The 55,910-nt window shown below is 56.1% G+C and carries 61 protein-coding genes (2 of these 61 cut by a window edge); 21 read left to right on the top strand and 40 right to left on the bottom strand.

Translation table 11 applies throughout. The features are described 5' to 3' along the window. Together J1C54_RS05375 and serA are read right to left on the bottom strand one after the other, a co-directional pair. On the bottom strand, positions 1–630 hold the 5' end (the start) of the coding sequence (locus tag J1C54_RS05375; protein WP_229145502.1) for a COG3014 family protein. 723 nt of this gene lie to the left of the window's left edge; only the first 630 of its 1,353 coding nucleotides appear in the window; it begins with the start codon at positions 628–630; the stop codon falls past the left edge of the window. Between the two features lie 159 nt (positions 631–789). After that, on the bottom strand, positions 790–2,019 hold the full coding sequence (serA, locus tag J1C54_RS05370) for a phosphoglycerate dehydrogenase (protein WP_229145501.1): 1,230 nt from the start codon (positions 2,017–2,019) through the stop codon (positions 790–792). Between the two features lie 118 nt (positions 2,020–2,137). On the opposite strand from serA, the gene J1C54_RS05365 reads away from it, so the two are divergent. The 5 genes from J1C54_RS05365 (at position 2,138) to J1C54_RS05345 (ending at position 7,312) form a co-directional block, all read left to right on the top strand. Beyond that, on the top strand, positions 2,138–3,520 hold the full coding sequence (locus J1C54_RS05365; protein WP_229145500.1) for an FAD-binding oxidoreductase: 1,383 nt from the start codon (positions 2,138–2,140) through the stop codon (positions 3,518–3,520). A gap of 68 nt (positions 3,521–3,588) precedes the next feature. Next, positions 3,589–4,257, top strand: a complete 669-nt coding sequence (locus J1C54_RS05360) for a fumarylacetoacetate hydrolase family protein (protein ID WP_229145499.1) — start codon at positions 3,589–3,591, stop codon at positions 4,255–4,257. A 216-nt stretch (positions 4,258–4,473) separates the two neighbouring features. Beyond that, positions 4,474–5,091, top strand: a complete 618-nt coding sequence (locus J1C54_RS05355) for a choice-of-anchor F family protein (RefSeq protein ID WP_229145498.1) — start codon at positions 4,474–4,476, stop codon at positions 5,089–5,091. An 8-nt stretch (positions 5,092–5,099) separates the two neighbouring features. Beyond that, positions 5,100–5,402, top strand: a complete 303-nt coding sequence (mrtJ, locus tag J1C54_RS05350; protein WP_370635611.1) for a JDVT-CTERM system glutamic-type intramembrane protease — start codon at positions 5,100–5,102, stop codon at positions 5,400–5,402. 92 nt (positions 5,403–5,494) lie between these two features. After that, entirely contained in the window at positions 5,495–7,312 is a 1,818-nt protein-coding gene (locus J1C54_RS05345; protein ID WP_229145497.1) for a hypothetical protein, read from the top strand. 2 nt (positions 7,313–7,314) lie between these two features. On the opposite strand, the gene J1C54_RS05340 is transcribed toward J1C54_RS05345, so the two are convergent. The 3 genes from J1C54_RS05340 to J1C54_RS05330 all read right to left on the bottom strand — a co-directional run bounded on the left by J1C54_RS05340 (position 7,315) and on the right by J1C54_RS05330 (position 9,802). After that, positions 7,315–8,064, bottom strand: a complete 750-nt coding sequence (locus J1C54_RS05340) for a Crp/Fnr family transcriptional regulator (protein ID WP_229145496.1) — start codon at positions 8,062–8,064, stop codon at positions 7,315–7,317. 112 nt (positions 8,065–8,176) lie between these two features. Next, a complete protein-coding gene (rpoH, locus tag J1C54_RS05335) occupies positions 8,177–9,040 on the bottom strand; it encodes an RNA polymerase sigma factor RpoH (RefSeq protein WP_229145495.1) in 864 nt (287 codons plus the stop codon). A gap of 96 nt (positions 9,041–9,136) precedes the next feature. Beyond that, the gene (locus J1C54_RS05330; RefSeq protein WP_229145494.1) at positions 9,137–9,802 is read right to left on the bottom strand and encodes a GntR family transcriptional regulator; all 666 of its coding nucleotides are present in this window, start codon (positions 9,800–9,802) and stop codon (positions 9,137–9,139) included. Between the two features lie 180 nt (positions 9,803–9,982). On the opposite strand from J1C54_RS05330, the gene J1C54_RS05325 reads away from it, so the two are divergent. Together J1C54_RS05325 and J1C54_RS05320 are read left to right on the top strand one after the other, a co-directional pair. Beyond that, positions 9,983–11,143 (top strand): alkane 1-monooxygenase, encoded by a 1,161-nt coding sequence (locus J1C54_RS05325; protein ID WP_229145493.1) that lies wholly within the window; start codon positions 9,983–9,985, stop codon positions 11,141–11,143. A 205-nt stretch (positions 11,144–11,348) separates the two neighbouring features. Then, positions 11,349–12,509 (top strand): alkane 1-monooxygenase, encoded by a 1,161-nt coding sequence (locus J1C54_RS05320; RefSeq protein ID WP_229145492.1) that lies wholly within the window; start codon positions 11,349–11,351, stop codon positions 12,507–12,509. 71 nt (positions 12,510–12,580) lie between these two features. On the opposite strand, the gene cysC is transcribed toward J1C54_RS05320, so the two are convergent. From cysC to def, 6 genes are read right to left on the bottom strand one after another with little or no spacing between them, the layout of a single operon-like run. Then, positions 12,581–13,180, bottom strand: a complete 600-nt coding sequence (gene cysC / locus J1C54_RS05315) for an adenylyl-sulfate kinase (protein WP_229145491.1) — start codon at positions 13,178–13,180, stop codon at positions 12,581–12,583. 18 nt (positions 13,181–13,198) lie between these two features. Continuing rightward, a complete protein-coding gene (locus tag J1C54_RS05310) occupies positions 13,199–14,647 on the bottom strand; it encodes a TrkH family potassium uptake protein (protein ID WP_229145490.1) in 1,449 nt (482 codons plus the stop codon). A 1-nt stretch (position 14,648) separates the two neighbouring features. Further along, positions 14,649–16,022 (bottom strand): Trk system potassium transporter TrkA, encoded by a 1,374-nt coding sequence (gene trkA, locus J1C54_RS05305; RefSeq protein ID WP_229145489.1) that lies wholly within the window; start codon positions 16,020–16,022, stop codon positions 14,649–14,651. Positions 16,023–16,037: 15 nt separating this feature from the next. Then, on the bottom strand, positions 16,038–17,327 hold the full coding sequence (gene rsmB, locus J1C54_RS05300) for a 16S rRNA (cytosine(967)-C(5))-methyltransferase RsmB (protein ID WP_229145488.1): 1,290 nt from the start codon (positions 17,325–17,327) through the stop codon (positions 16,038–16,040). Beyond that, on the bottom strand, positions 17,327–18,253 hold the full coding sequence (gene fmt, locus J1C54_RS05295; RefSeq protein ID WP_229145487.1) for a methionyl-tRNA formyltransferase: 927 nt from the start codon (positions 18,251–18,253) through the stop codon (positions 17,327–17,329). The genes rsmB and fmt overlap by 1 nt, the downstream gene beginning before the upstream one ends. A 36-nt stretch (positions 18,254–18,289) precedes the next feature. Beyond that, positions 18,290–18,793, bottom strand: a complete 504-nt coding sequence (gene def / locus J1C54_RS05290) for a peptide deformylase (RefSeq protein ID WP_229145486.1) — start codon at positions 18,791–18,793, stop codon at positions 18,290–18,292. A gap of 160 nt (positions 18,794–18,953) precedes the next feature. Between def and J1C54_RS05285 the strand changes: the two genes are divergently transcribed. From J1C54_RS05285 to aroE, 5 genes are all read left to right on the top strand, one after another. Further along, positions 18,954–20,063 (top strand): LysM peptidoglycan-binding domain-containing protein, encoded by a 1,110-nt coding sequence (locus tag J1C54_RS05285; protein ID WP_229145485.1) that lies wholly within the window; start codon positions 18,954–18,956, stop codon positions 20,061–20,063. Positions 20,064–20,134: 71 nt separating this feature from the next. Then, complete coding sequence (dprA, locus tag J1C54_RS05280; RefSeq protein ID WP_229145484.1) at positions 20,135–21,232, top strand: DNA-processing protein DprA; 1,098 nt, start codon at positions 20,135–20,137, stop codon at positions 21,230–21,232. A gap of 85 nt (positions 21,233–21,317) precedes the next feature. Continuing rightward, positions 21,318–21,866, top strand: a complete 549-nt coding sequence (locus tag J1C54_RS05275) for an L-threonylcarbamoyladenylate synthase (RefSeq protein WP_229145483.1) — start codon at positions 21,318–21,320, stop codon at positions 21,864–21,866. 36 nt (positions 21,867–21,902) lie between these two features. Further along, positions 21,903–22,808 (top strand): oxygen-dependent coproporphyrinogen oxidase, encoded by a 906-nt coding sequence (gene hemF / locus J1C54_RS05270; protein ID WP_229145482.1) that lies wholly within the window; start codon positions 21,903–21,905, stop codon positions 22,806–22,808. After that, positions 22,808–23,608 carry a shikimate dehydrogenase gene (gene aroE / locus J1C54_RS05265; protein WP_229145481.1) on the top strand — a complete coding sequence of 267 codons (801 nt, stop codon included), beginning with the start codon at positions 22,808–22,810 and terminating at the stop codon, positions 23,606–23,608. Before hemF ends, aroE begins: the two co-directional genes overlap by 1 nt. Before the next feature lie 24 nt (positions 23,609–23,632). Here the strand turns inward: aroE and J1C54_RS05260 are convergent, their stop codons facing one another. Continuing rightward, entirely contained in the window at positions 23,633–24,163 is a 531-nt protein-coding gene (locus tag J1C54_RS05260) for a gamma carbonic anhydrase family protein (RefSeq protein WP_229145480.1), read from the bottom strand. Between the two features lie 71 nt (positions 24,164–24,234). On the opposite strand from J1C54_RS05260, the gene prlC reads away from it, so the two are divergent. Both prlC and J1C54_RS05250 read left to right on the top strand, forming a co-directional pair. Further along, positions 24,235–26,265, top strand: coding sequence for an oligopeptidase A (gene prlC / locus J1C54_RS05255; RefSeq protein WP_229145479.1), 2,031 nt, complete (start codon positions 24,235–24,237; stop codon positions 26,263–26,265). After that, the gene (locus tag J1C54_RS05250) at positions 26,262–26,471 is read left to right on the top strand and encodes a YheV family putative metal-binding protein (RefSeq protein WP_229145478.1); all 210 of its coding nucleotides are present in this window, start codon (positions 26,262–26,264) and stop codon (positions 26,469–26,471) included. The genes prlC and J1C54_RS05250 overlap by 4 nt, the downstream gene beginning before the upstream one ends. 32 nt (positions 26,472–26,503) lie before the next feature. On the opposite strand, the gene trmB is transcribed toward J1C54_RS05250, so the two are convergent. Further along, positions 26,504–27,220: a tRNA (guanosine(46)-N7)-methyltransferase TrmB gene (gene trmB / locus J1C54_RS05245; protein ID WP_229145477.1), complete on the bottom strand. Its 717-nt coding sequence runs from the start codon at positions 27,218–27,220 to the stop codon at positions 26,504–26,506. A gap of 131 nt (positions 27,221–27,351) precedes the next feature. On the opposite strand from trmB, the gene J1C54_RS05240 reads away from it, so the two are divergent. The 3 genes from J1C54_RS05240 to J1C54_RS05230 all read left to right on the top strand — a co-directional run bounded on the left by J1C54_RS05240 (position 27,352) and on the right by J1C54_RS05230 (position 29,269). Then, positions 27,352–27,603, top strand: coding sequence for a hypothetical protein (locus J1C54_RS05240; protein WP_229145535.1), 252 nt, complete (start codon positions 27,352–27,354; stop codon positions 27,601–27,603). Positions 27,604–27,607: 4 nt separating this feature from the next. Next, complete coding sequence (locus tag J1C54_RS05235) at positions 27,608–28,954, top strand: MATE family efflux transporter (RefSeq protein WP_229145476.1); 1,347 nt, start codon at positions 27,608–27,610, stop codon at positions 28,952–28,954. A gap of 84 nt (positions 28,955–29,038) precedes the next feature. After that, positions 29,039–29,269, top strand: a complete 231-nt coding sequence (locus J1C54_RS05230) for a hypothetical protein (protein ID WP_229145475.1) — start codon at positions 29,039–29,041, stop codon at positions 29,267–29,269. 74 nt (positions 29,270–29,343) lie between these two features. On the opposite strand, the gene J1C54_RS05225 is transcribed toward J1C54_RS05230, so the two are convergent. The 15 genes from J1C54_RS05225 to J1C54_RS05155 form a co-directional block, all read right to left on the bottom strand. Next, on the bottom strand, positions 29,344–30,123 hold the full coding sequence (locus J1C54_RS05225) for a thiazole synthase (protein ID WP_229145474.1): 780 nt from the start codon (positions 30,121–30,123) through the stop codon (positions 29,344–29,346). Between the two features lie 54 nt (positions 30,124–30,177). Then, positions 30,178–30,372 carry a sulfur carrier protein ThiS gene (thiS, locus tag J1C54_RS05220; protein ID WP_229145473.1) on the bottom strand — a complete coding sequence of 65 codons (195 nt, stop codon included), beginning with the start codon at positions 30,370–30,372 and terminating at the stop codon, positions 30,178–30,180. A gap of 15 nt (positions 30,373–30,387) precedes the next feature. After that, positions 30,388–30,756 (bottom strand): DUF423 domain-containing protein, encoded by a 369-nt coding sequence (locus J1C54_RS05215; RefSeq protein WP_370635610.1) that lies wholly within the window; start codon positions 30,754–30,756, stop codon positions 30,388–30,390. Then, positions 30,753–31,136 (bottom strand): MAPEG family protein, encoded by a 384-nt coding sequence (locus J1C54_RS05210; protein ID WP_229145472.1) that lies wholly within the window; start codon positions 31,134–31,136, stop codon positions 30,753–30,755. Before J1C54_RS05210 ends, J1C54_RS05215 begins: the two co-directional genes overlap by 4 nt. After that, entirely contained in the window at positions 31,133–32,431 is a 1,299-nt protein-coding gene (locus tag J1C54_RS05205; protein WP_229145471.1) for a DsbA family protein, read from the bottom strand. The genes J1C54_RS05210 and J1C54_RS05205 overlap by 4 nt, the downstream gene beginning before the upstream one ends. Positions 32,432–32,469: 38 nt before the next feature. After that, the gene (ilvD, locus tag J1C54_RS05200; RefSeq protein ID WP_229145470.1) at positions 32,470–34,320 is read right to left on the bottom strand and encodes a dihydroxy-acid dehydratase; all 1,851 of its coding nucleotides are present in this window, start codon (positions 34,318–34,320) and stop codon (positions 32,470–32,472) included. A gap of 8 nt (positions 34,321–34,328) precedes the next feature. Next, the gene (gene argA / locus J1C54_RS05195) at positions 34,329–35,645 is read right to left on the bottom strand and encodes an amino-acid N-acetyltransferase (protein ID WP_229145469.1); all 1,317 of its coding nucleotides are present in this window, start codon (positions 35,643–35,645) and stop codon (positions 34,329–34,331) included. A 249-nt stretch (positions 35,646–35,894) separates the two neighbouring features. Then, on the bottom strand, positions 35,895–36,101 hold the full coding sequence (locus tag J1C54_RS05190) for a cold-shock protein (protein ID WP_229145468.1): 207 nt from the start codon (positions 36,099–36,101) through the stop codon (positions 35,895–35,897). A gap of 240 nt (positions 36,102–36,341) precedes the next feature. Beyond that, a complete protein-coding gene (locus J1C54_RS05185; RefSeq protein WP_229145467.1) occupies positions 36,342–36,800 on the bottom strand; it encodes an isoprenylcysteine carboxylmethyltransferase family protein in 459 nt (152 codons plus the stop codon). After that, positions 36,797–37,249: a YchJ family protein gene (locus tag J1C54_RS05180; protein ID WP_229145466.1), complete on the bottom strand. Its 453-nt coding sequence runs from the start codon at positions 37,247–37,249 to the stop codon at positions 36,797–36,799. The genes J1C54_RS05185 and J1C54_RS05180 overlap by 4 nt, the downstream gene beginning before the upstream one ends. Further along, positions 37,246–37,566 carry a hypothetical protein gene (locus tag J1C54_RS05175; protein WP_229145465.1) on the bottom strand — a complete coding sequence of 107 codons (321 nt, stop codon included), beginning with the start codon at positions 37,564–37,566 and terminating at the stop codon, positions 37,246–37,248. Before J1C54_RS05175 ends, J1C54_RS05180 begins: the two co-directional genes overlap by 4 nt. A 55-nt stretch (positions 37,567–37,621) precedes the next feature. Beyond that, on the bottom strand, positions 37,622–38,605 hold the full coding sequence (locus tag J1C54_RS05170; protein ID WP_229145464.1) for a hydrolase: 984 nt from the start codon (positions 38,603–38,605) through the stop codon (positions 37,622–37,624). Then, a complete protein-coding gene (gene rsmD, locus J1C54_RS05165; RefSeq protein WP_229145463.1) occupies positions 38,602–39,159 on the bottom strand; it encodes a 16S rRNA (guanine(966)-N(2))-methyltransferase RsmD in 558 nt (185 codons plus the stop codon). The genes J1C54_RS05170 and rsmD overlap by 4 nt, the downstream gene beginning before the upstream one ends. An 11-nt stretch (positions 39,160–39,170) precedes the next feature. After that, the gene (locus J1C54_RS05160; protein ID WP_229145462.1) at positions 39,171–40,667 is read right to left on the bottom strand and encodes a pitrilysin family protein; all 1,497 of its coding nucleotides are present in this window, start codon (positions 40,665–40,667) and stop codon (positions 39,171–39,173) included. Beyond that, positions 40,664–41,983, bottom strand: coding sequence for a pitrilysin family protein (locus J1C54_RS05155; protein ID WP_229145461.1), 1,320 nt, complete (start codon positions 41,981–41,983; stop codon positions 40,664–40,666). The genes J1C54_RS05160 and J1C54_RS05155 overlap by 4 nt, the downstream gene beginning before the upstream one ends. 121 nt (positions 41,984–42,104) lie before the next feature. Here J1C54_RS05155 and ftsY point away from each other — a divergent pair, with 121 nt between their 5' ends. From ftsY to ftsX, 3 genes are read left to right on the top strand one after another with little or no spacing between them, the layout of a single operon-like run. Continuing rightward, entirely contained in the window at positions 42,105–43,073 is a 969-nt protein-coding gene (gene ftsY / locus J1C54_RS05150) for a signal recognition particle-docking protein FtsY (protein WP_229145460.1), read from the top strand. Continuing rightward, the gene (gene ftsE, locus J1C54_RS05145; protein ID WP_229145459.1) at positions 43,070–43,750 is read left to right on the top strand and encodes a cell division ATP-binding protein FtsE; all 681 of its coding nucleotides are present in this window, start codon (positions 43,070–43,072) and stop codon (positions 43,748–43,750) included. The genes ftsY and ftsE overlap by 4 nt, the downstream gene beginning before the upstream one ends. Continuing rightward, complete coding sequence (gene ftsX / locus J1C54_RS05140) at positions 43,740–44,750, top strand: permease-like cell division protein FtsX (RefSeq protein WP_229145458.1); 1,011 nt, start codon at positions 43,740–43,742, stop codon at positions 44,748–44,750. The genes ftsE and ftsX overlap by 11 nt, the downstream gene beginning before the upstream one ends. Before the next feature lie 19 nt (positions 44,751–44,769). Here ftsX and J1C54_RS05135 read toward each other — a convergent pair whose 3' ends face one another. The 9 genes from J1C54_RS05135 to J1C54_RS05095 all read right to left on the bottom strand — a co-directional run bounded on the left by J1C54_RS05135 (position 44,770) and on the right by J1C54_RS05095 (position 52,860). Then, positions 44,770–45,459 carry a DUF4336 domain-containing protein gene (locus J1C54_RS05135; protein ID WP_229145457.1) on the bottom strand — a complete coding sequence of 230 codons (690 nt, stop codon included), beginning with the start codon at positions 45,457–45,459 and terminating at the stop codon, positions 44,770–44,772. A gap of 14 nt (positions 45,460–45,473) precedes the next feature. Further along, on the bottom strand, positions 45,474–46,058 hold the full coding sequence (locus J1C54_RS05130) for a 2-hydroxychromene-2-carboxylate isomerase (RefSeq protein WP_229145456.1): 585 nt from the start codon (positions 46,056–46,058) through the stop codon (positions 45,474–45,476). A gap of 15 nt (positions 46,059–46,073) precedes the next feature. Beyond that, the gene (gene chrA / locus J1C54_RS05125) at positions 46,074–47,414 is read right to left on the bottom strand and encodes a chromate efflux transporter (RefSeq protein ID WP_229145455.1); all 1,341 of its coding nucleotides are present in this window, start codon (positions 47,412–47,414) and stop codon (positions 46,074–46,076) included. Positions 47,415–47,449: 35 nt separating this feature from the next. Continuing rightward, positions 47,450–48,115, bottom strand: coding sequence for a GntR family transcriptional regulator (locus J1C54_RS05120; RefSeq protein WP_229145454.1), 666 nt, complete (start codon positions 48,113–48,115; stop codon positions 47,450–47,452). A 31-nt stretch (positions 48,116–48,146) separates the two neighbouring features. Next, positions 48,147–49,301: an acyl-CoA dehydrogenase family protein gene (locus J1C54_RS05115; RefSeq protein ID WP_229145453.1), complete on the bottom strand. Its 1,155-nt coding sequence runs from the start codon at positions 49,299–49,301 to the stop codon at positions 48,147–48,149. 224 nt (positions 49,302–49,525) lie between these two features. Then, positions 49,526–49,978, bottom strand: coding sequence for an OsmC family protein (locus J1C54_RS05110; RefSeq protein ID WP_229145452.1), 453 nt, complete (start codon positions 49,976–49,978; stop codon positions 49,526–49,528). A gap of 71 nt (positions 49,979–50,049) precedes the next feature. Continuing rightward, positions 50,050–50,919 carry a triacylglycerol lipase gene (locus J1C54_RS05105; protein WP_229145451.1) on the bottom strand — a complete coding sequence of 290 codons (870 nt, stop codon included), beginning with the start codon at positions 50,917–50,919 and terminating at the stop codon, positions 50,050–50,052. A gap of 90 nt (positions 50,920–51,009) precedes the next feature. Then, positions 51,010–52,179 (bottom strand): alpha/beta fold hydrolase, encoded by a 1,170-nt coding sequence (locus J1C54_RS05100; protein ID WP_229145450.1) that lies wholly within the window; start codon positions 52,177–52,179, stop codon positions 51,010–51,012. 24 nt (positions 52,180–52,203) lie between these two features. Continuing rightward, positions 52,204–52,860 carry a VOC family protein gene (locus J1C54_RS05095; protein WP_229145449.1) on the bottom strand — a complete coding sequence of 219 codons (657 nt, stop codon included), beginning with the start codon at positions 52,858–52,860 and terminating at the stop codon, positions 52,204–52,206. A 172-nt stretch (positions 52,861–53,032) separates the two neighbouring features. Here J1C54_RS05095 and J1C54_RS05090 point away from each other — a divergent pair, with 172 nt between their 5' ends. Further along, positions 53,033–53,956, top strand: a complete 924-nt coding sequence (locus tag J1C54_RS05090) for a hydroxymethylglutaryl-CoA lyase (RefSeq protein ID WP_229145448.1) — start codon at positions 53,033–53,035, stop codon at positions 53,954–53,956. A 67-nt stretch (positions 53,957–54,023) separates the two neighbouring features. Here the strand turns inward: J1C54_RS05090 and J1C54_RS05085 are convergent, their stop codons facing one another. The 3 genes from J1C54_RS05085 to J1C54_RS05075 form a co-directional block, all read right to left on the bottom strand. Further along, positions 54,024–54,965: an aspartyl/asparaginyl beta-hydroxylase domain-containing protein gene (locus J1C54_RS05085; protein ID WP_229145447.1), complete on the bottom strand. Its 942-nt coding sequence runs from the start codon at positions 54,963–54,965 to the stop codon at positions 54,024–54,026. A 112-nt stretch (positions 54,966–55,077) separates the two neighbouring features. Then, positions 55,078–55,515 carry a hypothetical protein gene (locus tag J1C54_RS05080; protein ID WP_229145446.1) on the bottom strand — a complete coding sequence of 146 codons (438 nt, stop codon included), beginning with the start codon at positions 55,513–55,515 and terminating at the stop codon, positions 55,078–55,080. A gap of 101 nt (positions 55,516–55,616) precedes the next feature. Further along, positions 55,617–55,910, bottom strand: the 3' portion of a protein-coding gene (locus J1C54_RS05075) for a hypothetical protein (RefSeq protein WP_229145445.1). Its footprint extends 93 nt past the window's final position; 294 of the gene's 387 nt are visible here — the last part of the coding sequence; its start codon lies beyond the right edge, outside the window; the stop codon is at positions 55,617–55,619.

Here is a 55,910-nt window from a genome sequence, read left to right as displayed (position 1 = left end):
AAGATAGAAGGTATAGGCATTCTGGAAGGAGCTCTTAACCCGGCCAGCGGCTTGATTCAGGCCGGCAAAGCTGCCTTCGTGCTGACTCAGGTCGACGTCTTGCTGTTGGGCTTCTTCCTCAGCCTTGTCGACTTCCTTGGCTCTTCGGTCCGCCGCCACCGTCTGCTCAAGGTTAGCGCGGCGCAGTTCAACCCCGGCGCCTTCTGCATCACCGAGCTTGAGGTAGTTAAGGGCCTGATAGGAATGAGCAAAGATTCTCTCGTAGTCCTTGCCTTCATAGGGAATGGCATTGTCATTGGTGAGCATGGCACCGGCGCCACTGACGGCTGCGCCAGCGCGTAGCTTGGCCTGCTCGTCAATCTGGTCAAAGCGCAGGAAAGCAGCCTCAAAACCGGCTTTACTGGCCTCTGGACTGCCTCCCAACTGAGCCAGACGGCCCAGCTCCAGGCCGTAAAGCAAACCGTCGTTGTCCTCCAGCTTCGGAGTTAGTTCGGTAACAAGGGCCTCTGTCTGACCGTTCTGGTAAGACACCATCCATTTGTCGGCCTGAGCCGGATAACTGGTGAATACGGACGCGCATCCCGTCAACCAGACCGCCATCACTGGCAAAGCCAGCATCCTCAGCTCCATGGACTCCCCCTAAAGGCAAACATCAGTCATTAAGTATCAAACAAATACGATACCGACCGATACTAAGGCAGGCTCCGGCAGGGTGCCAGTCGGTTATGGGGGCAGACAGAGACACAAACTTTGGAGGCCCGGCGCGCAGAGGCGCCGGGCGGGCGCAAATCAGAACAACACACGACTACGAATGGTGCCTTCGATATCGCGTAGCTTTTCCAGCGCCAGCTGGCTATAGCCCGATTCCACGTCAATTACTACATAACCTATTTTGGCGTTAGTCTGCAGGTACTGGCCGCAAATATTGATGCCGTTTTCAGCAAACACGCTGTTGATCTGGCTAAGCACACCAGGAACGTTCTTGTGGATATGCAGTAGACGATGCATATCCGGATGAGAGGGCAGCGCCACTTCCGGAAAATTCACCGCACTTAGGGTGGAGCCGTTGTCAGAATAGCGCACCAGCTTCTCTGCCACTTCAGCACCGATATTTTCCTGCGCTTCCTGAGTGGAGCCCCCCACATGCGGGGTCAGAATGACGTTATCGAACTCACGCAGCGGTGAAATAAACTCGTCGTCATTGGATTTCGGCTCTTCCGGGAATACGTCGATGGCCGCACCGAGCAAGTGACGGTCCTTGATGGCCGCCGCCAACGCATCAATATCCACTACTTTGCCACGGGCGTAGTTGATCAGGTAGCTGCCTTTCTTCATGGCGCGGATCTGCGGCTCCTTGATCATCCAGCGGGTTTCCGCGGTATCAGGGACGTGCAGGCTGATCACATCACACATGCCCAGCAGCTCGTCGAGCGACTGTATCTGGGTGGCGTTACCCAGCGGCAGCTTGGTGACGGTATCGTAGAAAAATACCTTCATGCCCATGGACTCGGCCATTACCGAAACCTGCGAGCCGATGTTGCCATACCCGACAATGCCCAGTTTTTTGCCACGGATCTCGTAGCTGTCCTTGGCGTTTTTCAACCAGCCACCGCGGTGGCAGGAAGCATTACGCTCAGCGATGCCACGCATCAGATTGATGATGTGGGCGATGATCAGCTCGGCTACCGAACGGGTATTGGAGTAGGGCGCGTTGAATACCGGCACGCCGCGCACCAAGGCCGCATCGAGGTCAACCTGATTGGTGCCGATACAGAAGCAGCCCACCGCCATCAGCTTCTCTGCCGCGTCAAATACATCTTCGGTGAGCTGGGTGCGGGAACGAATGCCAATGACATGGGCGTCACGGACCTTTGCCTTGAGCTCATCGCCTGTCAGCGCCGATTTGATCGACTCAATGTTGGTATAGCCCTGAGACTTCATGTGCTCCACGGCGGACTCATGAATGCCTTCAAGAAGCACGATGCGGATCTTGTCCTTTTCAAAAGACGTCTTGGCCATGGAGTAGCTGCCCGGTAGCTGGAAAAGAGGGCGCGTATGGTAACATAGCGCGCCCCGGATCACGCCAGTCCTGCGGTACTGGTGACCGATTGGTCCCGCATTTTTCCCGGAGAAGACAATGTCCGCTGTTGCCGACCTGTTCCGCCCACTGCTGGGCGCCCGATGCCTGACTGACGAAGACAGCCTGAAGCGCTATGGCGTGGACTGGACCAAGGTCTGGGCACCGGCACCGTCCGCCGTGCTGCTGCCGGAGAGCACCGAAGAGGTGCAGGCCATTGTTCGCCTGGCCAATGAGCACCGCATTGCGCTGGTGCCGTCCGGTGGCCGTACTGGCCTGTCGGCGGCGGCCGTGGCGGCAGATGGCGAGGTTGTTGTGGCGTTCGACCGAATGAACAAGGTGCTGGATTTCAGCCCTTTTGATCGGGCCGTGACCGTACAGCCAGGGGTCATCACCCAGCAGCTTCAGGAATTCGCCGAACAACAGGGTCTGTTCTACCCGGTGGACTTCGCTTCCGCCGGCTCCAGCAATATTGGAGGCAATATCGGCACCAACGCCGGCGGCATCAAGGTGATCCGCTATGGCATGACCCGCGACTGGATCACCGGGTTGAAAGTGGTCACCGGCAAAGGCGAACTGCTCGACCTGAACAAGGGTCTGGCAAAAAATGCCACTGGTTACGACTTCCGCCACCTGATGATCGGCTCGGAGGGCACGCTGGGATTCGTGGTCGAAGCTACGGTGAAGCTGGCCCGTCAGCCCGACAACCTGACCGTGCTGGTCCTCGGCGCGCCGGGCTTCCGCGAAGTGATGCGCATTCTGCATGCGTTCCAGTCAAAGATTGACCTGACCGCATTCGAGTTTTTCTCAGACAAGGCCATGTCCCATGTGCTGGCCCATGGTGTAGCGCGACCGTTTGACGGCGAGGCGCCATTCTACTGTCTGCTGGAATTTGAAGGCAGCTCCGACGGAGTGATGAACGACGCCATGGCGCTATTCGAAGACTGCGTAGAAAAAGGCTGGGTGCTGGACGGGGTGATGAGTCAGTCGCTGACCCAGGCGTCGCAGTTGTGGCAGTTGCGTGAGCGCATCTCCGAGAGCATTTCAATTTATACCCCGTACAAAAATGACATTTCCGTCACCGTTGCCAAAGTGCCGGACTTTGTTGAAGAAGTGGATGCCATCGTGCAGGCCAATTATCCGGACTTTGAGATTGTCTGGTTCGGCCATATCGGTGACGGCAATATGCATCTGAATATCCTCAAGCCCGCGGATCTGCCGAAAGAGGAGTTCTTTGCCCGTTGCAACAATGTATCCAAGTGGGTGTTCGAGATTGTTGAGAAGTACAACGGCTCGATCTCTGCCGAGCACGGAGTGGGTCGAACCAAAAAGGCCTATCTGGGTTATTCCCGTTCGCCCGAAGAGATCGCTCTGATGAAGGCAGTGAAGGCGGCGTTTGATCCCAACGGCATCATGAATCCCGGGAAGATTTTCGACCTGTAGGAGCGGCTTCAACCGCGACACTTCACTGAGTGAGGCAGTAATCTTCACCGGAATTGGAAATAGCTCCCATGAATTATGTACATCGCTGGATTGACGATTCCGCTATAGATCTTCCCGTTGGCAAAGTCGTCTGTGTCGGCCGCAATTACGCCGCACATGCCCGTGAGCTCGGCAACGAAGTACCGGATTCACCAATCCTGTTTATCAAACCCTCGACCTCGCTGGTGCCGATGGCGCCTTCTTTTTCTATTCCGGTTGATCAGGGCGAAGTGCATCACGAAATCGAGATGGCACTGCTGGTTGGGGAAAAATTGCAGAATTGTGACGCTGAAGATGCTCGCTGGGGCATGGCCGGATTCGGTCTTGGTCTGGACCTGACCCTGCGGGACATTCAGAACGAACTGAAGAACAAAGGCCAACCGTGGGAGCGAGCCAAAGCCTTTGATGGCGCCTGCCCGGTGTCGGGCTTTATTGATTCACGGGGCGTGTCCTGGAAACAGTCGATCGAGATCTCTCTGGAAGTGAATGGCGAACTTCGCCAGCGCGGCAACACTACACAGATGCTGTTTCCCATTTTCCAACTGGTGGCAGAAATGAGCCGCGTTTTCACTCTGGAACCAGGCGATATCATTTTGACAGGCACTCCGCCCGGGGTTGCAGCGCTACATCCCGGCGATCATTTCCGCGCACGATTCGGTAATACGCTGAAAGTTGAAGGGCAGGTAACCGGTCGCTGACTAAGTCTGTCCAGATGACTGGTTTTCCCCACTTCCGGCATAGGGATGGGGGTATGTGTTAATTGTTCTCATTTACATCGATTTCTCTCACAGGGAAATTGATTTATGTCACCAGCCTCCCCTGAATTTGAATGCAGACTTGGAAGGTGTAAATCCCCCGGCTGTCCCTGATAGCGCTTCAGGAGTCGGAGAATCCATCATCCAAGGAGCTGATAGATGTCCGTTGCAAGATTCCGGCGCAGCGCGTCGCGTAAGGCGGTGGCTGTGCTAACCGCCGGCATGATTATTAATCCCTCTTTTGCGGTTGAGCCAATTCCCAGTACTTATGTGGACGTGCCCGTACCCCAGCTCACCGAGTGGAATAACATTAATACCCAGACCGTTGATGGCATTTCCGGCGCCACCGGCAAAACTTTCATCTACCCGGACCAGACGACTCGTGATGCTGACCTGATCGACTGGGATACCTTTGACCCGTTTGTCGATCACTACGGCATTGGATCTGTAGGCTACATTTTCTGGGAGCTGGATGACGGTAGCGGCCGCGCACCCGGCCTCCAGGTGGTCACCGATGATTTCGATTTCCCGGTGAACAATTGCATCATGGCGTCGGGCGAGCGTGAGTCAACGCTGTTCCCGGGAACCATCGTGCCCGAGACCTGCAGCGACCCTGAGGGCAGCTCAAAACGTTATAAGCTGGTGGTCACGGAGCCTGATGTGCCAATTGATCTGGTGTTCGACCTTGGCCTGAAGGACGTTCGCTATAAAGGCGTAAAAGATCTTGCTGAAGATGGTGGCGAAGAACTGGCTGCGTTACCAACAGTCTTTGGCTAACCTTTAATGTGGTATTGCTTTACCCAGTGGTGGAGGAGTTACTTTTCCGTGGCGTGATACAGGGGGCGCTTCTCAGACGACAGAAGATGGCTGTCCGACACTTTGGTATCAGTCGGGCAAATATGCTTGCTTCAGCTATGTTTGCCTGCCTGCACTTGGTTCATCAGACGCCTTTCTGGGCTGCTTCTGTACTGATTCCCTCTCTGCTACTTGGTCATTTCCGGGAGCGCTATGGCAATCTGTTTGTGCCGATACTGCTGCATATTCTTTTTAATACTATATGGCTCAGCGCGAGCATTGCCTCAAATTGACTTATATCAAGCCAATCCTTATGGCTTCTGTCTAGATTTAACTAATCAGAAATTCTTACTCCGCTAATAAAATAATAACCGGGAAGAACTGCATGGGCATTTTGCGCTCGTCAGGACTGGTAGTGCTGCTAGCCTGCGCGTTTGTGATGGGTTGCGGTGCTAGCAGCAGCAAGTCCAACCCTGATACAGAAACAGAGACAGGCGCGCTACCCTCACTGCCGGTGATGGTGGAAAACTGGGCGTCAGTTGGCGTATTCAGCCCAGCCAGCATCTGTGGCGAATGCCATACCGCCAGCCCTGAAGGCATATCACCAGCGGCTATGCGTTCGCCTAGTCCGCCAACAGCAGGCACACCAAGTTCGGAAGGTGAAGATATCAGCCCAATGCACGGCTGGCGCCACTCTGCCATGGCCCACGCTTTTAGTGACCCCTATTTCCGCGCCAAGATGAAACATGAAACGGAGCTATTTCCCCATCTGGCCAGCTTTATCGAAGATAAATGTCTTTCGTGCCATAGCCCAATGGCGCGTACACACGCACACCAAACCGGCATCTCGCTAGCCGCTGATGCCTCCTGCATTCTGCAGGACGGTTGTTACCTTGCGGACAGCGCCATTAATGACGCTCATGCACGGGAGGGTGTCAGCTGCACTGCCTGCCATCAGATCACCGCGAAGCAAGCCGAATCCGGCGAATATGAAATCTCCGATAGCGCCAAGGTGATCTTTGGCCAGTACGAAAGCCCGGTAGCCACACCAATGATTAATCGCAGTGGCTATATTCCCCAGTATGGTGAACACATCACCGAATCCAGTCACTGCGCTAACTGCCATAATCTCTATACGCCTACTCTGGATGTCGGCAGCAACACACCCACAGGCGAGATGTTTCCTGAGCAGCTGCCATTTACCGAATGGCAACACAGTATCTATGCGCAGGATGGGGCTGGGGAAAGGCACTGCCAGGACTGCCATATGGGAAAAATGGCGGAAGATTTTATTACCCGCATAGCGATTCAGCCGAACGGGAGTGTCAATACCAATTGGCCTGAGCGACCCTCATTTTTTTCCCACGATTTAGTCGGTGGCAACGCCTGGATACTTGATCTGATGGAGCAGTTTCGCAATGAACTGGGGCTGCAAGCGGTAACAGAAGAGGGCGGCTTTTCCCGCAAGGCAGAGCTTACTCGGCAGCTTCTGAGTGCCGCCGCTACACTTGAAGCGAGTAATGTCGATCTGACTGACGGCGTACTTGGCTTTGATATCACTATCCAGAATCATAGTGGCCACAAACTTCCAACCGGCTACCCATCACGGCGCATATGGCTGGCCGTACATATTACTGACGGCAATGGCGCCACCCTTTTTGAAAGTGGTATTCCGGATGCTGATCACCGCTTAACCGTTGATCAAGTATTCGCTGGGGCTGACTGTACGGCAATCCAAAAGCCGGACGGATTTGACTCCTCAGCATGCTTTATGCCGCACATCACTCAAGTAAACTCGGCGGCGCAGGTTCCGATTTATGAGGCTGTGGTTGCGGCCACTGATGCAAGTATCACTCAAGTACTGCTGTATGCCAGTGACACCCTGAAGGACAACCGAATTCCGCCACGCGGCTTCGATAACGATAATGTGCCGGAAGAGATTGCACCGATCGGCACGGACGCAGATGGAGACTTTAATGTTTCTGGTAGCGGGGCGGACACGGTGTCATATCTGCTGGATCTGAGCGCCACTGACCCGGCCAGCGTGCACATTGATGTGGCGCTATATTATCAAGCCGTACGGCCATCATTTATTACCGGGCTGACAGGCGAGCATGAATGGATCAACCAGTTCCGTAGCGCAGCCGCACTGACCCCTCCTTCAGCAGATATAATAAGCACACTGTCTGTGACTGCGCCCTAGACTTAGTCGGACTGGGACTCGCGTTCGATTAACTCGCGCAGCATTACTGTCTGGATGCGGTGGGTGTTATTGGCAGCTACCTTGTAGAGCAGCCGATGACGTTTAAACTCGGCGATGATACGGCTAGCTGTTTCCTTGGTGATGCCGGCAATCGAAGCCATATCATCCCTTGAGACCAGTTCAATATCTCCGTTACTATCGGCGCCGATATCTGCCAACAGCAGTAATAGCTCGGCAATCCGTGAGCGGGCCTTGCCCGTATTCAGATGCTCGATCCAGTGATCTGCCCGGTCCACATGATACTGCAACTTCTGACGCACGGTGACGCATAGCTCCGGATGATGCCGCTCAAGATCAAGCAGTGTCACTTTGGGGATGCGGCATAGATCAACTCTCTGAAGAGTTACAGCGGTATGTTTGTAAACCTCGCCCTGATCCAATAGCTCCAGCCCGACCACCGCACCCTTGCCGAGAAGGCGCACAACTCTTTCGTTGCCATCAGGGCCCAGCCGGATCAACTTTACCAGACCAGAGCGAATCGAAAAAATCTCCTTGCCCAAGGTGCCTTCGTTGTACAGGATGCTACCGGCCTGGTGCCGCTCATTATCAATAGGATGTAACAGCTGATCGAAGCTCTGGGGCGGCAAGCGGGAGAACAGCATCACGCTGCGAACAGCACAGTGCGCGCAATCAGCACGGCCCAACCATTCATGGTCTACGCAATAGCTGGATTTTCTGTGCCCGCTAGACATACTCTCTCCAATTCAACGTTGCCGGGTGGCGCAGCTTCAACTTTACCCGCCGGCAAGGCAAAAAAAACCCCCGCATTGCGAGGGTTTCTTGTGAACGCTGAAACTTTGCCTATCAAGCCTGCATAACATTACGTAGCTTGCCAATGGCGCCATTCTCCAACTGGCGAATACGCTCGGCGGATACGCCATACTCGTCTGCCAGCTCCTGCAGGGTAGCCTTGTCATCAGCCAGCCAGCGGCGCTCGAGAATGTCGCGGCTACGCTGATCCAGATTATTCAAAGCCAGTGCCAACTGCCGGCTATGGCGCTGCTCCAGCTGATCACGGTCAACCGTCTCGGACGGATCTGCGTCATCAGCAATCAGATACTGGGCAGGGGCCAACACAACCTTGTCATCATCGCCGCTTTCAGGAGCATCAAAGGTGCTATCAAAGGCGCCAAGACGACCTTCCATTTCCTGAACATCGGCCAACGTTACGCCAAGGTCCGCCGCTACCTTAGTGGCCTCATCGACAGACAGCCGGCCCAGACGTGTTTTCTGGCCGCGCAGGTTGAAGAACAGCTTGCGCTGCGCCTTGGTGGTGGCAACTTTAACGATGCGCCAGTTGCGAATCACATATTCATGAATTTCGGCACGAATCCAGTGCACGGCAAAGGACACCAGACGCACGCCCTTGGTCGGATCAAAGCGGCGCACCGCCTTCATCAAACCGATATTGCCTTCCTGAATCAGGTCGCCCACGGGCAGGCCATAGCCGCCATAGCTGCGGGCAATATGCACAACAAAACGCAGATGGCTAAGCACCAAACTGCGGGCGGCATCCAGATCATCATCGGCGTAGAGGCGCTCGGCCAAGGCACGCTCTTCTTCCACTGACAGAACCGGCACGCTGCTAACAGCGCGAATATAGGCATCGAGATTGTCGCCCGGAACTCCGATGGCAAGGGTTTCAAGCGGCTTCAACTGGGTATTCATAGCTTCCCCCGTGGGTCATCTGACCCGGATGTTAGCACTCGACTGCTTTGAGTGCTAACCCCTCTGAGAGTTCCCCCATGGCAGGGCGGGGAGAGGTCAGGCCGCGGCCCTTTTGGCCACCGCCCGCAGAACGATCTGGCACTGCTTATCGCCATACTCACGGATATCAGCTGCGGCGGCCTCAGCGTCCCGGGCCAGCACATTACGCAGCAGGTTCTGGAATATGACCAGCGATACGCTCAGCTCAGAGGTCTCTTCCTTTAGCGCCAAGTAGGAATAGCGACGTAATAGTGGCAGCAGGTCTTCAATGTCGTTGGCTAAATACCGATTGGCCGAGAAACGGTTCACTGCGATAGCAACGAAACCAAACGCCACATCGTGGGCGGCGGCGATGTCGTTATTGGCATGGAAGCGTTCAAACTCCGGCAGTATGGCGGCCAGATCGGCCAGTTGCTCACCCTGCCAAGTGCGAGCTGTCCGGGCAGCCAGCTCGCTCAGTAACAGGAACAGGAAGTCGTAAAGATCACGAACCTGCGTCTCGGTGACTTCGCAGACCCGTGCACCACGGCGCGGCTGGATTTCAATCAGGTGCTGGCGCTCCAAGAGACGAAAGGCCTCTCGCAGTGAGTTGGTGCTCACATCAAGCTGTTTCGCCAGCTCAAGCTCGGGCAAGTGGGCGCCTGGCAGCAACTCCCAACGGACGATCTGATCCGCCAGATGGCGGGCGATCTGCTCACTGAGGCTGGCAGCTCTTATGTTCATTTGCTTCCTTTCCTGCTTGTACCGATGGTAATCCGGCGCCCACATGAGTCGGCAACCGCTGGTCGGTAGAATAGCACCATTTTACATGAATTGTTTGACACCTCAGTGAGGCTGGCCTAGTCTGCAACCTTGACATTGCTCAATGTCACAATAAAAAGAGAACGCTGCGGGGTACATGTTATGTTTGAGAACGTTGATCCAAAGACCATGCTCAAGGTAAAGAAGGTGGGCTACCCACTGTTCTGGCTGGCACTGCTACCGATCCTGCCGCTAAGTGCGCTGGCAGGCCGCGAGTCCGGCACTCAGGATTACTGGGCCTGGTTCATCTATTTCACCATCTTCGGCATTATTCCGATTCTGGACTACATTATTGGCAAGGACTCTGCCAACCCAGACGAAGCGCTGGAAGTGCCCTCGCTGTCCGAGGAAAAAACCTACCGCTGGTTTACCCTGCTAATGGTGCCAATCTGGTTCGGCGTGCTGTTTTGGGGCGGCTATATCTTTATCGCCAATGATTACTCCTGGTTCGGCATGCTCGGCTGGATGCTGTCCATCGGCACCGTCGGCGGCATCATCGCCATCAATCTTGGCCACGAGCTGATCCATAAGGATCCGAAAATCGAAAACTGGGCCGGCGGCCTGCTGCTAGCCTCAGTAACTTATGCCGGCTTCAAGGTCGAGCATGTGCGTGGTCACCATGTGATGGTCTCGACCCCGGAAGATGCCTCCTCGTCGCGCTACAATCAGGGCCTGTACGCCTTCCTGCTGCACGCCTTCCCGCATAACTTCGTCAACGCCTGGCGCCTCGAGGCCGACTACCTGAAGCGCAAGGGCAAGAAAGTGATCAGCAAGGACAATGAGCTGATCTGGTGGTATGGGATTTCATTCGCGCTGGGCGGCGTCTTTTACGCCCTGTGGGGCTGGATGGGCGTACTGTTCTTCTTTGGTCAAAGCTTCTTTGCCGCGCTGGCACTGGAGATCATCAACTACATTGAGCACTACGGCCTGCATCGCCGGGTGCTGGAGAACGGCAAGTACGAGCGGGTCACCCCGGCACACAGCTGGAACTCCAACTACCTGCTGACCAACATTGCCCTGTTCCAGCTGCAGCGTCACAGCGATCACCACGCTTATGCCAAGCGCCGTTATCAGGTGCTGCGACACTACGAGGAAAGCCCGCAGCTGCCCGGCGGCTATGCCTCCATGTATGTACTGGCGCTGTTCCCGCCGCTGTGGAAAAAGGTCATGAACCCCCGCGTCGAAGCCTACTATCAGGGCGAGATGGATCAGCTGTTCCGCACCGGCAAGCGAGTCAATAACATCGCCGCCACCGCTGAATAGGCCCTCAAGGTCAAAGGATCTCCTGAAAGCCGGGCCACTACGTGGCCCGGCTTTTTTATGCCCGGAGACCACTCGGAACATAACGGGGGGTATACAGATTTTGCCATCTCGTTACACCTGAATTGTTTGACACTTCAGGTGAAATGAAAGAAGCTGTTCTGGTCGACAGCCTGTTGGCTGCCTGTATCTGTATCGGAGAAAAATCATGTTCGAGAAAATCGACCCGAACACCATGCTCAGACTGAAGAAGTGGGCTTACCTGCTGGTCTTCATCGCCCCGGCCACACTGGTACTGTCCTGGTACATGGCCAGCCAGCCCGGCGCCGCCAGCAATCTTTGGGCATTCTTCCCACTGATCTTTATCTTCGGCATCGTTCCGGTGCTGGACTACATCATCGGCAAAGATGCGGCCAACCCGGATGAGGCCACCCAGGTGCCAAGCCTGAACGAAGAAAAGATCTACCGTGTGTTCACTCTGATCTGCTTCCCGGTGCAGCTGGCGGCGATTGCCTTTGCCGGCTGGGTATTTGTGGACGGCAATTTGTTCAATAGTGTGGGCCAGCTCGGCTGGGTAATATCTACCGGTATTGTTGGCGGCGTACTGGCCATTAACGTCGGCCATGAGCTGATCCACAAGGATCCAAAACTGGAAAACTGGACCGGCGGCCTGTTGCTGGCAACGGTGACCTATGCCGGCTTCAAGGTAGAGCACGTGCGTGGCCACCACGTTCATGTGTCCACACCGGAGGATGCCTCTTCCTCGCGCTACAACCAGAGTATCTATGACTTCTTGCCAAAGGCGCTGGTGCGCAACTTTCTCGCTGCATGGCGCCTGGAAAAGGAGTATCTGCAACGCAAGGGCAAGAAGGCATTCAGCAAAGACAACGAGCTAATCTGGTGGTACGGCTTCTCCGCACTGCTGGCCGTGCTGTTCTTTGTCGCCTTCGGCTGGATGGGTGTGCTGTTCTTCTTCGCTCAGAGCCTGCTCGCTGGCCTGACCCTGGAAGTGGTGAACTATATCGAGCATTACGGCCTGCATCGCCGGGTGCTGGAGAACGGCAAGTTTGAGCGCGTTACTCCGGCGCACAGCTGGAACTCGAACTACCTGCTGACCAACCTGCTTTTGTTCCACCTTCAGCGTCACAGCGATCACCACGCTTATGCGAAGCGCCGCTACCAGGTACTACGTCACTATGACGAAAGCCCCCAGCTGCCCGGTGGCTACGCTTCCATGTTTGTGCTGGCGCTGATTCCGCCACTTTGGAAAGCGGTAATGAATCCACGGGTTGAGGCCTACTATCAGGGCGAGATGGACCAGCTGTTCCGTGAGAACAAGCGGGTTAACAACATTGCTTCAAACGCCTGATCGGAAGCTGGTTCGAAAGAATAAAAAACGGGCCTTTCGGCCCGTTTTTTATTGATCCGAAGTACCACGACTCAAGCTTGAATCAATTTCTTCTCGCGCAGATAGCTCAGCACCATTTCAACGCAATCTTCGACGCTGTTCTGGTCCGTGCGAATATGTATCTCCGGATTTTCTGGCGCTTCATAGGGCGCACTGATGCCAGTGAACTCAGGAATCTGCCCGGCACGTGCTTTTTTATACAGACCTTTAGGGTCGCGCTCTTCGCAGGAGTCCAGCGAAGCATCCGCGAATACTTCAATAAAATCATCGCTGCCAGCCAAATCGCGGGCCAGCTGACGATCTTCGCGGTAGGGTGAAATAAACGCCGTCAGAGTGATAACGCCCGACTCACGAAACAGCTTGGCGATTTCAGCAATACGACGGATATTTTCCTTACGGTCTTCCGGCGAGAAGCTCAGGTTGTTATTGATGCCGCTACGAATATTGTCGCCATCCAGAATGTAAGTCAGGTTGCCAAGCTTATGCAGGGCTTCTTCCACCGCTACTGCCAGAGTCGACTTGCCAGCACCAGACAGGCCGGTAAACCACAGGGTAACACCACGCTGGCCGAGAAGGCGCTCACGATGTTCACGTTTGACCACGCCTTCATGCGGATAAATATGCTTTGCCATGTTGTCATTTCCTCAGAATTACTGGCGCCAGAACATCGGCGTGAACAGCACCAGAATGGTAAATACCTCAAGTCGCCCAAGCAGCATGGCCACACACATTAGCCATTTTGCCTCAGTGGCGATGTCTCCAAACCCGGCAGATACGCCGCCAATGCCCATCCCCAGCGTATTCAAGGAGGCCGCTACCGCCGAAAAAGCAGTCACCAGATCCATCCCGGTAGCCATCATCGCCAGAGTAAGAAGGACGGCTATGGTAACGAAAACTCCGATGAATCCCCAGACCGACTGCAGAACCTGATCATTTACAGTGCGGCGACCAAAACGCAGGGAAAATACACCGTGGGGATAGACCAAGCGACGAAGCTCTCGCTGACTCTGGTGCAGCATCAAGGCAACCCGGACCACCTTCATACCCGCCGTGGTAGAACCGGCACAGCCACTAATAAAAGACGTGAAGATCAGCAGTATCAGCAATGTGAGCGGCCAGTTCCCCGCCGCATCGGTGCTACTAAGCCCTGTCCCGGTGCCATAGGAAGCAACCTGAAAGGCAGCATGGCGAGCGGTTTCCTCAAAGCTGTCATAGCGCCCGCCGGCCCATAAGGTCACCGTGGCGATGGTCAGATAGATAAACATCAGCCCGGTATAGAAGCGAAACTCCGGGTCGCGAAAGAAGGTCTTGATGGAGCCGCGGCGCAGCGCCGCAAACATCAGGGCGAAACTGGCCCCTGAGAAGAACATGAAAAATGCTCCCACCCAGTCCACTGCGGCACTGTCAAAGGCCGCCATACTGGCATCACGGGTAGAGAAGCCACCCGTGGATACCGTACTGAAGCTGTGACAAATTGCCTCGAAGATACTCATCCCCGCCAGCCAGTACCCTGTTGCACAGGCAATGGTCACCGTCAGGTAGACATACCACAGAGCCTTCGCTGTTTCGGCAATTCTGGGCGTTAGCTTGGACTCTTTCATCGGCCCGGGAATTTCGGCCTTGTACAACTGCATGCCACCCACGCCCAGCATTGGCAAAATCGCCACCGCCAGAACCACAACACCCATGCCACCCAGCCACTGAAGTTGTTGGCGGTAATAGAGCAGGGATGGCGCCATATCATCGAGACCAGACAGCACGGAGGCTCCCGTCGTAGTCAGTCCAGACATGGACTCAAAGATGGCGTCAGTAGGTGATACTTTCAGAATCAGAATAAACGGCAACGAACCAATCAGACCGAGCACCGTCCAGAACAAGGTCACGATCAGAAAACCGTCCCGTACGCCAAGCTCCTCGCGCACCCGGAAGAACATCATCCACAGAGCCATGCCGGAAGCAAAGGTAATGGCGAAGGCACTGAGAAACGGTAGCTCCATCCCATCGTCATAGATCCATGCAACCAGCACAGGGGGTAGCATGGTGATGCTGAACACCATCAGTAACATGCCAAGGATCTTGATGATCAGCGCAAGATGCATATCAGAAGAAGGTAAACCCGACCTGGAACAGTTTCTCGACGTCGCGGATGCGGCGGCGGTCCATCACGAACAGAATGACGTGGTCATCAGCCTCAATAACAATGTGGTCGTGGGCGATCAGCACCTTTTCCTGACGAACAATGGCGCCGATATTAGTGCCTTCCGGCAGATCAATATCCTCGATGCGCTTACCCACTACCTTGGAGCTACGAGCATCGCCGTGAGCCACCGCTTCGATGGCCTCAGCAGCACCACGACGCAAAGAGTAGACGTTGACGATATCCCCACGACGAACATGGGTGAGCAGACTACCGATGGTGGCCTGCTGCGGAGAGATGGCAATGTCGATATCACGCCCCTGCACCAGATCCACATAGGCGGGATTACTAATCAGCGTCATCACCTTGCGCGCGCCAAGGCGTTTGGCCAATAGCGATGCCATGATGTTTGCCTCGTCATCGTTGGTCAGGGCACAGAAAACATCGGCACTTTCAATATTTGCCTTGATCAGACGATCCCGGTCAGTACCAGTGCCATGCATAACGACGGTGTGATGCAACTGCTCAGACAAAACCTGACAGCGATCTTCATTACGCTCGATGATTTTGACGTTGTAGCGAGTCTCAATGCTTTTCGCCAAACGGAAGCCAATATTGCCGCCTCCGGCAATAACTACTCGCTTGTAGTTATGTTCCAGCCGGCGCAGCTCGCTCATTACTGCACGAATATCATTACGGGCGGCAATGAAAAACACTTCATCATCTGCTTCGATAACGGTATTGCCTTCAGGCAGCAGCGCACGATTGTGACGGAAAATTGCCGCCACGCGGGTATCCACATTAGGCATGTGCTTGCGCAGCTGGCGAATGGCATTACCCACCAGCGGGCCGCCATGATAGGCACGCACCGCCACCAACTGGACCCGGCCGCCGGCGAAATTGACCACCTGCAAAGCACCCGGGTGTTCAATAAGACGCTTGATGTAATCGGTGACCACCTGCTCCGGACTGATGATCACATCGATGGGCAGGGCATCGTTGCCGAACAGTTTTTCTTTCTGCGAATAGGCCGCAGCACGTATCCGGGCAATCTTGGTAGGGGTGCGAAATAATGAATAAGCAACCTGACAGGCGACCATGTTGACTTCGTCGCTGTTGGTCACCGCAATAAGCATGTCTGCGTCTTCAGCGCCGGCCTGTCGGAGAATGGCAGGGTAGGAACCACGGCCAGTGACAGTACCGATATCCAGGCGCTCGGCGAGCTCCGCCAGACGTGCGCCATCGGTGTCCACCACGGTAATGTCATTTTGTTCGCCGGCGAGGTTTTCGGCGAGGGTACCGCCAACCTGTCCGGCACCAAGAATAATGATCTTCATGCCGGAGTTTCCCTGTCAGTCCGTTTTGCGCATACGGGCATAAAAGAAACCGTCAGGGCCATCCGCCACAGGCAGCAACTGGCAGCCGTGTGCAGTGATAACCGAACGGGCCTCAACGGGCGTATCTTCGCGGGCATCCCCGTGCCTTGCCAGGAAGGCTTGCACCTGCCCGGCGTTTTCTTCCGGAAGTATCGAACAGGTGGCATAAACCAGCACGCCACCCGGCCTGACAAGCGGCCATATTGCATCCAGTATGCGGGCCTGTAAACCACACAGGCTGTCGATATCGCTATCGCGACGGTGCCATTTCAAGTCTGGCTGGCGACGCAGGATGCCGGTGGCGGAACAGGGCGCATCCAGCAATACCGCATCAAACGGCTGGCCATCCCACCAGCTGTCCGGCTTGCCCGCATCACCCGTAAGCAAAATTGCCGAGCGATGCAGCCGGTTCAGGTTGTCACGAACCCGTTGTAAACGGCTGCCATCAATATCCAGTGCGATCAGCTCAGCATCCGGGAAATACTCCGCCAGCTGCCCGGTTTTGCCTCCTGGCGCAGCGCAGGCATCCAGAATACGGCCGCCCTTGGGAGCCTCTATTAACAGGGCCGGCAACTGGGCCGCTTCGTCTTGTACCGACAGTAGCCCCTCTTTAAAGCCGGGCACCTGCTGTACCGGCCGCGCCGGCGAAAGATAGGCCGCCTGAGGGGCCAGAGAGCCACGGCGTACTTGGAAACCATCTTCGACCAATGCCGCTTCGGCAGATGGATCGCTCAAACGCATGGTAAAAGGAGGGGCAAGCAAAGCAGCTTCGGCGATGTCATTGGCCTGCTCTGGCCAGGCCTGATCAAGTCGCTGCCAAAGCCAGTCTGGCAAGGAACAGCGCACTGGAATATCAAGGTGACGGCCCACTTCCGCCGCACTGCTTCGGCTGGCTTTGCGCATTAGCGCATTGCACAAACCGGCGGCCCAGGGAGCATTTAGAGCCCGGCAGACATCGGGCCAGGCATTGACCACCGCGTGCTGCGGCCGCTCGCTGAACCACAGCTCATAGATGCCACACAGCAACGCCAGACGTACCGACTTGGCGGAGCTTTTCAAGGGCTTGTCCATCTGCTCATTGAGCCAGTGATCGAGCAGCCGCTGGTGGCGACAAACACCAAACATCAGGTCCGCCAGCAGCCCCCGCTCTGCCGCCAATAGCACCGGCTGGTCGGCAAGCACTTCGCGCAGGCTTTTACCGCCACCCTCCGCCGGCAGGATCTTAAGCAGGCCGCGCACCGCCAGCACACGCACATTGTCAGCCATCAGAGCTCCTGCCCGGTGTAGAAGAGATCGGCATGACCACGCAGCAGGTCCGCCACCGGCAGGGGCTTTTTACCCGGCAGCTGAATCCGTGTCAGCCGCAGGCTACCTTCACCGCAGGCCACTTCAATGCCCGCCGGGGATACCGACAACACCTGACCAGGCTGGCCGGCGCCGCCAGCAGCCGTTGCCGCCAAGACCCGCATTGGGCCTTCCGGACGAGGCACCCAACTAACTGGCCAGGGGTTAAACGCGCGAACCTCACGGGCTAGCTGGCCGGCTGGCTTGGCCCAGTCCAGCTGAGCCTCTTCCTTGGTCAGCTTGTGGGCGTAGGTAACACCTTCCTGTGGCTGGGGCGAGGCTTTATTTTGAAGGCTCTCAAGGTCAGCAAGTGCTTGCACCAGCGCTTTGGCCCCCAACTCGGCAAGGCGGTCATGAAGACTGCCTCCGGTATCGTCAGGGCTAATAGCTGTGCGCGCCTCAAGCAATACCGGGCCAGTATCCAGACCGGCCTCCATCTGCATAATGCCCACCCCGGTTTCATCATCACCCGCAGCGATGGCACGCTGAATTGGCGCGGCGCCGCGCCAGCGCGGCAGCAGAGAGCCATGCACGTTAATGCAACCGAGCCGTGGCAGGGAAAGTACATGACGGGGAATAATCAGCCCGTAGGCCACCACCACCATGACATCCGCAGCCAAGGTGGCCAGCTCATCGCAGACCGCCTTACCCTTCAGGTTTTCCGGCTGAAGAACCGGGATGCCATGCTCCAGGGCAAGCGCCTTGACCGGGCTGGGCTGTAGCGCCCGACCGCGCCCGGCGGGGCGATCTGGCTGGGTCAGCACAGCAATCACCTGATGGGAAGAAGCAAGCAGTGCCGCCAGACTTTCAGCAGCAAATTCCGGCGTGCCGGCAAACACAATGCGCAACGGACAGACCTCGTGAAGGAGCCAGAAAACAGGGAATCAGGCGTGACGCTGGACCTTTTCCAGCTTTTTCCGGATGCGCTCACGCTTCAACCGGGACACGTGATCAACGAAAAGCTTGCCATCCAGATGGTCGATTTCATGCTGCAGACAGACTGCCAACAGGCCGTCAGCCTCCATCTCGAACTGCTCACCATGTCGGTCTAGCGCCCGCACCAGGATGCGATCCGGCCGCACCACCTGTTCGTGGAAGCCGGGCACCGATAAGCAGCCCTCCTCATAGGGCTTGGTATCGGAACCGATCGGTGTGATCTGCGGGTTGATAAACACCATGGGCTGATCACCGTCCTCGGAAACATCCAGCACTAACAGTCGCTTATGGACATTCACCTGAGTGGCCGCCAGACCGATACCAGGAGCTGCGTACATGGTTTCAAACATGTCGTCGATCAATTTGCGCAGTCCGTCATCCACCTGCTGAACCGGCTTTGCTACGGTACGCAGGCGGGGATCCGGAAATTCAAGAATCTCAAGTAATGCCATAGGTCCGGCCCTGAAGTTGCGACAACACTCTAAATATGGTTGCTAACGCTATGATCACGTTGCTAATATCGGTTCCAAATACCGCCTGAATCGGGCTTGCTCAGCACCCCCGGGAGAGGCAACTTGGGACCACGCCAATAATGATAAAAGGAATCCGGTAATGATGAAATCGCTCCTGCGCACCCTGTCCGCCGGACTGCTGGTGACGGTTGCCGGTCTCGGTGCCCTTCAGGCTTCGGCGAATGTCACCCTGAAAAACGGGCACCCGGAAGTGTACTACGTCAAGCAGGGAGATACTCTTTGGGATATTTCCGGTCAGTTTCTGGAAAGCCCCTGGCAGTGGCCAGAGCTGTGGCACGTCAATGAAGAAATTGGCAACCCTCACCTGATCTACCCCGGTGACGTGATTCGCATGGTTTACGTCGACGGCCGCCCGCAGTTGCAAGTTGAGCGTGGTGCGGCGGCAGGCAAAGAAACCGTCAAAATGATGACTGACGGTTCGCTGGTAAAGTTGTCGCCGCAGGTACGTGAGCTGCCACTTGATTCTGCCATCCCGATGATTCCAGTGAGCAGCATCCAGACCTTTTTGCGAGAAGCTTTGGTAGTCAACAAAGAGGAAGCCTCTCAGGCGCCTTATATCATTGCCGGCTCTGACCGCCGTGTGGTGTACGCCTCCGGTGACACCGTGTACGCCCGTGACCCGGTCAACAAGTGGGCGGAATTGATTCAGTCCTATGGTGTGTTCCGCGTCGGCTACCAGTACGTAGATCCGGAGACCAGAGAGATTCTTGGTATTGAAGCGCTGAAAATTGGCACCGTACGAACCACGGACCAGAAAGATGATGTCGCCACTTTCCGCGTCATTATTTCGCAGGAGGACATCCGTCCACAGGACCGCCTCTTCACCAGCCGCGAAGGTCGCATGCAGTCAACTTTCTATCCAGCAGCACCGGATACCAAGGTTGAAGCACGCATTATTCGCTTCTTCGATCGCCTGCACAGTGTTGCCCGCAACGATGTGGTGGTAGTTAACAAGGGAAGTCGCGACGGTCTTCGGGATGGTCACGTTCTCGAGGTCAATCAATCTGGCGAGCGAGTCAAGGATCCACTGAGCAAAAGCATGGTCCAGCTGCCAGATACAAAGGCCGGAACCATGGTTCTTTTCCGGGTCTTCGAGAAGGTATCCTATGGCTTGATCGTGCAGTCTTCTTTGCCGATTCGAATGAATGATATAGCTACCAACCCCGCTGGCAGCCTGCCAGATATGTAAGCAATCGGCTATTTGCTACGCAAAAACCCGGTGATAGCCTCGCCGGGTTTTTTTATGTCTGGATACTTCGCATGGATCGCGACACTTTGGTACTCAGCGCCTGTCTGGCCTGCGCAGGCAGCAGTAATGAGTTGGCTCGCTGGCTAAGCGAACCGGCGGCCAACATCAACGATTTACTCAGCCCGGCGCGACGGCGGCGAGCGCGCATCCGTGAACAAACCTCACAAAGGCTGGTGAAGCTGCTGAAGTGCGGCGAGCCACAACGGGTCCGGGGACAACTGGAACAAGATGGCTGGCAGATATTAACCGCTGCATCATCAGAGTGGCCGCCATTGCTCGTCGATATTGATGCGGCGCCGGCGCTGCTGTTTGTGCGCGGCAATGCGCAGCTGCTGGGCAGGCCGCAACTGGCGATGGTGGGTGCGCGCCATGCCTCCGCGGAAGGGCTCGACAATGCGCGGCGTTTTGCCCGAGTACTTGCCGGTGCCGGGTTCACCATCACCAGCGGGCTTGCCCTTGGCATTGATCGCGCTGCCCATGAAGGCGCGCTACAAGCAGGCACCACAATTGCCGTGCTGGGTCATGGTCCTGGCCCATGCTACCCACCACGTAACCGGCCACTGGCGGAGCAGATCATCCACGGCAGCGGCACACTGGTAACTGAGTTTCCACCGGGACTGGCGCCCCGCAAAGAGTTTTTCCCACAGCGCAATCGGCTAATCAGCGGCCTGTCATTGGCCACCATTGTGGTTGAGGCTGCAGAGCACTCTGGCTCTTTGATAACAGCACGGCTGGCGTTGCAACAGGGCAGGGAAGTATTTGCCATTCCCGGTTCAATTCACAACCCATTGAGCAAGGGCTGCCACCGATTATTGCGTGACGGCGCCAACTGGCTGGAGTCTCTGCATGATGTGCAGGCAGTATTCAGCAGCCTGACCTCGCTGGCCGAAAGCACCAGTGAGCGCTCAGGTTGCGGCCATAGCCGCCACACCGACCCCTTACTAAGACATTTCATCACCGGCCCCAACAGCATTGATCAACTGCACCAGCGCAGTGGCATTGCCATTCAGGACCTGACATCCAAACTATCTAGCCTGGAGATCAGCGGTCATATCCAGCGCGTTGCCGGAGGTTACTGCCGCCGTTACCCCGGCAACGAAATTTCCTGAGGCAAGGTCAGTCACAGGCACATCTTTACGCTACACTTGCCATCTATCTATCTGGGAACAAAACCGCCATCACAGGATTGCTGGCATGTGGATGCATCTACATACAGCTGCCCACGCATTGCGACAGGGTGGCGTGGTCGCCTATCCCACCGAGGCCGTTTATGGTCTTGGCTGTGATCCGCTAGACCAGCAGGCAGTCCGTCGATTGCTGCAGATCAAGCAACGTCCGGTAGGCAAGGGACTGATTCTGCTAGGCTCAGATATTGATCAGCTATTGCCGTTTATCAAGCTGTCGGCACAGCAGGAGCAGCAGCTTCGGCAGCACTGGCCTCTGGCGACCACCTATCTGGTAAACAGTAGCGAACTTACCCCGGATTGGGTCCGTGGCGATCATGCTAAAGTCGCCGTGCGCGTTAGCCAGCATCCGATTGCCAGCGAGCTTTGCCGACTGGCTGGAACGGCCCTGATTTCCACCAGCGCCAACCATGGCGGCCAACCGGCATGCCGCAACGCTTTTCAGGTGGCGCGACAACTGGGCAGCGAAGTGGACTTTATTGTCACCGGTCAATGCGACCGGGCCGCGCGTCCGTCTACCATCGTCGATCTGGAGAGCGGAACAATTCTGCGCCAATAAAGTTTAGTTAAATGCCCGCCAATGAGGCCTGAATAGATGGAAAGTGTCGACCTGAAAGCGATCAAACAGTATCTGCTCAACTTGCAGGATAATATTTGTGCGCAGTTGGAAGCTGTGGATGGCGGGCGCTTTGTCGAGGATAGCTGGCAGCGAGACGAAGGCGGCGGCGGGCGCTCACGGGTTCTTGAAAATGGTTCGGTAATCGAAAAAGGCGGGGTGAATTTTTCCCATGTTTTCGGCACCCAGCTACCTCCTTCAGCAACTGCCCATCGACCTGAGCTTGCCGGGCGCCACTGGCAGGCCATGGGCGTATCGCTGGTGATTCATCCACGCAATCCCTATGCACCTACCAGCCACGCTAATGTGCGCTTTTTCGTCGCCGAAAAAGAAGGTGAAGAGCCGGTCTGGTGGTTCGGTGGAGGCTTCGATCTGACGCCCTATTATGGCGACGAAAGTGATGTGCGAGATTGGCACCGCACGGCTCAAGAAGCCTGCCAGCCGTTCGGAGACGACATCTATCCACGCTTCAAAAGTTGGTGTGACGAATACTTTTTTCTTAAACATCGAGGTGAAGCGCGGGGCGTTGGAGGGCTATTCTTTGACGATTACAACGCAGGCGGCTTTGAGGCGTCTTTTGCTTTGATGCGCTCTATTGGCAATGCCTACATTGAGGCCTACAAGCCGATTCTACAACGACGCAAGGACACACCTTATGGCGAGCGGGAGCGGCAGTTCCAGCTTTATCGTCGTGGCCGCTACGTCGAGTTCAATCTGGTATTCGACCGGGGCACTCTGTTCGGTCTGCAATCCGGCGGCCGCACCGAATCCATCCTGATGTCACTGCCACCCTTAGTGAGTTGGCGCTATGACTGGCAGCCCGAGCCCGGCTCGGCAGAAGCTGAACTATATGAGAAGTACTTGCCAGCAAGGGACTGGCTCTAATGGTATTCGCGCTGTTCGGCAACCCGGTTCACCATTCGCGCTCTCCGCAGATCCACACGGCTTTTGCGGCGCAGCGCGAACAGCCCATGGACTTCCGCCTGATTCTGGCGCCGCTGAACGACTTTGCCGGCAGCGTCCAGGAGTTTTTTAGTACTGGTGGTGTCGGCGCCAATGTCACTTTGCCGTTCAAGGAACAAGCGTGGGAGCTATGCGACGAGCTGAGTGACCGCGCTCGCCACGCGGGCGCCGTCAATACACTGTGGCAGAAAGACGGTCGGCTGTGCGGTGACAATACCGATGGCATCGGCATGGTGACTGATATTCGTGACAACCTGCACTGGCCATTGGCCCATCAGCGCATTCTCATTCTCGGCGCTGGCGGAGCGGTTCGCGGGGTGCTCGGCCCGTTACTTGATGAGCACCCCGCACATATTCGCATCGCCAATCGCACCGCAGAGAAAGCCCGTGAGCTTTCACTGATGTTTGCCGGCCACGGCGTGCCCATTTTTGGAGGCGGTCTGGACAATCTGGCCGGCCCCTATGACCTGATTATCAATGCCATTTCCGCGGGCCTGGGCGGCTCTATGCCAGAGCTCCCTGGCGGCCTTATCGGGCCGCAGACCCGTTGCTACGATATGATCTATGGGGACACCCCGTTTCTACGCTGGGCAGCACAGCAGGGAGCGGCGCAAACGGCTGATGGGCTAGGCATGCTGGTGGAGCAAGCTGCTGAGGCATTCTCCGTCTGGCACGGCTGGCGCCCGCAGACAAAGGCTGTCATCGAGCAAATGCGCAGCTGAAGGAAAATATAGTCAGGGATAGCTCTAGTCGGCCAAATAACGGTCCTTCAACTTCACATAGTTACCCGCCACATAGCTCAAGAATTGTCGCTCCTCGTCGGACAGCGGGCGTACTGCCTGTGCCGGCCGACCACGGTATAGAAAGCCTGACTGCAGGCGCTTGCCCGGCGACACCAAAGAGCCGGCTGCCAGAATCACCTCATCCTCAATTACCGCACCGTCCATAACGATTGCCTGCATGCCAATCATTACCCGGTTTCCTACGCTGCAGCCATGCAGCATGGCTTGGTGAGCGAGGGTGACGTCATCACCAATCGACAGGGGGTAACCGCCGGGATTGAAGGTCGAGTCATGGGTGATATGTAGCACCGCGTTGTCCTGAATGCTAACCCGATCACCGATGCGGATTTGGTGCATGTCACCCCGGATAACCGCACACGGCCATACCGAGCAGTCCATACCGAGCACCACATCACCAATTACCTGAGCGGACTCATCTACCCAAGTCCCCGCTCCAATTTGAGGCCGCTTGTTTTCGAAGGACCGAATCCCCATCTGATACACTCACCGGTTATTGAATACCCGGCACCGACAATGAGCGGCGCCATACTGCCACCGAGGATACCATGTCGAATAACCCGCTGATTGACTACACCGGCCTTCCGCCATTTTCAAAAATCCGCCCGGAGCATGTTCAGCCCGCAGTTGAGCAACTGATCGCCGCCGGCCGGAAGAAGATCGAGCAGGTATTAGCTCAGGGCGACTTCAGCTGGAAAGGCCTGGTGGCAGCTCTTGACGAGGAAGACGAACGCCTCGGCAAAGCCTTTGGGCCAGCCGGCCACCTTAATGGAGTGGCGCAAAATCCGGCCCTGCGCGATGCCTACAACGCTTGTCTGCCGCTGATTAGCGAATACGGCACAGAAGTGGGGCAAAACGAAAAACTTTACGCCGCATATCAGGCACTACGTGACAGCGCCGAATACAGCACCCTTAACGAAGCACAGAAGAAGGATTTGCAAAATACATTGCGCGACTTCCGTCTGTCGGGGGTTAGTCTGCCGGCCGACAAAAAGGCCGAATATATGGAGATTGCGAAAAAGCTTTCGGAGCTGACTTCCAGATTCTCTGACAATGTCCTGGATGCCACCCAATCCTGGCGAAAACATGTTACCGATGAATCACTGCTCGACGGCCTGCCCGATGTCGCTCGCGCCGGTGCCGCGGATCGTGCCAGGGAAGAAAATCTGGACGGCTGGTTACTGACTCTGGACTTCCCCAGTTATTACGCGGTGATGTGCCATTCCACTAACCGGGAACTGCGCGAAGAGATGTATCGCGCCCATGTTACTCGCGCCTCTGATACCGGGCCGGACGCGGGCAAGTACGACAATAGCGCAATCATGGATGAAATTATTTCGTTGCGTCAGCAGGAAGCGCAGCTGCTGGGCTTTTCCAGCTATGCCGAAGCCTCGCTGGAAACCAAGATGGCGCGCAGCACTGAAGAGGTTATCGGCTTTCTTAATGATCTGGCCGTTAAGGCAAAACCACAGGCCCAGCAAGAGCTGGCCGAGTTACGAGCCTATGCCGCCGAGCAGGGCGCGGACGATCTGCAACCCTGGGACCTGACCTTCTGGAGCGAGCGACTGCGGGAAGCCCGCTTCAGCATTTCTGAAGAGGAGCTACGCCCCTGGTTCCCCGCGGAACGAGTGATCAGCGGTATGTTTGGCATTGTTGAAAAAGTCTTCGGCATTGATATCCGCCAGCGAGATGGCGTCGACAAATGGCACGAAGATGTGCGCTTCTATGACGTCGTGGATGCCAGCGGTGAGGTGATGGCGAGCTTCTACCTCGACATGTATGCCCGCACCGGCAAACGTGGTGGCGCCTGGATGGATGACTGCCTTGGTCGTGTTCGCCTCAGGGATGGCAGCCTGCAGAAGCCGGTTGCCTATCTGACCTGCAACTTCGCTCCGCCGGCCGGCGGCAAGCCGGGGCTGCTGACCCATGATGAGGTAGTCACCCTGTTCCATGAATTCGGCCATGGCCTGCATCACATGCTGACGGAGCAGGAGGTGTCCGGCGTCTCTGGCATTAGTGGCGTAGCATGGGATGCCGTTGAACTGCCCAGTCAGTTTATGGAGAACTGGTGCTGGACCGAAGAAGGTGTTGCCATGTTGTCGGCTCACTATGAAACCGGTGAGCCACTGCCGAAAGACAAACTGGAGAAGCTACTGGCGGCAAAGAATTTCCAAAGTGCCATGGGCATGCTGCGCCAACTGGAATTTTCTATCTTCGATATGCGCATCCACTCCGGCCTCGGCGGTAAAACCATCGCCCAGATATTGGACGAAGTGCGCGACGAAGTGGCGGTCATCAAGCCGCCATCTTTCAATCGGTTCCAGAACAGCTTCAGCCATATATTTGCGGGTGGTTATGCAGCTGGCTATTACAGCTACAAGTGGGCAGAGGTGCTGTCCGCCGATGCCTGGTCAAAGTTCGAGGAAGAGGGCGTATTCAATCCAGACACCGGGCGCTCTTTCCGGGAGAAGATTCTTGCCCGTGGCGGCAGCAAGGAACCGATGGAACTGTTTATTGATTTCCGTGGCCGGGAGCCCAGCGTTGAGCCGTTACTGCGTCATAGCGGAATCGCGGCGTGATCAAGCGCCGCTTTATCGCCGGCGCCACCTGTCCCCAGTGTGGCGCCATGGACAAGATCGTCCGAGTAGAGCAGGGCGATAGAATTTATATGGAATGCATCGCATGCAACATGGAGCGCAATCTTGACGAAGCGCCGCCACGTGATCATCCCACGGACGAGCCAATGCTTGGCCAGCCGGTCACCATCCGCCCCCTGAAAAAATGATGCAGGGGTGGTTTTAAGCGCTGCCCTCTACACTACTGCTTCTGATAAAGCAGGTCCCAAACGCCATGACCAAGACGGGCGCCGCGACGCTCGAACTTGGTTTCCGGGCGCCAGTCCGGTCGAGCGGCAAAATTCTGATCCCCTGCCAGATTTTGCCAACCGGTTTGTGCCTGCATGATCACCAGCATGTGGCCGGCATAGTCCTGCCAGTCGGTGGCCATGTGCAGCAAGCCACCCGGTTTCAGCTTGCGCTGTACCAGTTGCACCCACGGTGACTGCACTATGCGACGCTTATGGTGCTTTTTCTTGTGCCACGGATCAGGAAAGTAGAGCTGCACGCGAGCCAAACTGGCATCGGCAATACATTCCTCAAGAATGTCTACTGCATCATCGCAGTAGCTGCGCAAATTCGTCACGCCGGCCTCTTCAATGGCCATCAACAAGGCGCCTACACCGGGACGATGCACCTCAATGCCAATGAAATCCTTGTCGGGCTCTGCCGTCGCCATTTGCACCAGCGAGTGGCCCATACCGTAGCCGACTTCCAATACCCGCGGTGCGTCACGGCCAAATACCCCCGGAGCATCAAGCACTCCGCCTGAACGCTCCAGACCGAAGCGCGGCCACAGCGAGTCGAGCGCCTTTTGCTGGCCTGCGGTAAGGCGCCCCTCACGCAATACAAAACTGCGCACCTTGCGCATCACCTTGCCGGTAAGCGGGTCCTGATCCTGTTTCAGAAAATCGAGCATGACAGTCAGCTCCGATGTCGGGGTGCGCATTGTACGGTAATCGGGGAGGCGACGCAGGGCCGCGGCGGGTACAATGGCGCGCCTCTGGCCCTGCGGGGGCCCATCGACAAGCGGAGAGCGCCGTGGAAGGAATGGACGAGATAGAAGACGACTTCGCCCTGAAAAAGCTGATACAAGCAGTGGAGAATCAGGTTGCTGACGGCCATCCAAGGGAAGCCGGCCTGGTACTGATGGATTTACTGGCACAGGGAATTGACCGGCAAGCTGCACTGGCCCTGATGGCAGAGACATTGGCGGAACATATCGCCATTACCTTCGCCTCCGAAAAGCCTTTTGATGTAAATGCCTACGCCCGCGCATTGCTGGCGCTGGCTCAAGAATAGCCCAGTGAGGAAACGTCAGGACCTGACTAACGGCGATGTCCGTGGCCACCTGTGGCGGCTCGGCATGCCCATGGCGCTGGGCATCATTGCGGTCATGTCCATTGGTCTGGTTGATGCCTGGTTCCTTGGTCAGGTTGGCACCGCCGAGCTGGCGGCCATCAGTTTTTCTTTTCCGGTCACCTTTGCCATTTCCTCCGTAGCCATCGGTCTTGGCGCCGGCACCTCGTCGGTTGTCGCCCGTGCCATTGGTACCGGGGATCAGCACCGGGTAAAACGTCTGGCCACCGATAGCCTGGCACTGGCCGTGCTGGTGGTAATTGTGCTTTCGATACTGGGGTGGATGACCAGCCGCCCTCTGTTCACTGCCATGGGCGCTGAAGGGGAAGTGCTCGATCTGGTCATCGCTTATATGGATATCTGGTACTTCGGTATGCCATTTCTGGTAGTGCCAATGGTTGCTGGTAGCCTGTTGCGAGCAATCGGCGATGCCCGTATTCCAAGCCTGACCATGGTGCTTAGTGCCGTGGTCAACATTATCCTTGATCCAATCCTGATCTTTGGTCTCGGGCCCATACCCGGCATGGGCATGGAAGGCGCGGCATGGGCTACCTTAATAGCCCGAGCCTTTTCCATGGCTCTGGCATTGTCAGTACTGATCTTCCGCGAGCGCCTGATCGTGCTGGAAAGAGCCGCCTGGGAGGAAATACGTTCTTCCTGGCGACAGGTCGTGTCGGTGGGCCTGCCAGCCTCTCTGGCCAACATGATCAACCCGCTGGCGCTTGCCATCATTACCGGCGTGCTGGCTCGCTACAACAGCGAGACCGTGGCCGCATTCGGTGTCGCCGGTCGCATTGAGGCGCTGGCCGCCATCCCCATGCTGGCCCTGTCCGCCTCTATCGGGCCGATCACAGGGCAAAATCACGGCGCCGGATTACCCCATCGTATTCGTACCGCAATGATCGACAGTTTCCTGTTCTGCCTGCTGTGGAGCGCCGGCATGGCCCTGCTATTCTGGCTCAGCGGGCAATGGTTTGGCCGTCTTTTCAGCGATGATCCCGTCGTAATCGCCGGTATTACCAGCTATTTGCATATAGTGCCGATCACCCTTGGTGGCTACGGCATCGTCATTGTCGCCTCTGCCGCTTATAACGCTTTGGGACTGGGCTTCAGGGCCATGGGCTTTTACCTGATTCGTTCGGCCCTGCTGTATGTGCCGTTGGGCTGGCTGGCATCGATCTGGTTTGAGGTCAGCGGAGTATTTGCTGCGCTGGCCATTGCCAACCTCCTTTCCGGCGCCCTGATCTACCGTTTGTCGCTTTTCGGGATTGACCGCACTGCGAAAAAGGGGTGATATGGAGCTGTCCTCACGAACCGCTGGAATTCCTGCGGCACCGTCGCGGAGTAGTCAGTGGTTCCCTAGCCGTGGAGAGCCATCATGGGTAACAGCAGACTGGCCGGACCTTCGACCATTCACTTTGACTCAGACCTGTATCAGGCCATGGTCCTGAAATCGGCTGAAAGCGGCGAATCCCTCTCTGATCTGGTCAATCGCGCGATGCGCAATTTGATCGAGGATGAGCAGTTCGCGCTCGACGAAATCGAGCGGCGCACTGGCAAAGAGCCGATGGGATTTTTTGAGTTGATGGACGCTCTGGAAGAAATCTGAATTGCAGTGCGGACTTCAGCCACAGAATATGCGGCTGAAGTCCTGTGCGGTTCGGCTGACTTCTCAGCAACCCATTATCGGACGATGCCCTCCAGCGGCGACGATGCGCTGGCGTAGGCCTTTTTCTGCATTCGACCGGCGAGGAATGACTCACGGCCGGCTTCAATAGCTTTTTTCATGGCACTGGCCATCAGCACCGGATTGCTCGCATGGGCAACAGCGGTGTTTAGCAACACGCCATCACAACCCAACTCCATGGCAATAGCCGCATCGCTGGCGGTGCCAACTCCCGCATCGACGATAATCGGCACCTTGGCCTCTTCAATAATAAGTCGAATATTGTGCGGGTTAAGAATGCCAAGACCTGAACCAATCAACGAGCCCAACGGCATTACTGCAACGCAGCCCATCTGCTCCAGTTCCTTGGCAACAATAGGATCATCGCTGGTATATACCATCACCTTGAAGCCATCCTTGACCAGCTGCTCGGCGGCTTTCAGGGTATGCACCACATTGGGGTAAAGCGTCTTCTGGTCGCCAAGCACTTCCAGCTTGACCAGCTCATGGCCGTCCAGCAACTCACGGGCCAGCTTGCAACAACGCACCGCCTCATCAGCGGTATAGCAGCCCGCCGTGTTCGGCAAAATGGTGTACTTATCCGGAGAGATGAAATCCAGCAGATTGGGTTCGTCCGCATTCTGACCAATATTGGTGCGACGGATAGCCACCGTCACAATCTGCGCGCCACTGGTCTCAATCGCTGCACGTGTTTCAGCGAAGTCCTTATACTTGCCGGTGCCAATCAGTAGTCGCGATTGATATGTCTTACCGGCAAGATTCAAAACGTCCTTCATGGTATAGCCTTCAATTCATAAAATAGAGTTGGGCGGGTGCGGAATAGCGGAAACTTAACCACCGCCGATGGCGTGTACAATTTCAACCGTATCCTGATCATGTAGCTGATAGGTTGCATGCTCGCTTTTTGGCACGATGTTCTGATTCACCTCCACCGCCAACCGACCATGTAAATCAAGTTGGTCAAGCAGCTCGCGGATGGTTACAGCGTCACACCGATGGGGTTTTCCGTTCAGGGTAATTTGCATCACAAGGCATTCCGCTCAGGCATTCCGGTATACCGCCCACGCCAGCATCAACCAGCCGACGATCATGGCCGTGCCACCTATGGGTGTAATGGCACCGAGCCAGCGCTGGCCGGTTAACACCAGCAGATAAAGGCTGCCGCTAAATATCAACACGCCGGTAAATAAAGTCCAGCCTGCAGCAATAAAACCACTGCCAGAAAACTGCCGGGCCAGCACGCCAACCAACAACAACGCCAGCGCATGATGGAAATGATACAGGCTGGCGGTCGCCCAGGTTTCCAGCATGGCGGCATCAACCCGAGCCTTCAAACCGTGGGCGCCAAAAGCCCCCATGACTACTGCCAGCGCTGCATTCAAAGCACCGACAATAAGCAGCAATTTCACGCCGACACCACAAACAGGGCAACGATAGTGGCCATACCGGCAGACCACACCAGGGTGCGCAATAGAGCTTTGTCAGTAATGTACAAAATGCCGAAAAGTGCGCGACTGACAACAAAGCCAATTGCCAGAGCATCAATCGTACCTTGAGCAGCGCTACCGATCTGCTGGGCAATCACTACCGCGGCAAAGAAAGCAGGATTGACCTCAAAGCTATTCAACTGGGCCCAGTGAGCACGCTTGCGAGAGCCAGTCAGCTTTTCCAGAAACTCCCTTGGGTTGTGATTCTGCTTAGGCCCGAAATCACCGTGGAACTTGGCAAAGAAAGTAAACGCATAGGGCAGAAAGATGGCAACTAGCACGCACCAATAGGCAATAGTCATGTTTTTATTTCCTCAAGAATTAATCTTTCAACTACCGGAAGGCGATCCTGCCCCCACACGGTAACACCACGAAAACGGAATGTGGGCACGCCCCAGCTACCCGACGCAACCATATCATCACGGTTGCGGGTGGCCTGCTCAATCCAGCCGTCGTCCTTTAAGGCAATCTGCGCATCGGACCACTTTAACCCGGCAGCCTCAACCACCTTTCTCAACCCCGCATCACTGGCGACATCTATTCCTTTGCCCCAGATCGCCAGCCCGGCCTCGCCAACGAAGCGGGCCAGCTTTTTCTCTCGCTCTGCCAATGGCCAGATAGCCATGCAGCGCTCAACACCCGGTCCAACCGGATCGCAGATTTTGCCAAAGGGTACGCCGGCACGAGCCGCTTCGCGAGCGGCGTCACGGACGATGTACATCCGTTTAGCTTTAGGTACTGTAAGACCACGCATCACCATCGGCAGCACGGGACGAATTTTCAGCCCCAATTGATAGTGTTTAGTAAGTTTTAGCACTCGCTCCAGCGCCAGCCAGGAATAAGGGCTGCGGAAAGAAAAGAAGAACTCCAGGGGCTCCCCTTGGGTGCTTTTTGGTGGCCGTGTCAGGCGCAGATTACGCCACTCCAAGGCACTCACAGGCAACGACTCTCCGCGCTCTCGGGCAAGCCGTTCGCGCAGGTGATCAAGACGGTCTGGCCCCCAGTACCAACTGCCCCCGTAATTCAAGGTGCCTGTCAGGTAATGACCTTCCTTGAGAAAGCCATCTCGGCGCGCCTCAAGTTCCTTGCGTGCTTGCTTCTCCGCCATCACAGCAGTGCGAGTACCGAGCACATGAATTGCATCAATATCACCATTCCATAAATGACGACATAGCGTTTGAGCCAGCGATAGATAGCCGGGGTCGTCCTCATGGGCCAGAAGAATCCGGCTAGCCGCAAATGCGTCGCTGTGAGAAGGCACCTGCGTGGTGGAAAAATTCAGATTATGCAACTGAGCGCTCAACGCCGCATCGCGAATACTATACTGCCGATAGAGCTCTGGCTCGGGATACATTTCTGCCGGCAGTTGCAGCATGGTCCTCGGCCGGATACGTAATCCAGTTTCCCGGACAAGCAGGGAAAGCTGCTGAGCAAGCAGCCAGCTGTACGGATCATCGACACGGAAATAGAACACTGCCTCCCGAGGCTGTCGGCGCAGATCACGAAGCAGGGTTGTAACCCTCTCACGAAAATGCTCCAGCGGCTGACTGGTTAGCAACTTGGTAGCATAGGGCATCAGTGCACGTTTCAGGCTCAATCCATTTCTCCTGCCACAGCCGATCAAGCGCCTGGGCGTTATTCAATGCCAAGCTGCTTCAGATCCCGAATCGCACCGCGATCAGCGCTGGTGGTCATGGCCGCGTACGCCTTCAGGGCAGTGGAAACGCGCCGAGGGCGCATCTCCTTCGGCTTCCAGGCAAACTTGCCGCGGGCTTCCATTTTGCTACGCCGCTGAGCCAACTCTTCATCCGACACCTGAACTGAGATGGCACGTCCAGGAATATCGATATGGATGCTGTCGCCTTCCTCTATCAGGGCAATCGCCCCGCCTTCTGCTGCCTCCGGAGAAGCATGGCCGATTGACAGGCCACTGGTACCACCAGAAAAACGGCCGTCCGTTAACAAAGCACAGACTTTGCCGAGGCCCTTTGATTTCAGATAGCTGGTCGGGTAAAGCATTTCCTGCATGCCGGGGCCGCCTTTCGGACCTTCGTAGCGAATTACCACAACGTCACCCGCAACAACCTGATCAGCCAAAATAGCTTTCACAGCGGATTCCTGAGATTCAAAAATTCTGGCGCGGCCATTGAAGACAAGAATCGACTCATCAACGCCGGCAGTTTTCACAATGCAGCCACGCTCAGCGATGTTGCCGTACAACACTGCCAAACCACCATCTTGACTGTAAGCGTGCTCTTTCGAACGGATACAGCCATTTTCACGATCCATATCCAAAGACGGCCAGCGAGTGCTCTGCGAAAAAGCAGTCTGGGTAGGAATACCTGCAGGCCCGGCACTGTAAAACTTATGCACCGCTTCATCCTTGGTGCGCATGATGTCCCACTGCTCAAGCGCAGCGGCCATGGTGGGCGAGTGAACCGTGGGATTATCGCTATGCAATAGTCCAGCGCGATCCAGCTCGCCAAGAATGGCCATCACGCCACCGGCTCGGTGGACATCTTCCATATGATATTTCTGGGTTGCCGGCGCCACCTTGGACAAGCACGGCACTCGACGGGACATACGATCGATATCCGCCATGGTGAAGTCCACTTCACCTTCCTGGGCGGCCGCCAACAAATGCAACACCGTATTGGTTGAGCCACCCATGGCGATATCCAATGCAATGGCATTTTCAAAAGCATGGGCGTTTGCAATGTTTCGCGGCAACACGGACTCATCATTCTGTTCGTAATAGCGCTTGCAAAGCTCAACGGCAAGACGACCAGCCTTCAGGAAAAGTTGCTCGCGATCAGAGTGAGTCGCCAACGTTGAGCCGTTGCCGGGCAGAGACAGGCCCAGCGCTTCGGTCAGGCAGTTCATTGAATTAGCGGTAAACATTCCCGAGCAGGAACCGCAGGTCGGGCAAGCACTACGCTCATACTCGGCCACGGTGGCATCATCAACGCTATCATCAGCGGCAACCACCATGGCATCAACCAGATCCAGTTTATGCTCAGCCAAAGCCGTTTTACCGGCTTCCATGGGGCCGCCGGAAACAAACACTACCGGAATATTCAAGCGCATTGCCGCCATCAACATACCAGGAGTAATCTTGTCGCAGTTGGATATACAGACAATGGCATCCGCACAATGAGCATTCACCATATACTCAACGCTGTCCGCAATGATGTCGCGGCTGGGCAATGAATACAGCATGCCGTCATGGCCCATGGCAATGCCATCATCCACAGCGATGGTGTTGAACTCTTTCGCCACACCGCCCGCTTTTTCAACTTCCCGCGCCACCAGTTGACCCATATCTTTCAAATGCACATGGCCAGGTACGAATTGGGTAAAGGAATTGGAAATGGCGATAATCGGTTTACCGAAGTCACCATCTTTCATACCAGTGGCGCGCCAGAGGGCACGGGCGCCAGCCATGTTACGACCATGGGTGGAAGTTTTTGAACGGTAATCAGGCATAACAGACCTCAGAGGGGTTTTCTGAATACTTTCGAATTACGCTGGTAGTTGTATAGCAGCTTTTTTTCGCCAGGCAGATCATCAACGCTACCTGGCTTAAAGCCCAACTCCTGAAACCAGTGCGCTGTCTGGGTAGTAAGAACAAATAGCTCACGAATGCCCTGCTGTATGGCGCGCTTTTCAATGTGCTCAAGCATTTTCCGACCACGCTTGCTGTTGCGGTAATCAGGATGAACCGCCACACAAGCCAGCTCGCCAGCCTTACCATCATCAAAGGGATACAGGGCCGCACAACCAATCACCATGCCGTCGCGCTCGATAATGGTGAAGCGCTTGATTTCATTTTCAAGCAACTCACGGGAGCGACGCACAAGAGTACCGGCGGTTTCCAGAGGCTCAATCAGTTCGATAATGCCACCGACATCCTCAATATAGGCACCGCGTACATTTTCATACATTTCTCGGGTCACCAGTGTGCCGCAGCCGTCACGGGTGAAAAGCTCTCGCAGCAGGGCGCCGTCATCCCGGAAGTTAATCAGATGCGCACGGGCGACACCGTTACTGGCCGCGTGGCAGGCAGCGGTCAACTGGCGCTCGGTATTGTCATGTTTGATCACATCCCGGGCGAGCAACTGGCCGGCTTCCTGCGGCGACATTTCGCGCAATAGAGCACCCTGTTCGTCGGTCACACCTGCGGTGTCGCCCATAAAAATTATTTTTTCCGCTTTCAGTGAAATCGCTGCCGTGGAGGCTACTTCTTCGGAATTCAGATTAAACAGTTCACCGGTAGGCGAGCAGCCAATCGGTGATAACAGCACAATATTGCCGCCATCGAGCTGCTTCTGAATGGCCTCAATCTGTACCCGCCGCACCTCACCGGTGTGCTGATAATCAAAACCACCACGCACACCAACCGGCTTGGCAATGACGAAGTTGCCGCAGACCACCTGAATGCTTGCGTTGTGCATAGGCGAGTTAGCCAGGCCCATGGAGAACAGGCCTTCGATCCGCAGGCGGATAGCACCAACCGCGTCAAGAACAGCCTCCAGCGAGGCGCTGTCGGTAATACGGGTATGATGCTCGAAGCGGGTTGCCACGCCCCGGGCAGAAAGTCGCGCCGAGATCTGCGGCCGGGCACCATGGACCAGCACCAACCGGATACCCAGCGAATTAAGCAGCGCCAGATCGTGAACGATATGGTGAAAATCAGGCTGCTCGATTGCCTCTCCAGAAATCATGACCACGAAGGTACGACCCCGGTGCGCATTGATATACGGCGAGGAGTTGCGAAACCAGCTTGTGTAATCCCGGTTCTGATCGGTCATGGTCTGTCTGGGCTGAATAGGAGCTCGGAGTATAGCAAGGGCCGGCCAGTTCCGCGCCTCCAACGGTAGCACGAAGGCAGACATGGCAAAGCAGCCAAGATGGCCAGGATTACATCAGATGACGAGTTTTAGGGGAGTTGCGGGTACTAATTAGGAGTACTAATTAGGAGTACTAATTACGGGTACTACAGGGGGAGGGGAGAAGCTGAATTTCCTGCGCGGCGAAGCCGCGCAGGAAAAGGGCACAGCTTAGGCAGCAGTAACGTTCTCTGCCTGCGGGCCTTTCTGACCTTGGGTCACGGTGAACTTCACTGCTTGGCCTTCAGCCAGGGTTTTGAAACCACTGCCCTGAATAGCGCTGAAGTGAACAAATACGTCCGGGCCAGACTCCTGCTGGATGAAACCAAAGCCTTTAGCTTCGTTGAACCATTTTACGGTGCCGGTAGTAGTAGACATTGCAATTTCCTTCTTGGAACTGGGTTGAGCCTCTTCAAATCAGCGGTAATCCGATGATTTTCGGGCGATTGTTTGCGCGGGAGGGTTAGCCAGGTATGTGTACAAGACGGGAACTGCGATGTAGCGGCCGACATGTTGAGCATATTTGGACTGGTTTTCTCGTGCGAAGATCAGTTTACGCGGATTGGTAGAGGTGTCAATCTCAATCGGTGCCGCAGAACCACAATAAACAGCCGCCGGTCACAACCAGCGCCGCACCCTCGCTTGATAGGCTGTGAACTCATCACCGAACAGGTTCTGCAGCACACGCTCCTCGGGCAGTATCTGGAAGCGGCTGATATAGACAACAAACAGCACCGGACCAAGCACCGCAAAAGCGGAGCCCAACATTACCGCCCAGCCAATCAGCACCAGTAGAAACCCCAGGTACATGGGGTTACGGGTTACCCGATAGATACCAGAGCAGACCAGCGATGAGGTCTTTTCAGGCTTGAGCGGGTTCACCGTGGTGCGCGCCCGGCGAAAAGACACAACCCCTGCAAGACTTACCCCGGCGCCCATCAGGACCAGAACCACCGCAACAATCAGGCGTGCGGAGCCACTCAACCCAGTCAAGCTGTGGGTGGTTAAAGCCCACATTGCCAACCCAATCAGCCCACCAACCAATGGCGGCGGGATTCTTAGCTCAAGAAATTTCACGATTGCCCATCCTGATGACATTTTTTCAATTTGCGGCCACTGCCACAGGGGCAAGGGTCGTTCCGCCCAGGACTGAGATTGTGATGGGTAACGTCGCCGCTGTGATAGAGCCAAAGGCCATTTTCCCGGACAAATCGGGACACCTCTTCCAGCTGGCCCCATTTCTCCCCGGCCTGCCAGGTGGCGCAAAAGTGCACCATGCCCTGATCGCCCTGTGAATCACTTGCCAGAATCTGCAGCCGCCGCCAGCGCGTATCAGTGTCCGGGTCCAGCGAAGCAGGACGGGTGTCCGGGTGCCAGCTATCACCCACGTAGTCGAGCCGCTGCTGCGCATAGGCCACGAAACGCGAACGCATCAACGCTTCTGGTGTGGGTGCCGGTTTGCCCGCCAGATACAGGGAGCAACACTGGCTCGCTGGCAGCCCCGAGCCACACAAGCATTCAGTCATGTTGTCAGAGGACAAAATACCGGCCCATCTGCCGTGCTGCGCAAGTAACCCACCGGCTCGATAGTGACATTAACCGACGCGTCCGCCTTACCACCACCGCCGCCTTTAGCCATGTTGGTAATGCTCCCGGTCAGGCCAGCATTGCCGCCGCCGGACCCGTCCGCCCCAGCGGCAAGCACAACCATTACTCTGGCAACCGGGATGATCTGCTCACCATTGAACTCGATCGGATCGCCATACAGGGCCTTGGCTCCGCCGATGGATTCCAGCGTGGTGGCGAATTTTTTACTAATAGCATCGGTAATAAGATCTTTCATGGTTGCCTCTTTTTTTATTATTGGCACTGAGCGCCAGAGTGCTGGCAGGCCATTATCAGGCCCGCGGGAAGCTCCCGACAATCCATTGGATAAGTCTCGGCTCGAGCCAGTAGACCGGATTGCCCACCGTCCCGGCAACAAACCCGACATGGCCGCCGTGGCTGGTCACCTCAAGCTCAATGGTGCTACTCAGCTGCTGCGCGGTTGGCAACACGGCTTTAGTCATAAACGGATCATCCGCCGCCTGAATCATCAGGGTCGGTACTTTGATGCCACCTAGCTTAGGCAGTGTGCTGCACTGACGGTAATAGTCGTCAGCATCACGAAACCCGTATAGCGGAGCGATAACCCGGTTGTCGTACTCGACAAAATTGCGGATACCATCAAGCGGACCAATATCTTCAAAGCGCTTGGCATGGTCAGGAAAGTATTCCCGCAGATGGGCCCGGCGGGCATCAAAATCATCGCACAGCTGGCCAAGAAGGTGCTTGCGGTAGATGCGCGAAAAACCCTGATCAAGTCGACGTGCACAGACGCCAAGATCGAGCGGCACGCAGACCGTTGCCGCCGCTACGATTAACGGCGAAGCCCGCTGCTCCACCAGATAGTTAAGCAACCTCGAGCCACCGAGAGAATAGCCGATAACGATCAGCTCACCGGCCTGATGCTGCTCGCGCAGATATTCCAGTGCCGCATGAATATCATCGGTTTCACCCGCGTAACTGCACTCCGGCCGATCATTCAGGCGGCCACCATTACCACGGGCATTCACCACTACACTGGCAATGCCAATTTCATCCAGCTCATGTTGCAGGCCACGGGCATAAGGCGAATCACTGCAGCCGGTAATGCCATGCAGCAGCACAACGATGCGGCCATTGTCAGGCAGGGCACCGCCCCAATGCAGCCAGAGGTGATCACCATCGGGCAATGGCATCTTTTCTTCGCGCCGTGCTACCGGAGGAAGCTTGCGACGCAATGTTGGCCAGAGCGTCTGGATATGGGGATTGGCAAGTAAAAGAGCAGGCTTGAAAGTCATATTGCGCGATATAACCTTGCCACGGCATCACCCATTGTTTTTTCTTTCTCCAGCACCCATGGCACGTCAGGAGCATCATCCTGACGGCGCGATTCAACATAGACCCAGGCATTTTCCGCCAACAATTCGTGCTGCATTAGTAAGTCACAGGCCGGTTGCTGGGCACCAATATCGTAGGGCGGATCGATAAACACCACATCGAATGGCCCCGTCGCCCGCGGCAGCCATTTCAGTCCGTCCGCCAGCTGGACAAACACTCGCCCGGCGAAAAGCGGTTTAAGCTGTTTAGACAGATCGGCAGCGCGTTCGGCTTTTTTTTCCACTAACACCGCATGGGCTGCACCACGCGATAATGCTTCTGCACCCAGCGCACCGCTGCCGGCAAACAGGTCCAGCACGCGCTTGTCACGCAGCTCAAACTGCAGCCAGTTGAACAGGGTTTCACGCATGCGGTCACCGGTTGGCCGCAGGTCACCATTCTGGTCGGTGAACATCAAGCGGCGGCCTCGATGCTCGCCGCCAATAATGCGGACCGTGCTTTTCCTTGTGCTCATATCTTTACTACTCAGGGCGCTTCGGTAGTCACCGCAACCGGGTCCACCGGTGTCAGCGACGGCGCCGCACGGCCGATGGAAATAATCGTCAGGGCATCCGGGTTCAGATTTTTACTAAACGCTTTGCGGATCGATTCCGCGGTCACCTTGCGCGCCTGCTGATCAAACCACTGCAGATAATCCAGCGGCATATCATAAAACGCCATCGATGCCAGCTGAGCGACGATGTCATCATTCTCTGCCACACCCAGTGGCATGGAGCCGGTAGTGCTGTCTATCGCTGCTTGCACCTGATCTTCAGTCGGCCCCTGAGTGATAAAGTCGTTCAGCAGCTTCAGGGTCAGCTGCAATGCCTCATCCGCATTTTCCGTGGCTGTTTGCAGATTGATCTCGAACGGCCCGGCAAATGCCATCGGTGAAATCCCGCTACTGATGCCATAAACAAAGCCGCGCTGCTGCCGCACCTCTTCCATCAGGATGGAAGCAAAGCCACCGCCGCCAAGAATCTGGTTGCCGACATACAATGGCACCCAGTCCGGGTGGCCGCGCCAGATACTTTGCTGGGCGATGCTGATATGGGTCTGGCTGGCATCGAAATCGATATGTTCAATGTGCGCATCATTAGCCTGTACTACCCGCTCAAGCTTCGGTGCACGCTCACCTTGTGGCAGGGCAGCAGTGATCCGCGCAGACAATGCCCGTGCCTGGGGTTCATCCAGATCACCAACAATCGCAATCACCGCGTTTTGCGCGCTGTAGTAGCGCTGATGAAATGCCTGCAGATCGTCACGACGAATCAGCGGCAGGCTCTGCTCGGTACCGCTGGAAGGCTCGGCATACGGATGACCGGCAAACAGCACCGCATCGAGCCGCTTCGATAACTGCGGCCCCGGCACCTGCTTCTGCCGGGCCAGCCCGATCAGATATTGCTTTCGAGTACGCTCCAATGCGTCGGCGGGAAATGTCGGCTGACCAATCACTCGCAGAAACAGATCCATGGCCGGATCAAAGAACTCCGCCGCGGTCAGCGCTCGCATTTCAATAATGCCCATATCACGATAGCTGCTGCTGCCAAACGAGACACCAAGGTCCTCGAAGCCTTTGGCGATATCATCGACGCTTAACCCTTGGGCGCCTTCACCGATCAGGCTGGAAGTCAGCGACGCGGTACCTGACTTGTCACCGTCACGAGCGCTGCCAGCATCAAAGGTCAGACGAATATCAATCATCGGCAGGGTAGGCGAGGGCACAAACAGCACCCGGGTGCCTTCGTCGGTACGCCACTCACGAATATCCAGCGCCACCTCAGCGGGTGCAGATTTCTCCACCTGCTTCAAGGTCGTCGGAAAGCTCTGGCAGCCAGCAAGGAAAGCCATAGCCGCCAACAGCAGCAAAGGCGCAACCTGCCATGGCCGGGTGCACCAAGCGATTATCGCGGAGCGACTGCGCCCGGCCGTGGCCGGTTGCGCCGTCTCTACAGAATGCATCTTCTGTCCTGACATGTTCATTTCGCCTCCTCCGGCAACACATGCGCCACCGCAAGACGCTCATTCACCAACCACTGGGCCGCCGCCCGCTGCACATCCTCCGGCGTTACCTTGTTGAGCCGCTCGATAAACTGATCTGACAGACGCCAATCAACCCCGAGGGTCACCAACTGGCCCAACTCCATGGCCTGACCAAACAGCGAGTCGCGGCCGTATACCTGACTGCTCAACACACCAGCGCGTACCCGCCGCATCTCTTCGTCACTGGGCGGATTCTGGCGCAACCGATCAAGCTGCTGCTGCACCGCGCTTTCCAGCTTCGCTAACGTGACGCCGTCCTTTGGCGTTGCCGTCACCGTGAACAAACCATCGGCCCGGCTGATGCCGCCATATCCGGCACCCGCTCCGGCGGCAAGCTCACTACCACGCACCAGATTGGTTTCCAGTCGCGCGCTCATGCCACCATCAAATACCGCCGATAGCATGGTCAGGGCGTAGAAATCGTCCGGATGGGTCGCCAACGTCGGCACGTTCCAGCTCATATATAGGGACGGCACCTGAACCGGCAGACGCAGTGTCAGTCGGCGCTCACCAGCTGGGGAGGCCAGGCGCGGCTGGGGGCGATCCGGAGCCTTGGCCCGATCGGGAATACGGCCATAGAATTTTTCCACCAACGGCCGAACCTGATCCAGAGTGACATTGCCAGCAATAATCAAGGTCGCATTGGATGGCGTGTAATAACGCTGATACCAGTCACGAGCGTGGTTGACGGTAAGCTGATTAAGCTCCGTCGGCCAACCAATGATCGGGCTGGAATAGCCGCTGCCCGGCCGGGTAATAGCGGCGAACTTCTCCCAGGCGAGGGCCCCGGGGTTATCGTCGGTACGCTGGCGACGCTCCTCCAGCACCACCTTCAACTCGCGCGCGAACTCCTCTTCATCAATGACCAGATTGGCCATCCGATCCGCTTCGATCTCCAGCATTAGCGGCAGGCGAGATACCTCGAACTTCTGGAAGTAGGCGGTGTAGTCATAGGAAGTAAAGGCATTGTCGGAGCCCCCAAAGCGACGCACCAACTTGGAGAAGTCCCCTGCGGTAAAGTTTTCCGTGCCCTTGAACATCATATGCTCAAGTACATGGGCGATGCCGGTCTGGCCGGGAGCCTCGTCGTAACTACCCGCCTTGTACCAGACCATCTGCACCGCCACCGGCGCACGATGATCCTCGCGAACCAGCACCCTCAGGCCATTATCGAGGGTGAAGTCATGGGTTACCGGGGCACTGGCGGCCATCGCCGTACCGGTGACAACAAAAAGCAGGACTGTCAAAAAACGCATGGTTGTTTCCTCAAAAGCGCCGCTCAGGGCGCCGAAATACCATGGAGATGGTAGGATAGCGGACTTTTAAATCTGCCCTGCGCCCCGCCAACGGGACGCGAAACCGGAAATGTGACCGATCATGACAGACGAAGTTTCCCGCGACGAGTCCGCTGCCCAGAAAGAGTCCTTCTGGAAGCGGATGAAGGAAGGTCTGAGCAAGACCAACAAGGTGCTCGGCCAGGGCCTGGCTGACCTGCTGGTGGGCCGCAAGGAAATCGATGACGAGCTGTTCGAGGACATTGAAACCCAACTGCTGAGCGCGGATATCGGCGTTGAGGCCACCGATGTGATCGTTCAGGCGCTGACCGACAAGGTCGGTCGCGAGGAGCTGATGCATGCGGACGCCCTGTACGATGCCCTGAAAGATGAGCTGCGCAAACTGCTGGTGCCAGTGGACAAGCCGCTGGTAATTGATCGCAGCAAGAAGCCCTATGTAATTCTGATGGTCGGCGTCAACGGCGTCGGCAAGACCACCACCATCGGCAAATTAGCGCGCCGCTTCCAGAGCGAGGGCCTATCAGTGATGCTAGCCGCCGGCGACACCTTCCGCGCCGCTGCGGTAGAGCAGCTGCAGGTATGGGGTGAGCGCAATCATATCCCGGTGATTGCCCAGCAAAGCGGCGCCGATTCTGCTTCAGTAATCTTTGACGGGGTACAGGCCGCCACCGCACGGGGCGTTGATGTACTAATCGCGGATACGGCTGGCCGCCTGCACACCAAGTCAAACCTGATGGAAGAGCTGTCCAAGGTGGTGCGGGTAATGAAGAAGCTGATTCCGGATTCGCCCCATGAAGTACTGCTGGTGCTGGATGCCGGCACCGGCCAGAACGCCATCAATCAGGCAAAGGAATTTCGTAATGCGGTGGGCGTCACAGGTCTGGCTCTCACCAAGCTCGACGGCACCGCAAAAGGCGGGGTACTGTTTGCCTTGGCAAAAACCACTGGCCTGCCGATCCGCTTTATCGGTGTCGGCGAAAAACTGGAAGACCTGCGGCCGTTTGAGGCTGAGGAATTTGTTCAGGCCCTGTTCGAGGACGTCACCGGGTGATCCATTTCGACAACGTCAGTAAACGCTACGCCAACGGTAAGGAGGCGCTGAACAATGTCTCGTTCCGCCTGCCGCCCGGTGAGCTGACGTTCCTGACCGGCCACTCCGGCGCCGGCAAGTCCACCCTGCTGAAATTGCTGATGATGATCGAGCGACCGAGCAGCGGTGACATTATGGTCGATAGTGAAAATCTCAATCACCTTGGCACCCGTGATATCCCCTGGCTGCGCCGCAAGATTGGCATGGTCCATCAGAGCCATCATCTGCTGTTTGATCGCACTGTTTATGACAACGTGGCACTGCCACTGATTATCGCCGGCTACAAACCGGGTGATATCGGCAAGCGCGTGCGCGCCGCACTGGACAAGGTTGGCTTGCTGGACAAAGAGCGCCTTAACCCGATTACCCTGTCCGGCGGTGAACAACAGCGGGTCGGCATTGCCCGCGCCGTGGTTAACAAACCACCATTGCTACTTGCCGACGAGCCCACCGGCAACCTTGATCCGCAACTGTCCGCCGAGATCATGGATCTGTTCGAAGAATTTGCCAGCGTCGGCGTATCGGTAATTGTTGCCACCCACGACCTGTCGCTGATTGCCCGCTACAACCACCGTCTTCTGACGCTGCGCGAAGGCGAGCTGATCATCGACCGCGGGGAGGATGGCGATGGCGCGTAATGCCACTCCAATGCGGCCCAAAACAGCAAAGCCGGCTAAACGTGCGGCCAGTGCTCGCCTGGCTAACACCACCTTACGAGATCGGTTTGACGCCTGGCGCTTGCATCACCGGGATTCCGCCATCGATGCGTTAAAGCGCATGCGTCAGAGTCTGGTGAGCACAGTAATGACTGTACTGGTGATCGCCATCGCTCTGGCACTACCCGCCGGCTTATCCGTGCTATTGGAAAATGCACGCTCGCTAACCCAGAACTGGGACGGCAACGTGCACCTGTCTGTGTTTCTCAATATTGATGTCAGCGAGGCCAGCCAACGACGTATCGCCGACGAGTGGCAACAGCGCGATGATATCGAGCGGGTTGAGGTGGTAACCCGCGAACAAGCGTTGGCCGAATACAAGGAGCTATCCGGATTTGGAGAGGTGCTTGACGCGCTACCCGACAACCCGCTGCCGCCACTGATTATCGTCTACCCGAGTAGCAGCGATGCCGAGCAGCTAACTCAACTGAAAGTGTCACTGGGCGATCAGCCCAATGTGGATCAGGCAGTTCTTGATATTGAGTGGGTGCGCCGCCTGCACGCCATGCTCGCCGTCGGCGAACGCGTAGTATCGGCCTTGATGTTGGCATTAGCCCTGGCCGTGGTTCTGGTGGTGGTAAATACCATTCGCCTTGCCATCGAAAACCGGCGCGAGGAAATTGTGGTGGTGAAAATTGTCGGCGGCACCGACGGATTTGTTCGTCGGCCATTTCTTTACACCGGCTTCTGGTTTGGCCTATTCGGCGGCCTGACTGCAGTGATGCTGGTGCAGTCCACTTTGCTATGGCTGTCCGGACCGGTGAACCGGTTGAGCGCACTATATAGCAGTGAATTCAGCTTGACTGGATTAGGCTGGGAAACCCTGCTGGCTTTACCAGTATTTGCTGGTGTGCTGGGCTTAATGGGGGCCTGGCTCGCTGTGTCTCGGCATTTGAAAGATATTGAGCCGCAGGCTTTTTGATTAACCTTGGTGATAGCGATCAGCCATCCAGTCGCAACCAGGCCAAGCCACCGCGCACCGCCTCCCGGGCATTCTCGGTAATCACATCCCCGTGGGCCACAATCACCTGCTCGAACGGCCACTCAAACAACTGCTCAATACTTTGCCGCGCCTTGCGCCGATTCAGATACACCATGCGCAGCAGGGGATGCCAGCCTACCTTGCCGAAGATGCCACCAGCGCGTAGATACCAGCGGGTTGGAGCGTGGTCGCAGTGACTGAAATTCTCCACCAGGTCGCAGCTGATCAGGGTCTTGCTGGCCGGGTGGTAGAACAGGGTCTCATGCAACATGGAACCCTCCACGGTGAGCGGCAATAGCTGGCCCTGCCAGTCCGGGTGAGGAATATCTGACAGCACCGCATCAAACTTCAAATCCTTGCGCTTGCGCTGCAGTTTTTGCGGGCCATGAAGCTGCGCTTCCGGGAAGGCAGCACAGGTATCGCTGGTATACATATGATGGAACAGGTTAGGGCAGATGATATGACGCACCGGGCCTATGGCCTCAATCTCCTGCCGCAATGCTTCCGAAATCGGCACGGGAGAGTGCAGAACCAGCGCTCCAGAAGCCAGCCGGATTACCGTCATACGTGTACCAATATGCAGGCCGATAAAGCGGTGCGGGATCGTGGTGACCCAGAGATCGGGAGCAACAAGATGCAGTTCGGCCATGGCATTTTCTCCGGTTATGAAAGCGCTTTTTCTATCATCGGCAGCCGATCCTGACCGAAGAACATCTCGCCATCTATATATATGGTTGGCGCACCAAAGGCGCCGCGCGCTACCGCTTCCTCGGTATTCGCCTTCAGCTTTTCTTTCACTGCTTCGTCGCTGCATTGTGCCAATAGGACCTGCGCGTCAAAGCCAGCTTTCTGCAACACGCTGGCCACCACCTCGGGCTGCCCCATGTTCTGCTCTTCAACCCAGATAGCAGTAAAGACCGTATTCAGATAGTCATCAAAGCGCGGGTCTTCCTGAAGAGCAACGGCGCCGCGCATAAGCATCATGGTGTTGATCGGAAAAAACGGACTGAATTTCATCGGCACGCCGTAGCTTTCCGCATAGCGCTGGAAGTCGACCAGCATATAACGTCCCTTGGCCGGGTTCATGGCTGGTGACTGATTGCCGGTGGCCTTGAAAACCGCGCCAAGCAACATGGGTCGCCATACCAGTTTGGCATTGTGTTTTGCGGCCAACGCTGGCAGCTGGGTCCAGACAAGGTAGGTGGCCGGACTGCCGAAATCGAAGAAGCATTCGATCTGTTTGCTCATAGGAAACCTCCTGATCTATCCCAGAAAAAGATCCAGCCCTGCACCCGCAGCCACAGTGCCTATTAGCACCCGGCCAATACCCCAGTTGAGCTTGAGCAAAGCCAATAGGGCGCCGGCCAATAGGCTCAATGAAACAAAGTCCATTGATGCTGGTATTGGCAAGCTCAGACCGGCGCCAGCGAAGTTTACCACCCGGTGCTCAGCAAACAGCACATGGCTGGCGAACCATAATGACAGACTGGCAATCACGCCAACTACAGCAGCCGTAATGCCCCGCAATGCACCGGCAATTGCCATATTATGGCGTAGGCGCTCGATATGCGGTGCGCCGGCAAAGACAAAAACAAAGCATGGCACGAATACTGCCCAAGTCGTCACCAATGATCCAAGCACAGCAGCCACCGGCGGAGAGAACGGCGCAGCATCGCGAAACGCCGCCATAAAGCCGACAAACTGCACCACCTGAATCAAAGGTCCCGGCGTACTTTCCGCCATGCCAAGCCCGTCGAGCATTTCACCGGGCAGCAGCCACTGATAGACATCAACCGCCTGCTGCGCGATGTAGGCCAATACCGAATAGGCGCCACCAAAGGTCACCACGGCGACCTTGCTGAAGAACAACGCCTCTGTGATCAGAACATGATCACTGCCAAGCATTGGCAGCATCAACATCAGCGGCAACACCCAGATAAAGCAGCCGATCAACAACACACGCAAGGTGCTAATCATGCTGACCGCTTGGGGTCGCAAGCCGCCAGCGGGCAGCAGGGTGTCGCCAAGCCAAGTTGGACGCTGCTTGGTCCACAAATAGCCGACAGAAGCTGCAGCGGCAATAATCAATGGAAACGGCACATCAAAAATGGCTATAGCAATAAAGGAAACAGCGCAGATAACAGCCAGTGGTCGCGTAATCAGCGCCTTGCTGGCGATCTTCTTGACTGCCAGCAGCACCAACGCCAGAACCGCCGCCTTTAAACCAAAGAATAGCGCCGCCACCAGTGAAACATCGAGCAAGTAGGCATAAAGAAACGACAATGCAAGGATGGCAAGAAATCCGGGCAGGATAAACAGAGTGCCGGCGATCAAGCCGCCCCGCACACCATGCATCAACCAACCAAGGTAGGTGGCCAACTGCTGTGCTTCAGGACCAGGCAGCAGCATGCAGAAGTTGAGTGCATGCATAAAACGGGGCTCATCCACCCAGCGCTTTTCTTCAACAACAATGCGGTGCATCACGGCAATTTGTGCAGCAGGACCACCAAAGGAGAGCAGCGCGACACGCACCCAGACAGTAACAGCTTGTTGTAGCGTTGGTTTAGTCATTGTGTAGGAGCGGCGTTGGCCGCGAAGCTCCATGCAAACGCCAGATTAAATCGCGGCGTTAGCCGCTCCTACAGGTGCTTGGCGACGATTTCCCCGGCAGCCCGGATATGTTCTCGCATCCACCATTCAGCCCGTTCGCCATCATGTTCGCGAATGGATTTGACAATCATATGATGCTGCTCATGGGAACGACGAAAGTCCTCTGGTCGGTACCAGTGAAAGGCACCATGATTAACAATTGGCAAGGTCATGGCGTCACGGGCGATCTTTGTCAGCAGAACACTTTCAGAGAACTTCAGCAGGGCAACATGGAAGCTTCTATTTAGCTCCCGCCACAGAGCATACTCATTCGCCGCGTAATCCCCATTGGCGAGCAGTTCATCGCCATGCTCAAGGATTGCATCAAGGCGCTGCAACTGCTCCTCGCTTAGGCCTTGCTCTGCCAGTAGACGACAGCCCAAGCCTTCCATGGCGGCGCGAACACGAAATGAAATAACGATATCCCGGGCAGTAAACTCTCTTACCCGGTAGCCGCGGTTAGCCGCGTAATCCAGCAGGCCATCTTCCGCTAACGAACGCAGGGCCTCACGGATCGGCGTACGAGAGACATGCAGCTCTTCTGCAAGGGCAATTTCCTGCATACGCGTGCCAGGGGCAAACTCTCCCGCCAGAATGCGCTCCCGCAGGGTATCAGCAACAGATTGACTGCGAGTTCGGGAGTCCTGATCTGACACGTTGTCTCCTGCCAAGCCTTGCCTGATGGTCTTATTTACCCAGTACCGAGCGAGCGATGATTTCTTTCATGATTTCGCTGGTACCGCCATAGATGCGCTGGATACGTGCATCAACGTAGTCACGGGAAATTTGGTATTCCTGCATGTAGCCATAACCACCGAACAGCTGCAGACACTCATCAGCCACTTTGCCCTGTAGCTCTGTGGTAGTCAGCTTGGCAACCGAAGCATTCACAGCGGTGAGCTTGCCTTCGTCATATTCGTTAGTACATTGAGTGGTAAAGGCACGGTTCACGGCAATCTGTGCCTGCAGCTCAGCCAATTTGAAACGTGTATTCTGGAACTGCGATACCGATACACCAAAGGCCTTGCGCTCTTTAACATACTCTACGGTGCGCTCCAGCATACCTTCGCACGCGGCTACGGCGCCCAGTGCAAGAATCAATCGCTCCCGTGGCAACTCATCCATCAGGTTGGCAAAGCCGCGTCCTTCGCCACCGAGAATCTGGTCAGCGCCAACGCGGACATTCTCGAAGAACAGTTCCGATGTATCGGCACAGTGATGGCCCATCTTTTCCAGATTGCGGCCACGGGCAAAGCCGGGCAGGGCAGTATCCACGGTAAATAGGGTAATACCCTTGGCACCGGCGGCCGGATCCGTTTTGCAGGCCAGTACGATTACGTCGCAATGCTGGCCATTGGTGATAAAAGTCTTTTGACCATTGATAAGATAATCAGAACCATCTTTATCAGCTCGGGTTTTCATGCTCTGCAGATCAGAACCGGCGCCCGGCTCAGTCATACCAATGGCACCAACCACCTCACCAGTGACCATGCCCGGCAACCAACGCTGCTTCTGCTCTTCCGTGCCCAGGTGGAGGATGTACGGAGCGACAATATCAGAGTGCACGGACAGGTTAGAGGCCAGCCCACTGAAGCCAAAACGCGAAGCTTCTTCTACCACAATTGCCGAGAGACGGAAGCTGGCACCAAAGCCGCCGTACTCTTCAGGTACATCAACGCACAGGAAGCCATTCTCACCAAGCTTGGTCCACACTTCGCGTGGCAGGATTTCCTCTTTCTCCCACTGGACGTAGTGGGGAGCGATTTCCTTTTCAAAAAATTTGCGCACGTTGTCGCGGAACAGATCAATTTCTGCCTGATCGAGTTGTACTGCCTGTGTCATTGGATTCTCCGCTGGATCGGCCGCCGGGATTGGCGAGATGGCGCTATTGTATACATCTTTTTCAGTTGTGGAGGACCGGCGAGTCACGCTGTTGCTGGTTATGGGTAAATTCTGTCTACCGGCAAATAAAAAAACGCCGGCGCTGATCTCCAAGCAGAGTCAGCGTCGGCATCGTGTTGGTAAGGCTGCCCGTGCGCGTCTCCGTTGCGAAGACGCACAATAGATCAGTCGAGCTGAGGCTCGATGGTCACCGGAGTCTTCAATGAATTGGCCACAAAACAATACTTGTGGGCGCTTTCGTGGAAACTCTTTAGCGTTGCTTCGTCCACTTCCTCTTCAAACACCACTTTCGGATGCAGGACGATGCTGGTGATCGCCATAAGTCCGTCTGCATTTTTTTCGACCTCACCCTCGGGGCGGTCGATATAACTTAGCACCTTCTTTTTCGACTTGGCCGCAATGGCCAGAAAGGTCAGCATATGGCAGCTGGACGTTGCCGCAACCACTGCCTCATCCGGATTGACCCGCTGGGCACTGCCGCCATGAGTCGGCGATGCCGATGCCTGCACTACCTCACCACCCGGGAAGGTCCACTCGTGGTCCCGGTTGTAATGCTCATAATCAAACTCAACCCCGCGCTGCAGATGCCAGCTGACGGTGGGCTGGAACTTACTCATGGTGCACTCCTTCATTATCAGTCCGCGAATACCATGATCGGATTTTCTGCAGATGGCAACCTTGTCGCAGGTCAACCTTCGGCGGTTAATCGGGATTTTGGCTCTGCCAGGCAGCGCTCGATATGGGCCAGTACCGTGGGGCTATAAAGCAATGAGCAGTGACCTAAATAAGGCACATGAATGTTCTTCGCGTTGCCCCCCAGCATGGCGCTGGAGGACGGCACGATAAAATTGTCAAAGTTGGAATAGATCGAATAGAACTGGGCATCCCCTGGAGTGTCCTCAAGAGCATTCAACTGATTGAGAAAATCACTGTGATGGCGCATCTGAAAGGCGGCACCCATGGGCGGAAAAAGCGAGGCAATACGCGTACCCGCATGGGGCGAGCCCAGAGTAATAACCCGATCCAGCTTGCCCGCCAAGTCCAGATGATGCAGCGCATAGCGGGTTAGCGGCCCGCCCATGCTATGGCAGACAATATGAGCTTTTTCTGCACCGGTGGCAGCCAGAATGCGGTTGACATGGTCGGCAACTTGTTGGGAGAGCTTGCGAGCATCAATGGTTGGCGGGGTATAGCTGACCGCATAAACGTTAGCCCAGCCACGGGCCTTGAGACGCCACTGCAGGGTCAGAAAGTTAGCCGCATTACCGCCATAACCATGTACCAGAATAATTGGGGTTTCGCCCTGCACCCGAGCCCGTACCGGCGAGGCATCATGGACGAGGCGTAACGGATAACTGACCACCAGCAGGCTGATTGCCATCCACTCCCAGAACATTCCCCACAGCGCTGGGAGCAGTAGCACCTCACGGCATTCTTCCGGCATCAAAGTATCCGGGAAATTGCGACGGTCGTAGTACCAGGCGGTGTACATCAACAGGGTCTGTGCGGCGGTAATCGCCAGTATGGTTCCTAACAGCAGCTTGAGCAGATATAACATTGCAGCCTTCCCCAGAAATGGCAGCCGCAGAAACTAGGCCCATTTTGGCCGCCAGTCAAAGCCCAGCCCGCAAGGCCCTGAGCAATCCGGTCAGGCAAGGCCTTGCTGGCGCAGCCATTTGCCACAGTGGCCGACCGCCTCAGCCAGCTTATCGTTCTGGCCAAAGTAGTAGTGGTTGGCGCCTTTGACTTCCTTGAGCTGCTTGTTTTCATGCCTGAAGGCATTAAACAGTCGATGGGTGTGACTCGGCGTACAGGCGTCATCTGCAGTATTGCCAATCACCAGTGCAGGCACAGTAATGCGTGGCGCGGCAGTCAGGCCGTTGGCATTGGAATGATCGAAGCTCCACTGGCTCATCCAGCCACGCAGGGTGTTAAATCGGGCCAGGGCGACCGGGCCGTTGTTGACCACCTGTGGCTCACCGAGATAGCACCAGCCCGGCTTGCGCTCATTGGCATCAATGGCTGGATCCAGCCAACGCACGTCACACATCGTCCGATGCACAATAAAGGCAAATTCTTCCTGATGCCGACCCGCGTGGCGAAGCTCCTCCAGCTTGTTCTGTACCCAGCCGGTAATCTTGCGGTTACGGGCAATCTGCGCGGCACGAAAGCGCTCAATAAAGGCCTCGCTATACGCTGGCTGGTTAGGACAGGCCGGGTCATAGATATCCAGCTCCCTGTCCCGCACTTCCGGATTGCCTTCATCCAGTACTGAAGGGTCCATCCACTCGGTCAGGGTAACCGCCCGGGAAACATGGGCGGCCAGCAGCATGATGCCGTCCGCCGGGATCAGCTTGCGTGCGGTCAGATCGTAGGGATCACCCGCAGGAGTGTGGGTAACCTGAGGGTCTTCTGCTTCTGCTTGATAGAACATGGACAGGGAGCCACCACCAGACCAGCCCGCCAGAATCACCTTGTCATAACCCAGCCGCTCTTTCGCATCACGTATGCAGGCACCAAGATCTGCCGCCACTTTTTCCATGATCAGAGGGGCATCCGCGCCACGGTACCGGCTATTGCAATAGATCACGTGGAAGCCGGCCTTGGCCAATGCGGAGACCATGGGCAGATAGGCACCGCCGCCAACCGGGTGCATAAACACAATTACAGATTTAGATGGGTGATTTTTTGGTTTTAGCAGGTGTGCTTCCAGTGCCACCAGATCCATGGGCCCGGCATAGGTGTCCTTGAACTCTGATTTCTCGGCAAAGGCCACCATATAAGGTATGCGATCGTAGTCGAATTTTGTCTGGCTCATGTGGTCTTCCGGCACGGTTGGTAATCAGGCTTTGCTGTGGGTTGGTGCGTCTGCCTTCACTTTGGAAAAGTCCGCCTTGCTGGTATCAAGGCCACGCATATCCAGAGCGTCACCGAATCTTGCTTGTTTACGGGCCCGGGTTTTCTCTGTCCAGGCTTTCATCACGTCATCCACCTGTGCCTTGTCCGCCTCAACAATAGCGTCGTATTGCTTATCCTTTATGGTGATCTCCACCTGAATGCCATTCGGGTCATACATGTAAATGGAGTGAATAAACTCATGGTCAATTGGCCCGAAACAGGGCCGGCCAGATTTATTGATACGGCGCCGCCACGCTTTCAGCTCTTCCTCCGTATCCACTTCAAACGCGAGATGGACATCGAAGCCATGCTTCGGCCGGAACATCATTTCATCGGCATCGTCCGGGGCATCGAAAAAGGCAATAAAGTTTCCGTCGCCCATCTGGAAGAACAGGTGCATATAGTCCACCTTGCGCCCGGAGCCCGGCTCCTCATCGAACACCATGGCCATAGTCAATGGCAGACCGAGCACCTCTTCATAGAACCAGCGCGTCTGTGCCGCATCGCGACAGCGGAAAGCCATATGGTGGATATGCTTGAGTGGCTTGAGGGCCATTGCCTGGTGATTCTGGCTGGCACTAGAGTGAGTGGTCGCGGTCATGGCGGCTATTCCAGATTGCATACAATTTGTGGCATTCTAGCCGTCTATATAGAGTTCAACAAGGTTTGGCTAAAATAATTGCATACAGTTTTGCCCATGGATGCATCACTGACGGATGAATGGCACACTTTCCACCCGCCGATATATCGCCAGCCAAAAAAGACTCCAAAGCATGAAAGAAAAGATCATTATCAATGAAGTCGGCTTGCGTGACGGCCTGCAGAATCAGCCCCAGCATGTCACCACCGAGGACAAGGTGCGCATGGCCGAGCTGCTAGTGGGTGCCGGCGTGCGCTGGCTTGAGCCGGTCAGCTTTGTCAGCCCGAAAGCGGTGCCGCAGATGGCCGATGCCGCCCAGCTGACCCGCCAGCTGCCGCAGGGCGATGGTCTGCATTACACCGCGCTGGTGCCCAATCTGCGTGGTTACCAGCTAGCCCGCGACAACGGATACCGCACAGTAGCGCTGGTCCTGTCGACCACTGATAGCTTCAACCAACGCAACCTGAACATGACACTGGCTCAAGCAATCGATAGCTGCCGGTCTATTATTCAGGCTGCTGGGGCTGACGGCATTGCTACACGTACCTATATTTCCGGCGCCTTTAGCTGCCCCTATGACGGTCTGACGCCAGTGGATGTCACGCTGGATTTAAGCCGGCAGATGATTGATGCGGGCAGCGAAGAAATTGCCATTGCCGACACCATCGGTGCCGGCAATCCACAGCAAATGAAAGACATCATGGCACCGCTAATTCAGCAATATGGTGCCGAACGCTTCTTCGTCCATCTGCACGACACCCGGGGACTGGCCACTGCCATGGCCTGGGCCGCCTGTGATCTGGGTGTGCGCAAGTTCGACGCCTCGGTTGGCGGCCTCGGCGGCTGTCCGTTTGCCCCCGGTGCCACCGGCAACGTGGCCACTGAAGATCTGGTCTACTTATTTGAGGCGGCTGGTCTGGATACAGGTATCGATATTCAGGCACTGCGTGAAGTAATCAAGCTGGCCGCCCGGGCAACTGGGCGCGAACTGGGCGGCAGAATTATTCACTGGATCCAGTCACAGGAAGCGCGAGGGCGCCCTTGTGATCTGGTTTAGCTAACCCTTTAAGACGGAACGGGGTGAGATCCGTGCCTCATATAGACTGATCTCGCCGGATTTTTCCTCAGGCATTGGCCAGCAACCCGTGGAAAAAGATGAAGTAAGCCACCAGACCAAGAATCAACCACTTCAAGATGTAATACAGAGTTCGATTAGTCTTCTTCAAATTTTTTGTCTGAATTCGAATCAGATAAATATAGCTGAATAGCTTGTTGAGAACGCCGAGCTTCTCGCTATCATCGTTCTGGGAAGCAGACGCTGCCACGGCAATTTTCTTGAAGAACCGGTTAACCGCTGCAGCAAACTTCCACTTGAAGGGTCGCTCCACATCACAGAACAGGATAATGCGATTCTTGTCGGTACGATTGTGGGCAGAGTGAATAAAGGTTTCATCGAACACCACCCCCTCGCCATCACGCCAGGAGTAGTTCTCTCCATCGACGTTAATAAAGCATTCATCATCATTCGGCGTGATCAGGCCAAGGTGATAGCGCAGAGATCCACCAAAGGGGTCACGATGGGCAGTCAAACGACCACCCGGTGGCAACATGGCAAACATGGCCGCGTTCAGGCTCGGAATCCGGTTAACCAACTCAACTGTTTTCGGACACAGCTGCTCAGCGGAAGGCAGCATGTCGCCATACCATTTCAGATAGAAGCGCTTCCAGCCGGACTTGAAAAAGGAGTGGAAGGCGAGGTCGGTATGACCATTGGCAGCACGGATACGGCCCTCATCGAACAGCCCGGCGGCCTCGTCACGGATAGTTTCCCAATTATCCTGTAACAGCTTCAGTTCAGGAAAGTGTTCAAGAGCGATATAGGGCGTATTGGGTACCGCCGAGGTTGCATAGGCGAAACAGTTATACGGCGCCATGATGGTTGAGTGATCCAGTAACTGACGAGAAAACTTGTGCCGCACCTTGCCGCGAAAATGAACATAGGTGCCAGTGGCAACAAATGCATATAGCACCAGAAACTTGGGTGCCAACAACGCCATCATATTCATTACCCCTATCCCGTCGTCGATCCGGTGTGCCGACCATAGCCATAGTTCAAGGCACTGATTTTACGGTAAATAGCGGCGGGGTGCAGTCTTTTCCGACCCGCTCATCGGTGGCTCAACGTTGTTTTTCAAGTATTCGGATACGCTGCTTAACCAGTGATAGCTCCTTACTGAGGGATTTTCGGAACGAAGAAGCCAGAGCCTGATTGCGCACATCTCGCTGCAGACCGTCGCGACGTATTTCCAGCTGGCGCAGTGCCATACGCTGGCCAAATGTCAGTCCTGGGGAGGATTCTGTGGAGCGCTCCTTTCTTGCTGGCAAATCAGCAATACGCTCCATGGCATGCAGCCGGCGGCGCAACTCGACACCACCGTCATCACTGCCGATAACGCCAATCTCCGGCAGCTCCAGGGGCTTGCTGTGCTCGTCACAGGGTTGGTTGGCAAACAGGGGAACTCCATCCGGTCCCGGGCATCGGTAAAGCGTGTCGGCGCCTAGTGGGGTAAATGATGACAGGACGACAAATGCAGTGATAATGGGATACCGAGTCATGGTGAGGCCCTCCGGATAGAGGAAATCATGCTCGGTAAAAACCTGCTGAACAGCGATATCGGCGCACGTCAGTTACTGTCAGCGTGGACTGGACCAGCCTGTCAGTTTTCGGCCTCGGCGCCTGACGGCATCACCAGTCGGCACCAGCTGACACCTATAATAATGCCAAGCAACGCGCCGCCAGCGTTAGCCGCCAGATCCAGCCATTCCATAGAACGGGTCGCGGTTAGATAACCCTGCGCCAACTCCGCAAGGCCGCCACTCAAGGTGGCAATCAACCATAGCAGCCACGGTGGTGACTGGCGCCAACCCAGCGCTAGCAGCAAGGCCACCGTGAGGTAGCCAAGAAAGTGGCCCGCCTTGTCGTTAAACCAAGGCATATCAAATTGGCGTAG

Source organism: Alcanivorax sp. 1008 (assembly GCF_020667895.1).
Classification (GTDB): domain Bacteria; phylum Pseudomonadota; class Gammaproteobacteria; order Pseudomonadales; family Alcanivoracaceae; genus PGZG01.
Note: the sequence above shows the minus strand (reverse complement) of the source record. Positions and strands in the feature narration are given on the sequence as shown.

What these genes read in the sequence shown, in the direction of transcription:
- serA (WP_229145501.1), bottom strand. Translation starts at nt 2,019, where the DNA reads ATGGCCAAGACGTCTTTTGAAAAGGACAAGATCCGCATCGTGCTTCTT.
- J1C54_RS05365 (WP_229145500.1), top strand. Translation starts at nt 2,138, where the DNA reads ATGTCCGCTGTTGCCGACCTGTTCCGCCCACTGCTGGGCGCCCGATGC.
- J1C54_RS05360 (WP_229145499.1), top strand. Translation starts at nt 3,589, where the DNA reads ATGAATTATGTACATCGCTGGATTGACGATTCCGCTATAGATCTTCCC.
- J1C54_RS05355 (WP_229145498.1), top strand. Translation starts at nt 4,474, where the DNA reads ATGTCCGTTGCAAGATTCCGGCGCAGCGCGTCGCGTAAGGCGGTGGCT.
- J1C54_RS05345 (WP_229145497.1), top strand. Translation starts at nt 5,495, where the DNA reads ATGGGCATTTTGCGCTCGTCAGGACTGGTAGTGCTGCTAGCCTGCGCG.
- J1C54_RS05340 (WP_229145496.1), bottom strand. Translation starts at nt 8,064, where the DNA reads ATGTCTAGCGGGCACAGAAAATCCAGCTATTGCGTAGACCATGAATGG.
- rpoH (WP_229145495.1), bottom strand. Translation starts at nt 9,040, where the DNA reads ATGAATACCCAGTTGAAGCCGCTTGAAACCCTTGCCATCGGAGTTCCG.
- J1C54_RS05330 (WP_229145494.1), bottom strand. Translation starts at nt 9,802, where the DNA reads ATGAACATAAGAGCTGCCAGCCTCAGTGAGCAGATCGCCCGCCATCTG.
- J1C54_RS05325 (WP_229145493.1), top strand. Translation starts at nt 9,983, where the DNA reads ATGTTTGAGAACGTTGATCCAAAGACCATGCTCAAGGTAAAGAAGGTG.
- J1C54_RS05320 (WP_229145492.1), top strand. Translation starts at nt 11,349, where the DNA reads ATGTTCGAGAAAATCGACCCGAACACCATGCTCAGACTGAAGAAGTGG.
- cysC (WP_229145491.1), bottom strand. Translation starts at nt 13,180, where the DNA reads ATGGCAAAGCATATTTATCCGCATGAAGGCGTGGTCAAACGTGAACAT.
- J1C54_RS05310 (WP_229145490.1), bottom strand. Translation starts at nt 14,647, where the DNA reads ATGCATCTTGCGCTGATCATCAAGATCCTTGGCATGTTACTGATGGTG.
- trkA (WP_229145489.1), bottom strand. Translation starts at nt 16,022, where the DNA reads ATGAAGATCATTATTCTTGGTGCCGGACAGGTTGGCGGTACCCTCGCC.
- rsmB (WP_229145488.1), bottom strand. Translation starts at nt 17,327, where the DNA reads ATGGCTGACAATGTGCGTGTGCTGGCGGTGCGCGGCCTGCTTAAGATC.
- def (WP_229145486.1), bottom strand. Translation starts at nt 18,793, where the DNA reads ATGGCATTACTTGAGATTCTTGAATTTCCGGATCCCCGCCTGCGTACC.
- J1C54_RS05285 (WP_229145485.1), top strand. Translation starts at nt 18,954, where the DNA reads ATGATGAAATCGCTCCTGCGCACCCTGTCCGCCGGACTGCTGGTGACG.
- dprA (WP_229145484.1), top strand. Translation starts at nt 20,135, where the DNA reads ATGGATCGCGACACTTTGGTACTCAGCGCCTGTCTGGCCTGCGCAGGC.
- J1C54_RS05275 (WP_229145483.1), top strand. Translation starts at nt 21,318, where the DNA reads ATGTGGATGCATCTACATACAGCTGCCCACGCATTGCGACAGGGTGGC.
- hemF (WP_229145482.1), top strand. Translation starts at nt 21,903, where the DNA reads ATGGAAAGTGTCGACCTGAAAGCGATCAAACAGTATCTGCTCAACTTG.
- aroE (WP_229145481.1), top strand. Translation starts at nt 22,808, where the DNA reads ATGGTATTCGCGCTGTTCGGCAACCCGGTTCACCATTCGCGCTCTCCG.
- J1C54_RS05260 (WP_229145480.1), bottom strand. Translation starts at nt 24,163, where the DNA reads ATGGGGATTCGGTCCTTCGAAAACAAGCGGCCTCAAATTGGAGCGGGG.
- prlC (WP_229145479.1), top strand. Translation starts at nt 24,235, where the DNA reads ATGTCGAATAACCCGCTGATTGACTACACCGGCCTTCCGCCATTTTCA.
- trmB (WP_229145477.1), bottom strand. Translation starts at nt 27,220, where the DNA reads ATGCTCGATTTTCTGAAACAGGATCAGGACCCGCTTACCGGCAAGGTG.
- J1C54_RS05240 (WP_229145535.1), top strand. Translation starts at nt 27,352, where the DNA reads ATGGACGAGATAGAAGACGACTTCGCCCTGAAAAAGCTGATACAAGCA.
- J1C54_RS05230 (WP_229145475.1), top strand. Translation starts at nt 29,039, where the DNA reads ATGGGTAACAGCAGACTGGCCGGACCTTCGACCATTCACTTTGACTCA.
- J1C54_RS05225 (WP_229145474.1), bottom strand. Translation starts at nt 30,123, where the DNA reads ATGAAGGACGTTTTGAATCTTGCCGGTAAGACATATCAATCGCGACTA.
- thiS (WP_229145473.1), bottom strand. Translation starts at nt 30,372, where the DNA reads ATGCAAATTACCCTGAACGGAAAACCCCATCGGTGTGACGCTGTAACC.
- J1C54_RS05210 (WP_229145472.1), bottom strand. Translation starts at nt 31,136, where the DNA reads ATGACTATTGCCTATTGGTGCGTGCTAGTTGCCATCTTTCTGCCCTAT.
- ilvD (WP_229145470.1), bottom strand. Translation starts at nt 34,320, where the DNA reads ATGCCTGATTACCGTTCAAAAACTTCCACCCATGGTCGTAACATGGCT.
- argA (WP_229145469.1), bottom strand. Translation starts at nt 35,645, where the DNA reads ATGACCGATCAGAACCGGGATTACACAAGCTGGTTTCGCAACTCCTCG.
- J1C54_RS05190 (WP_229145468.1), bottom strand. Translation starts at nt 36,101, where the DNA reads ATGTCTACTACTACCGGCACCGTAAAATGGTTCAACGAAGCTAAAGGC.
- J1C54_RS05180 (WP_229145466.1), bottom strand. Translation starts at nt 37,249, where the DNA reads ATGACTGAATGCTTGTGTGGCTCGGGGCTGCCAGCGAGCCAGTGTTGC.
- J1C54_RS05175 (WP_229145465.1), bottom strand. Translation starts at nt 37,566, where the DNA reads ATGAAAGATCTTATTACCGATGCTATTAGTAAAAAATTCGCCACCACG.
- J1C54_RS05170 (WP_229145464.1), bottom strand. Translation starts at nt 38,605, where the DNA reads ATGACTTTCAAGCCTGCTCTTTTACTTGCCAATCCCCATATCCAGACG.
- rsmD (WP_229145463.1), bottom strand. Translation starts at nt 39,159, where the DNA reads ATGAGCACAAGGAAAAGCACGGTCCGCATTATTGGCGGCGAGCATCGA.
- J1C54_RS05160 (WP_229145462.1), bottom strand. Translation starts at nt 40,667, where the DNA reads ATGAACATGTCAGGACAGAAGATGCATTCTGTAGAGACGGCGCAACCG.
- J1C54_RS05155 (WP_229145461.1), bottom strand. Translation starts at nt 41,983, where the DNA reads ATGCGTTTTTTGACAGTCCTGCTTTTTGTTGTCACCGGTACGGCGATG.
- ftsY (WP_229145460.1), top strand. Translation starts at nt 42,105, where the DNA reads ATGACAGACGAAGTTTCCCGCGACGAGTCCGCTGCCCAGAAAGAGTCC.
- ftsX (WP_229145458.1), top strand. Translation starts at nt 43,740, where the DNA reads ATGGCGCGTAATGCCACTCCAATGCGGCCCAAAACAGCAAAGCCGGCT.
- J1C54_RS05135 (WP_229145457.1), bottom strand. Translation starts at nt 45,459, where the DNA reads ATGGCCGAACTGCATCTTGTTGCTCCCGATCTCTGGGTCACCACGATC.
- J1C54_RS05130 (WP_229145456.1), bottom strand. Translation starts at nt 46,058, where the DNA reads ATGAGCAAACAGATCGAATGCTTCTTCGATTTCGGCAGTCCGGCCACC.
- chrA (WP_229145455.1), bottom strand. Translation starts at nt 47,414, where the DNA reads ATGGAGCTTCGCGGCCAACGCCGCTCCTACACAATGACTAAACCAACG.
- J1C54_RS05115 (WP_229145453.1), bottom strand. Translation starts at nt 49,301, where the DNA reads ATGACACAGGCAGTACAACTCGATCAGGCAGAAATTGATCTGTTCCGC.
- J1C54_RS05110 (WP_229145452.1), bottom strand. Translation starts at nt 49,978, where the DNA reads ATGAGTAAGTTCCAGCCCACCGTCAGCTGGCATCTGCAGCGCGGGGTT.
- J1C54_RS05105 (WP_229145451.1), bottom strand. Translation starts at nt 50,919, where the DNA reads ATGTTATATCTGCTCAAGCTGCTGTTAGGAACCATACTGGCGATTACC.
- J1C54_RS05100 (WP_229145450.1), bottom strand. Translation starts at nt 52,179, where the DNA reads ATGAGCCAGACAAAATTCGACTACGATCGCATACCTTATATGGTGGCC.
- J1C54_RS05095 (WP_229145449.1), bottom strand. Translation starts at nt 52,860, where the DNA reads ATGACCGCGACCACTCACTCTAGTGCCAGCCAGAATCACCAGGCAATG.
- J1C54_RS05090 (WP_229145448.1), top strand. Translation starts at nt 53,033, where the DNA reads ATGAAAGAAAAGATCATTATCAATGAAGTCGGCTTGCGTGACGGCCTG.
- J1C54_RS05085 (WP_229145447.1), bottom strand. Translation starts at nt 54,965, where the DNA reads ATGAATATGATGGCGTTGTTGGCACCCAAGTTTCTGGTGCTATATGCA.
- J1C54_RS05080 (WP_229145446.1), bottom strand. Translation starts at nt 55,515, where the DNA reads ATGACTCGGTATCCCATTATCACTGCATTTGTCGTCCTGTCATCATTT.